Annotated in this window: 64 protein-coding genes, 1 tRNA gene and 1 pseudogene (2 of these 66 cut by a window edge); 42 read left to right on the top strand and 24 right to left on the bottom strand. The window is 68.0% G+C overall.

Annotated features, from left to right (window positions below; genetic code table 11):
- The 8 genes in view from ABDZ81_RS16505 to ABDZ81_RS16470 are tightly spaced (at most 59 nt apart) and all read left to right on the top strand, a layout consistent with a single transcriptional unit that may run on beyond the window.
- Positions 1-85, top strand: the 3' portion of a protein-coding gene (locus ABDZ81_RS16505; protein ID WP_343775215.1) for a DUF7319 domain-containing protein. It extends 800 nt beyond the left edge of the window; the window shows 85 of its 885 coding nt (coding positions 801-885); the start codon falls outside the window, past its left edge; its stop codon occupies positions 83-85.
- Positions 86-144: 59 nt separating this feature from the next.
- Complete coding sequence (locus tag ABDZ81_RS16500; protein ID WP_343775213.1) at positions 145-822, top strand: plastocyanin/azurin family copper-binding protein; 678 nt, start codon at positions 145-147, stop codon at positions 820-822.
- 3 nt (positions 823-825) lie between these two features.
- On the top strand, positions 826-1,221 hold the full coding sequence (locus tag ABDZ81_RS16495; RefSeq protein ID WP_343775211.1) for a DUF7318 family protein: 396 nt from the start codon (positions 826-828) through the stop codon (positions 1,219-1,221).
- 1 nt (position 1,222) lies between these two features.
- Positions 1,223-2,089 carry a ubiquinol-cytochrome c reductase iron-sulfur subunit gene (locus ABDZ81_RS16490; RefSeq protein WP_343775209.1) on the top strand — a complete coding sequence of 289 codons (867 nt, stop codon included), beginning with the start codon at positions 1,223-1,225 and terminating at the stop codon, positions 2,087-2,089.
- Positions 2,090-2,091: 2 nt separating this feature from the next.
- Positions 2,092-2,898: a cytochrome b gene (locus ABDZ81_RS16485; RefSeq protein WP_343775207.1), complete on the top strand. Its 807-nt coding sequence runs from the start codon at positions 2,092-2,094 to the stop codon at positions 2,896-2,898.
- Positions 2,899-2,902: 4 nt separating this feature from the next.
- On the top strand, positions 2,903-3,679 hold the full coding sequence (locus ABDZ81_RS16480; protein WP_343775206.1) for a cytochrome b family protein: 777 nt from the start codon (positions 2,903-2,905) through the stop codon (positions 3,677-3,679).
- A gap of 9 nt (positions 3,680-3,688) precedes the next feature.
- Positions 3,689-4,003 carry a DUF7315 family membrane protein gene (locus ABDZ81_RS16475; RefSeq protein ID WP_343775204.1) on the top strand — a complete coding sequence of 105 codons (315 nt, stop codon included), beginning with the start codon at positions 3,689-3,691 and terminating at the stop codon, positions 4,001-4,003.
- On the top strand, positions 3,996-4,265 hold the full coding sequence (locus ABDZ81_RS16470; RefSeq protein WP_343775202.1) for a DUF7314 family protein: 270 nt from the start codon (positions 3,996-3,998) through the stop codon (positions 4,263-4,265). Before ABDZ81_RS16475 ends, ABDZ81_RS16470 begins: the two co-directional genes overlap by 8 nt.
- A 503-nt stretch (positions 4,266-4,768) precedes the next feature.
- Here the strand turns inward: ABDZ81_RS16470 and ABDZ81_RS16465 are convergent.
- A complete protein-coding gene (locus ABDZ81_RS16465) occupies positions 4,769-5,209 on the bottom strand; it encodes a DUF7313 family protein (RefSeq protein ID WP_343775201.1) in 441 nt (146 codons plus the stop codon).
- A 138-nt stretch (positions 5,210-5,347) separates the two neighbouring features.
- The gene (locus tag ABDZ81_RS16460) at positions 5,348-6,109 is read right to left on the bottom strand and encodes an NAD(+)/NADH kinase (RefSeq protein WP_343775200.1); all 762 of its coding nucleotides are present in this window, start codon (positions 6,107-6,109) and stop codon (positions 5,348-5,350) included.
- Between the two features lie 111 nt (positions 6,110-6,220).
- Here ABDZ81_RS16460 and ABDZ81_RS16455 point away from each other — a divergent pair, with 111 nt between their 5' ends.
- Together ABDZ81_RS16455 and ABDZ81_RS16450 are read left to right on the top strand one after the other, a co-directional pair.
- Complete coding sequence (locus ABDZ81_RS16455; protein ID WP_343775199.1) at positions 6,221-7,285, top strand: polyprenyl synthetase family protein; 1,065 nt, start codon at positions 6,221-6,223, stop codon at positions 7,283-7,285.
- An 85-nt stretch (positions 7,286-7,370) separates the two neighbouring features.
- On the top strand, positions 7,371-8,006 hold the full coding sequence (locus tag ABDZ81_RS16450) for a plastocyanin/azurin family copper-binding protein (protein WP_343775197.1): 636 nt from the start codon (positions 7,371-7,373) through the stop codon (positions 8,004-8,006).
- Between the two features lie 21 nt (positions 8,007-8,027).
- Here the strand turns inward: ABDZ81_RS16450 and ABDZ81_RS16445 are convergent, their stop codons facing one another.
- The 3 genes from ABDZ81_RS16445 to coxB form a co-directional block, all read right to left on the bottom strand.
- The gene (locus tag ABDZ81_RS16445; protein ID WP_343775195.1) at positions 8,028-9,890 is read right to left on the bottom strand and encodes a cytochrome c oxidase subunit I; all 1,863 of its coding nucleotides are present in this window, start codon (positions 9,888-9,890) and stop codon (positions 8,028-8,030) included.
- 127 nt (positions 9,891-10,017) lie between these two features.
- Complete coding sequence (locus ABDZ81_RS16440; RefSeq protein WP_343775193.1) at positions 10,018-10,461, bottom strand: DUF6789 family protein; 444 nt, start codon at positions 10,459-10,461, stop codon at positions 10,018-10,020.
- The gene (coxB, locus tag ABDZ81_RS16435; protein ID WP_343775192.1) at positions 10,458-11,258 is read right to left on the bottom strand and encodes a cytochrome c oxidase subunit II; all 801 of its coding nucleotides are present in this window, start codon (positions 11,256-11,258) and stop codon (positions 10,458-10,460) included. The genes ABDZ81_RS16440 and coxB overlap by 4 nt, the downstream gene beginning before the upstream one ends.
- A 115-nt stretch (positions 11,259-11,373) precedes the next feature.
- Between coxB and ABDZ81_RS16430 the strand changes: the two genes are divergently transcribed.
- Positions 11,374-11,598 carry a DUF6684 family protein gene (locus ABDZ81_RS16430; RefSeq protein WP_343775190.1) on the top strand — a complete coding sequence of 75 codons (225 nt, stop codon included), beginning with the start codon at positions 11,374-11,376 and terminating at the stop codon, positions 11,596-11,598.
- A gap of 102 nt (positions 11,599-11,700) precedes the next feature.
- On the top strand, positions 11,701-11,826 hold the full coding sequence (locus tag ABDZ81_RS16425) for a hypothetical protein (RefSeq protein WP_343775189.1): 126 nt from the start codon (positions 11,701-11,703) through the stop codon (positions 11,824-11,826).
- On the opposite strand, the gene ABDZ81_RS16420 is transcribed toward ABDZ81_RS16425, so the two are convergent.
- Complete coding sequence (locus tag ABDZ81_RS16420; protein WP_343775188.1) at positions 11,823-12,344, bottom strand: DUF6789 family protein; 522 nt, start codon at positions 12,342-12,344, stop codon at positions 11,823-11,825. The genes ABDZ81_RS16425 and ABDZ81_RS16420 overlap by 4 nt on opposite strands.
- A 124-nt stretch (positions 12,345-12,468) precedes the next feature.
- On the opposite strand from ABDZ81_RS16420, the gene ABDZ81_RS16415 reads away from it, so the two are divergent.
- Entirely contained in the window at positions 12,469-13,302 is an 834-nt protein-coding gene (locus ABDZ81_RS16415) for a cytochrome c oxidase subunit 3 (RefSeq protein WP_343775187.1), read from the top strand.
- Positions 13,303-13,347: 45 nt separating this feature from the next.
- Here the strand turns inward: ABDZ81_RS16415 and ABDZ81_RS16410 are convergent, their stop codons facing one another.
- The 4 genes from ABDZ81_RS16410 to ABDZ81_RS16395 form a co-directional block, all read right to left on the bottom strand.
- Positions 13,348-13,494 (bottom strand): hypothetical protein, encoded by a 147-nt coding sequence (locus ABDZ81_RS16410; protein ID WP_343775186.1) that lies wholly within the window; start codon positions 13,492-13,494, stop codon positions 13,348-13,350.
- 92 nt (positions 13,495-13,586) lie between these two features.
- Entirely contained in the window at positions 13,587-15,122 is a 1,536-nt protein-coding gene (locus ABDZ81_RS16405; protein WP_343775184.1) for a TrkH family potassium uptake protein, read from the bottom strand.
- Positions 15,119-16,456 carry a Trk system potassium transporter TrkA gene (gene trkA, locus ABDZ81_RS16400; protein ID WP_343775183.1) on the bottom strand — a complete coding sequence of 446 codons (1,338 nt, stop codon included), beginning with the start codon at positions 16,454-16,456 and terminating at the stop codon, positions 15,119-15,121. The genes ABDZ81_RS16405 and trkA overlap by 4 nt, the downstream gene beginning before the upstream one ends.
- Positions 16,457-16,577: 121 nt before the next feature.
- Positions 16,578-17,108 (bottom strand): type II toxin-antitoxin system RatA family toxin, encoded by a 531-nt coding sequence (locus ABDZ81_RS16395; protein WP_343775182.1) that lies wholly within the window; start codon positions 17,106-17,108, stop codon positions 16,578-16,580.
- 143 nt (positions 17,109-17,251) lie between these two features.
- Between ABDZ81_RS16395 and ABDZ81_RS16390 the strand changes: the two genes are divergently transcribed.
- The 17 genes and pseudogenes from ABDZ81_RS16390 (at position 17,252) to ABDZ81_RS16310 (ending at position 32,673) form a co-directional block, all read left to right on the top strand.
- Positions 17,252-18,013 (top strand): NAD(P)/FAD-dependent oxidoreductase, encoded by a 762-nt coding sequence (locus ABDZ81_RS16390; protein ID WP_343775180.1) that lies wholly within the window; start codon positions 17,252-17,254, stop codon positions 18,011-18,013.
- Positions 18,014-18,072: 59 nt separating this feature from the next.
- The gene (locus tag ABDZ81_RS16385; RefSeq protein WP_343775178.1) at positions 18,073-18,639 is read left to right on the top strand and encodes a HalX domain-containing protein; all 567 of its coding nucleotides are present in this window, start codon (positions 18,073-18,075) and stop codon (positions 18,637-18,639) included.
- A 96-nt stretch (positions 18,640-18,735) separates the two neighbouring features.
- Entirely contained in the window at positions 18,736-19,977 is a 1,242-nt protein-coding gene (gene coaBC, locus ABDZ81_RS16380) for a bifunctional phosphopantothenoylcysteine decarboxylase/phosphopantothenate--cysteine ligase CoaBC (protein WP_343775177.1), read from the top strand.
- 233 nt (positions 19,978-20,210) lie between these two features.
- Entirely contained in the window at positions 20,211-21,302 is a 1,092-nt protein-coding gene (locus ABDZ81_RS16375; RefSeq protein WP_343775175.1) for a monovalent cation/H+ antiporter subunit E, read from the top strand.
- A complete protein-coding gene (locus ABDZ81_RS16370; protein WP_343775174.1) occupies positions 21,299-21,589 on the top strand; it encodes a cation:proton antiporter in 291 nt (96 codons plus the stop codon). Before ABDZ81_RS16375 ends, ABDZ81_RS16370 begins: the two co-directional genes overlap by 4 nt.
- Positions 21,586-21,906, top strand: a pseudogene (gene mnhG, locus ABDZ81_RS16365) (monovalent cation/H(+) antiporter subunit G); the annotation flags it as partial. The gene ABDZ81_RS16370 and the pseudogene mnhG, both read left to right, overlap by 4 nt.
- 95 nt (positions 21,907-22,001) lie before the next feature.
- The gene (locus ABDZ81_RS16360; RefSeq protein ID WP_343775324.1) at positions 22,002-22,544 is read left to right on the top strand and encodes a DUF4040 domain-containing protein; all 543 of its coding nucleotides are present in this window, start codon (positions 22,002-22,004) and stop codon (positions 22,542-22,544) included.
- Positions 22,537-23,097 carry an MnhB domain-containing protein gene (locus ABDZ81_RS16355; protein ID WP_377074860.1) on the top strand — a complete coding sequence of 187 codons (561 nt, stop codon included), beginning with the start codon at positions 22,537-22,539 and terminating at the stop codon, positions 23,095-23,097. Before ABDZ81_RS16360 ends, ABDZ81_RS16355 begins: the two co-directional genes overlap by 8 nt.
- A 2-nt stretch (positions 23,098-23,099) precedes the next feature.
- Positions 23,100-23,462 (top strand): cation:proton antiporter subunit C, encoded by a 363-nt coding sequence (locus ABDZ81_RS16350; RefSeq protein ID WP_343775321.1) that lies wholly within the window; start codon positions 23,100-23,102, stop codon positions 23,460-23,462.
- Positions 23,455-25,152 carry a proton-conducting transporter transmembrane domain-containing protein gene (locus tag ABDZ81_RS16345; protein ID WP_343775172.1) on the top strand — a complete coding sequence of 566 codons (1,698 nt, stop codon included), beginning with the start codon at positions 23,455-23,457 and terminating at the stop codon, positions 25,150-25,152. The genes ABDZ81_RS16350 and ABDZ81_RS16345 overlap by 8 nt, the downstream gene beginning before the upstream one ends.
- A complete protein-coding gene (locus tag ABDZ81_RS16340) occupies positions 25,153-27,018 on the top strand; it encodes a proton-conducting transporter transmembrane domain-containing protein (RefSeq protein ID WP_343775171.1) in 1,866 nt (621 codons plus the stop codon).
- The gene (locus ABDZ81_RS16335; RefSeq protein ID WP_343775169.1) at positions 27,018-28,763 is read left to right on the top strand and encodes a Na(+)/H(+) antiporter subunit D; all 1,746 of its coding nucleotides are present in this window, start codon (positions 27,018-27,020) and stop codon (positions 28,761-28,763) included. Before ABDZ81_RS16340 ends, ABDZ81_RS16335 begins: the two co-directional genes overlap by 1 nt.
- 215 nt (positions 28,764-28,978) lie before the next feature.
- Positions 28,979-30,457 (top strand): flippase, encoded by a 1,479-nt coding sequence (locus ABDZ81_RS16330; protein ID WP_343775167.1) that lies wholly within the window; start codon positions 28,979-28,981, stop codon positions 30,455-30,457.
- 134 nt (positions 30,458-30,591) lie between these two features.
- On the top strand, positions 30,592-31,062 hold the full coding sequence (locus ABDZ81_RS16325; protein WP_343775165.1) for a type IV pilin domain-containing protein: 471 nt from the start codon (positions 30,592-30,594) through the stop codon (positions 31,060-31,062).
- Positions 31,063-31,137: 75 nt separating this feature from the next.
- Positions 31,138-31,629: a type IV pilin domain-containing protein gene (locus ABDZ81_RS16320; RefSeq protein WP_343775163.1), complete on the top strand. Its 492-nt coding sequence runs from the start codon at positions 31,138-31,140 to the stop codon at positions 31,627-31,629.
- A gap of 26 nt (positions 31,630-31,655) precedes the next feature.
- Positions 31,656-32,159, top strand: a complete 504-nt coding sequence (locus ABDZ81_RS16315; RefSeq protein WP_343775161.1) for a hypothetical protein — start codon at positions 31,656-31,658, stop codon at positions 32,157-32,159.
- Between the two features lie 100 nt (positions 32,160-32,259).
- On the top strand, positions 32,260-32,673 hold the full coding sequence (locus ABDZ81_RS16310) for a type IV pilin domain-containing protein (RefSeq protein ID WP_343775159.1): 414 nt from the start codon (positions 32,260-32,262) through the stop codon (positions 32,671-32,673).
- Between the two features lie 16 nt (positions 32,674-32,689).
- On the opposite strand, the gene ABDZ81_RS16305 is transcribed toward ABDZ81_RS16310, so the two are convergent.
- Complete coding sequence (locus tag ABDZ81_RS16305; RefSeq protein WP_343775157.1) at positions 32,690-33,034, bottom strand: DUF8106 domain-containing protein; 345 nt, start codon at positions 33,032-33,034, stop codon at positions 32,690-32,692.
- A 111-nt stretch (positions 33,035-33,145) separates the two neighbouring features.
- Here ABDZ81_RS16305 and hpt point away from each other — a divergent pair, with 111 nt between their 5' ends.
- On the top strand, positions 33,146-33,715 hold the full coding sequence (hpt, locus tag ABDZ81_RS16300) for a hypoxanthine/guanine phosphoribosyltransferase (RefSeq protein WP_343775155.1): 570 nt from the start codon (positions 33,146-33,148) through the stop codon (positions 33,713-33,715).
- A gap of 15 nt (positions 33,716-33,730) precedes the next feature.
- On the opposite strand, the gene ABDZ81_RS16295 is transcribed toward hpt, so the two are convergent.
- On the bottom strand, positions 33,731-34,630 hold the full coding sequence (locus ABDZ81_RS16295; protein ID WP_343775153.1) for a DUF8054 domain-containing protein: 900 nt from the start codon (positions 34,628-34,630) through the stop codon (positions 33,731-33,733).
- Positions 34,631-34,741: 111 nt separating this feature from the next.
- The gene (locus ABDZ81_RS16290) at positions 34,742-35,776 is read right to left on the bottom strand and encodes a bactofilin family protein (protein WP_343775151.1); all 1,035 of its coding nucleotides are present in this window, start codon (positions 35,774-35,776) and stop codon (positions 34,742-34,744) included.
- 431 nt (positions 35,777-36,207) lie between these two features.
- On the opposite strand from ABDZ81_RS16290, the gene ABDZ81_RS16285 reads away from it, so the two are divergent.
- Entirely contained in the window at positions 36,208-36,912 is a 705-nt protein-coding gene (locus tag ABDZ81_RS16285; RefSeq protein WP_343775149.1) for a DUF7344 domain-containing protein, read from the top strand.
- A gap of 77 nt (positions 36,913-36,989) precedes the next feature.
- On the opposite strand, the gene ABDZ81_RS16280 is transcribed toward ABDZ81_RS16285, so the two are convergent.
- The 3 genes from ABDZ81_RS16280 to ABDZ81_RS16270 form a co-directional block, all read right to left on the bottom strand.
- The gene (locus tag ABDZ81_RS16280) at positions 36,990-38,204 is read right to left on the bottom strand and encodes a sensor histidine kinase (protein WP_343775147.1); all 1,215 of its coding nucleotides are present in this window, start codon (positions 38,202-38,204) and stop codon (positions 36,990-36,992) included.
- Positions 38,205-38,662: 458 nt separating this feature from the next.
- Positions 38,663-38,737, bottom strand: a tRNA-Met gene (locus ABDZ81_RS16275).
- Between the two features lie 60 nt (positions 38,738-38,797).
- Positions 38,798-39,244 (bottom strand): GtrA family protein, encoded by a 447-nt coding sequence (locus ABDZ81_RS16270; protein WP_343775145.1) that lies wholly within the window; start codon positions 39,242-39,244, stop codon positions 38,798-38,800.
- A 176-nt stretch (positions 39,245-39,420) separates the two neighbouring features.
- On the opposite strand from ABDZ81_RS16270, the gene ABDZ81_RS16265 reads away from it, so the two are divergent.
- Positions 39,421-39,789, top strand: coding sequence for a methylglyoxal synthase (locus ABDZ81_RS16265; protein ID WP_343775143.1), 369 nt, complete (start codon positions 39,421-39,423; stop codon positions 39,787-39,789).
- Positions 39,790-39,814: 25 nt separating this feature from the next.
- On the opposite strand, the gene ABDZ81_RS16260 is transcribed toward ABDZ81_RS16265, so the two are convergent.
- Complete coding sequence (locus ABDZ81_RS16260; RefSeq protein WP_343775142.1) at positions 39,815-40,069, bottom strand: HAH_0734 family protein; 255 nt, start codon at positions 40,067-40,069, stop codon at positions 39,815-39,817.
- Between the two features lie 147 nt (positions 40,070-40,216).
- Between ABDZ81_RS16260 and ABDZ81_RS16255 the strand changes: the two genes are divergently transcribed.
- The 7 genes from ABDZ81_RS16255 to ABDZ81_RS16225 all read left to right on the top strand — a co-directional run bounded on the left by ABDZ81_RS16255 (position 40,217) and on the right by ABDZ81_RS16225 (position 44,433).
- A complete protein-coding gene (locus ABDZ81_RS16255; RefSeq protein WP_343775141.1) occupies positions 40,217-40,495 on the top strand; it encodes a 50S ribosomal protein L44e in 279 nt (92 codons plus the stop codon).
- 5 nt (positions 40,496-40,500) lie between these two features.
- Positions 40,501-40,674, top strand: a complete 174-nt coding sequence (locus tag ABDZ81_RS16250) for a 30S ribosomal protein S27e (protein WP_343775139.1) — start codon at positions 40,501-40,503, stop codon at positions 40,672-40,674.
- Positions 40,675-40,695: 21 nt separating this feature from the next.
- Positions 40,696-41,496 carry a translation initiation factor IF-2 subunit alpha gene (locus tag ABDZ81_RS16245; protein WP_343775138.1) on the top strand — a complete coding sequence of 267 codons (801 nt, stop codon included), beginning with the start codon at positions 40,696-40,698 and terminating at the stop codon, positions 41,494-41,496.
- A 6-nt stretch (positions 41,497-41,502) separates the two neighbouring features.
- Positions 41,503-41,685 (top strand): RNA-protein complex protein Nop10, encoded by a 183-nt coding sequence (locus ABDZ81_RS16240; protein ID WP_343775136.1) that lies wholly within the window; start codon positions 41,503-41,505, stop codon positions 41,683-41,685.
- A gap of 5 nt (positions 41,686-41,690) precedes the next feature.
- A complete protein-coding gene (locus ABDZ81_RS16235) occupies positions 41,691-42,452 on the top strand; it encodes a proteasome assembly chaperone family protein (protein ID WP_343775134.1) in 762 nt (253 codons plus the stop codon).
- A 443-nt stretch (positions 42,453-42,895) separates the two neighbouring features.
- Complete coding sequence (locus ABDZ81_RS16230) at positions 42,896-44,050, top strand: thiolase family protein (protein ID WP_343775133.1); 1,155 nt, start codon at positions 42,896-42,898, stop codon at positions 44,048-44,050.
- Entirely contained in the window at positions 44,047-44,433 is a 387-nt protein-coding gene (locus ABDZ81_RS16225) for an OB-fold domain-containing protein (protein ID WP_343775131.1), read from the top strand. Before ABDZ81_RS16230 ends, ABDZ81_RS16225 begins: the two co-directional genes overlap by 4 nt.
- A 127-nt stretch (positions 44,434-44,560) precedes the next feature.
- Here the strand turns inward: ABDZ81_RS16225 and ABDZ81_RS16220 are convergent, their stop codons facing one another.
- The gene (locus ABDZ81_RS16220; RefSeq protein ID WP_343775129.1) at positions 44,561-44,887 is read right to left on the bottom strand and encodes a hypothetical protein; all 327 of its coding nucleotides are present in this window, start codon (positions 44,885-44,887) and stop codon (positions 44,561-44,563) included.
- A 547-nt stretch (positions 44,888-45,434) separates the two neighbouring features.
- On the opposite strand from ABDZ81_RS16220, the gene ABDZ81_RS16215 reads away from it, so the two are divergent.
- Together ABDZ81_RS16215 and ABDZ81_RS16210 are read left to right on the top strand one after the other, a co-directional pair.
- The gene (locus ABDZ81_RS16215) at positions 45,435-45,812 is read left to right on the top strand and encodes a hypothetical protein (RefSeq protein ID WP_343775127.1); all 378 of its coding nucleotides are present in this window, start codon (positions 45,435-45,437) and stop codon (positions 45,810-45,812) included.
- A gap of 117 nt (positions 45,813-45,929) precedes the next feature.
- Entirely contained in the window at positions 45,930-46,514 is a 585-nt protein-coding gene (locus tag ABDZ81_RS16210; RefSeq protein WP_343775126.1) for a DUF8121 family protein, read from the top strand.
- Between the two features lie 33 nt (positions 46,515-46,547).
- On the opposite strand, the gene ABDZ81_RS16205 is transcribed toward ABDZ81_RS16210, so the two are convergent.
- The 6 genes from ABDZ81_RS16205 to ABDZ81_RS16180 form a co-directional block, all read right to left on the bottom strand.
- Positions 46,548-47,270 (bottom strand): DUF7547 family protein, encoded by a 723-nt coding sequence (locus ABDZ81_RS16205; RefSeq protein WP_343775125.1) that lies wholly within the window; start codon positions 47,268-47,270, stop codon positions 46,548-46,550.
- Between the two features lie 88 nt (positions 47,271-47,358).
- On the bottom strand, positions 47,359-48,444 hold the full coding sequence (locus ABDZ81_RS16200) for a phosphotransacetylase family protein (RefSeq protein ID WP_343775123.1): 1,086 nt from the start codon (positions 48,442-48,444) through the stop codon (positions 47,359-47,361).
- Complete coding sequence (locus ABDZ81_RS16195) at positions 48,441-50,537, bottom strand: acetate--CoA ligase family protein (protein WP_343775122.1); 2,097 nt, start codon at positions 50,535-50,537, stop codon at positions 48,441-48,443. The genes ABDZ81_RS16200 and ABDZ81_RS16195 overlap by 4 nt, the downstream gene beginning before the upstream one ends.
- A gap of 221 nt (positions 50,538-50,758) precedes the next feature.
- Entirely contained in the window at positions 50,759-51,595 is an 837-nt protein-coding gene (locus ABDZ81_RS16190; protein ID WP_343775121.1) for a metal ABC transporter permease, read from the bottom strand.
- On the bottom strand, positions 51,592-52,365 hold the full coding sequence (locus ABDZ81_RS16185; protein WP_343775119.1) for a metal ABC transporter ATP-binding protein: 774 nt from the start codon (positions 52,363-52,365) through the stop codon (positions 51,592-51,594). The genes ABDZ81_RS16190 and ABDZ81_RS16185 overlap by 4 nt, the downstream gene beginning before the upstream one ends.
- Positions 52,362-52,558, bottom strand: partial view of a metal ABC transporter substrate-binding protein gene (locus ABDZ81_RS16180; protein WP_343775118.1) — the final stretch only. The gene runs 814 nt beyond the window's last position; 197 of the gene's 1,011 nt are visible here — the last part of the coding sequence; its start codon lies off the right edge, out of view; its stop codon occupies positions 52,362-52,364. Before ABDZ81_RS16180 ends, ABDZ81_RS16185 begins: the two co-directional genes overlap by 4 nt.

Here is a 52,558-nt window from a genome sequence, read left to right as displayed (position 1 = left end):
CCCCGACTTCCTCCCGATCGACGCGTCTGGTGACGCCGACGCCGTCCTCGAACTCGCCGAGACCGGGGACGAACGGTCCGAATAGCCGAACCGAGACGGCGTCATCGGTGGGTTTAAGCGAACTCACCCCTGACCAATTCGTGTATGAACAGGCGGGACTTTATGAAGACGGCCAGCGGCGTTTCCGCTGCCGCAGCGGCCGCAGGCGCCGCGGGCTCGTCCGCCGCGGCTCAGGACGCGCCGGCCCTCCAGGAGGGGGGCAACGAGTCCGGCGGCAATCAGTCCGGCGGCGGGAACGAATCGGGCGCCGGTAACGAGTCGGGCGCGGGGAACCAGTCGGGCGGTGGCGGCGGCACGACACACGAAGTCGTGGTCGGTCCCGGCGGCGACCTCGTGTTCGATCCGGCCGAGGTGACGATCGCGCCGGGCGACACCGTCCGCTGGGTCTGGGACTCGGACAACCACAACATCGCGCCCGGGAGCACCCCCGACGGCGCCGAGTGGGAGGGCCACCCCGAGATCGCCAACTCCGGCACCGAGTACACTCACACGTTCGAGACGACCGGCACGTTCGAGTACGTCTGCGAGCCCCACGTCGCATCGGGCATGGAAGGGTCGGTCGTCGTCCAGGAGGGCGGCGGTGGCGGCGGTGGCGGCGGCGCTGCCGCGGAGTTCGATCCCCACAATATCGGCGTCCCGATGCAGAAGCACTACATCGGGGCCGCCACGTTCCTCGCCATCTTCGCGACCATCGGGTTCACGTTCTACCTGCTGAAGTACGGCGAGTCGGCCAACACCAGCTACCCCAACAAGAAAGACTGAACGATGTCATCCACCGGAAGCACCTACGGCGACATTCACCGCTACGAGCCGCCCCGCGAGAGCACTGCCGCGGCCATCGCCATCGTCCTGCTGACGATCATCGAGATCGTCTTCGTGGGGCTGTTCGCGTACGGCCTCGCCAGCGGCTGGGCGGCGGGCCCGGCCGGCGAGCCCGCGAACATGTTCCTCGGGACGATTCTGGGCCTGATCTTCATCGATCTCGCCTTCATCCTCGCGCTGTACCGCAAGGAGTTCCTCCCGGACGTCATGATCGTCAAGAAGCGGCGTCGCAAGTGGGAGGACCTCTACGTCCGCGAGGAGGACGCCGAGGGCAACGATCTGGGCGGCGACGTAGTCGAACAGTTCAAACGAGCAGTGTACCCCTACTACAAACGATAACATGACAGACAGCGACAAATATCCGGTCGAGTCGGATCGCCGGCGCTTCGTCAAGGGCGTCGTCGGGAGCTCCGCGCTGGCGGGCGTCGGCATCACCTCCGCGGTGACCGCCGACAGCCTGACGACGCCGGCTGGAGCGGGCGGCGGACCGACGCAGTACATGGGCATCGAGCGCGTCGGCGGCCCCGCGCCGCGCGGGATGCCCCAGATCCCGATCGAGATCGACGACGAAGGCGCGCTACGGGGCATCTGGCCCGAGCCCGAAACGGAGGAAACCGCGACCGGGCAGGAGATCCAGGTCGCGGAAACCGAGATCGCCGGGACGACGTACTCGACGACCTGGTTCCAGTACTGCGGTACCCAGACCAGCCCGGCGGTCGAGCCGGATGCAGATCTGGACAATTACCTCCGGTTCGCGGGGACATCGAACTACGACTGGCAGAACGAAGCCGTCTCCGGCGGCGACAAGCTGATGGTCAGTCACTTCGACGACTACCGGGAGTTCACGACCGGCGTCGGCGACGCCGGTCTCGGAAAACCGGCACAGGCGACCTGGCGATCCCAGGAGCTCGAGCCCCGCGACACGCTCGGCGTGCAGGTCATCCGTAGCACCGCGATCGAGGAGGCCGCACAGGACGACGAGTGGCTCGCCGAAACCACCGAGGAAGGCTTCATCGCCTATCTCAACTCCTGTACTCACTACTGCTGTGTCCCGGGCTTCCAGATGCACGAGGGGTCCGCGGGGTACGGCGCAGAGAACCTCAGTTACTGCAACTGCCACCAGTCGGTGTACGATCCGTTCACCGTCCTGCAACAGCAGTTCGTGGCGCTACCGCGACCGTCTGACACGGTCGGAGGGCAGGGATAACGATGAGCCTCGAAAAGAAAGACGACTTCGACCACGAGTCGTGGCTCGAGACCAAGGACCTCTCGGCGATCGAGAAGTCCTACCTGGTCACGCTGATGTGGCTGGACAAGCGGCTCCGGATCGTCGACTACCTGGAGCTGCTGGAGGACATGTACTACAAGATGAACCTCCAGATGCCCAAGAGCCACACCGAGCAGTACGACCTGGACAACAAGTTCTGGTACTGGTACCCGCTGTACTCGCTCGGGTCGCTCTCTATCGTCGCGTACGTGGTACTGGCGATAACGGGCGCGCTACTGGGATTCTACTACGCGCCGGGCACCATCACGGCCGAGGGCGCCGACTACGCGCTCGCGTACGACCAGATGCTGTTCATCCTGGCGGAGCTCAACTTCGGGTACATGCTCCGGAGCATCCACCGCTGGGCGGCCCAGTTCATGATCGCCGGCGTGTTCCTCCACATGCTGCGCGTCTACTTCACGGGCGCGTACAAGGAGCCCCGCGAGCTCAACTGGCTGCTGGGCGTCCTGCTGATCCTGCTGACGCTCCTCTTTGGCTACAGCGGCTACCTCCTGCCGTGGAACCAGCTCGCGCTGTGGGCCGGTACCATCGGCATCGAGATGGCTCGATCCGTCCCGCTGGTCGGCGAGTGGGCGGCCCAGCTGGTCTTCGGCGGGTTCTCGCTCGGACAGCCGACGTTGATGCGAATGTACATCATCCACGTGTTCCTGATGCCGTTCGTCGTGACGGCGCTGATCGCGCTCCACGTCGGCATCGTGTGGATGCAGGGCATCGCCGAACCCCACTAACATCATGACCGACGACGAATCCGAACCCAGAACTGACGGCAGCGGCACTGGCATCGTCCCGCCGGACGACGAGACGCCCACGTGGCGCGAGCGAAAGGAGCGCACGCAGGGGCTCTCCCGGCTGACCTACGAGTACTTCGAGCGGGCCCGCCGCGAGGACCAGGATCTCCGACAGGAGTCCGACTACGTCGAGCGCGACGTGCTGGGCTTCCCGGCCTGGCCCCACGAGACGATCCGCAACCTCTCGATCGTCAGCTTCTTCGTCGGGATCATCATCTTCCTGGCAGCGACGCTCCCGCCCCACCTGGGCGGCGTCGCGGACCCGAGCTCGACGCCCTCGGTCATCCAGCCCGACTGGTACCTCTACTGGTCGTTCGGGCTGCTGAAAACCAATCCGCTGAACCCCGAACTGGCGATCCTCGGCGGACAGAAGCTGATGTCCGACAGCGTGTTCGGCGTCGCCGTCCACGGCCCGATCATCGGGCTGATCGCGCTGGTGCCGTTCCTCAACAAGGGCAACGCCCGCCGTCCCGTCGAGGAGCCGTTCTGGGCGGCGCTGGGCGTCACCGGCGTCCTGCTGTCGTTCACGCTGACGCTGCTCGCCCAGTACAACCTCTTCGCCGGCCAGATGCCGCTGGTGACCACGGGGATGTTCTTCGACCTGTCGTTCATCCTGCCGGTGGTCGGCGGCCTCCTGACCTACGCGGTCCTGAAGGCGATGCAGGAGGGGTACATGTACAACCTCAACCGGCGCTACTACCGGCTGCGGCCGCCGCGGTAGCTCCGCTCGATGGCCTCCTCCGACGACGACTCGGCCGGCGGATCGCTCCGCCGCGAGGTTCCGGTTCCGATGGCCGTCTACAAGGTCGTCATGGTGTTTTCGATGCTGATCGCGATACTGCTGGTAGCCGGCGGGCTCGCCGTCGTCGACACGGCGACCGACCGCGGGACCGCGGAGGTCGACGAAGTCGATCCCGCGGGCGCGCTGGCTGGCGTCGGCCTGGTGCTGGTCGGCGCCGTCGTCTACGTGTTCTCGACGCGGTTCAGGGCCGAGGAAATGGAAAACGATAAAGACGACGCGGACCAAGCCTCGGGTAATGGCTGACGAGTTCATGAAGGGGTTCACGATCTTCAGCGGGGCCGGCCTGCTGTGGATGGTCCTGGCGACGTGGTACCGGACGCCGGAGTTCGACGGCCCGCAGCTGACGGCGCCGGTACCGGAGGACCCGGGCACGTACGACGCGATCGGCATCGTCCTCATGGACGCCATGGTCGCGATGATGGTTCTGGGTCCGATCGTGTTCTGGTTCCTGATCCCCGCCTACCAGCAGGCTCGGGCCGCTTACGCCGATCGCAACGCGGAGTAATCCCGTTTCGCTCTCCTACTCGATTTCTACGACTCGCCGTTTCCGTTCCGATCCCGCTCTCGCGATAGATGTCGAGCCACGGCGCTGCACGCCGCCGGTCGTCGGACGGTGCGTCTCGCGATGGCCGGTCGTTCACGACGGTCTCGCGGCGCGCAGGTATCCGTTCCTCGCTTCGGCGGTGGCTGTCGCCGGGCCGCCGTGGATCGGGATCGTGCTACGTAGATTCGGATTCCTCAGCGATGCGGTGGCCTCGGTCCGGTCCTCGATCGCGAGGCCCTCAGATTCTCGCAGCGAGCACGTTCCGGTCCCCGCCCGCGGACACTCCGTCCCGGTGTCCGGGTTCGACGCCGGGCCCGCGACCGGAGCGTCGAGCGGACTGGCTAGAACAGACTGCCTTTGCGCCGGACGCTCGCCTCGTCGTCGTCGTGGCGCTGTGCGGTTCGAAGCGAAACTATCGGCGGTAGAAGATTAGCGCGTCGGCCCGAGAAAAGATTCGCGCAATCTCAGACGATGTTGCCCCAGAGCGCGGACTGCTCGAGGATCAGGAAGAGGCTCTGGAACAGCGCGTACGCCAGCACGAGCGTCCAGGCCGCCAGCGCGCCCTTCGGGCGGCCGAGCTCTTCTTCCTTGCGGGCCTCGACCTTGCGGGCCTCGAACTCGAAGAAGTCGGTGATAAACACCGTCAGCGCGAGGACGCTCAGGATCGTCCCGGCGTGGAGCGTGATCGTCGTGAAGTAGAACGCGCCGAGCACGAGCAACACGTTCGAGAGGTCGTGGATCGCGTAGCGGTCGATCGCGTCGGCGCCGCCGTCCCGGTACTGGGAGACGTAGTGGCGCTGCGCGAGGAAGCGCGTCACCGCGTTGACCAGCACCAGCACGAGGAACACGTACTCGACGTGGGGCAACAGCACGTCGAGCGGGCCGAACATCGTATCCGGGTTCATACTCGACAGTCTGTGGTTAGGACATTAGTGTTTTTCCAATTGCTCCCCCGTTCGGCCGCCGCCGCGGTCCTCGGACCGCTCGGTCGGACGGCCAGTCACGACCGACGGGAGCGAGTAGTCACGATCGCTGGGGGTCGCTCATGGCCAGTGGGATTTGCTGTGTAGGCCGACCAACACGGACAGCGATCCGTCGACGGCGACCGTCACGGGGGTCCGGGGCGGGACCGTCCGGCATCGCCGGTCGTCGACGAGCAACTCGACCGGCCCCTCGTCGCGTTCGACGGTGAACTCGACGCCGCGCTCGGGATCGAGCACCCAGTGGTCGTGGGTCGTCGCGAACGGGGCGACCGGGACCACGGAGATGCCGGTCCCCGGCGCCAGCACGGGGCCGTCCGCCGCGGCGCCGTACCCGCCCGAGCCAGCCGGCGTCGCCAGCACGACCCCGTCGGCGCGGAAGCGCGCGACGCGCTCGCCGTCCGCTCGAACCGCGTACTCAGAGATCTTCGCCGGCTCCTCGGTGACCAGCATGGCGTCGAACGCGGCCCGTCCCACGCGCTCCCCGCCGACGGTCAGCGCGAGCACCGTTCGTTCCCGAGGTTCGTACTCGCCGTCGATCGCCGCGGGCAGCGCGGCGTCGAGCGCGCTCGCGGGGATCGACCGGACGCCCCGTCCGGCGTCCACGGGCAGGATCGGCACGGCGGCGTTTCGCCGGGCGAACTCCAGCACGCCGCGTTCGCCGCGCGCGACGACGGCGTCGAGCGACCGATCGAGCAGGTCCTCGGCGTCTCCGACGACGGACTCGGCGCCGGCGGCGGCGACGCGCTCGGCGATCGCCGAGGTCCCTGGGGCGCCGCGGCCGTCGGCGTCGTCCGACTCGGCGAGGATCCCGATCGACTCCATGGCCGCTGGGTAGGAGTCGGGGCACAAAAGACTGCGTGGTTCGCGCCCGCCGGTTCGCGGGCCGCTCCGCGGATCTGAAGCTTTTTGCGCCCGGCCCGCGAGCGGTGGGGTATGCTGGAGACGTTAGTGGAGCGGCGCCCGGCGGTCGACGAGGCGATCGCCGAGGTGTTGCCCCGCGAGATCGACGAGGCGTACCTCTCGGAGTTCTTCGGCCCCGCGACGCACCGGTACGACGCCGACGCGCTCCAGCGCGTGCTGGCCGATCCGGTCTGGGAACTGCTCGATCGCGGCGGCAAGCGCTGGCGCCCGGTCGTCTTCCTGCTGCTGGTCGAGGGGTTCGGCGAAGATCGCGAGCGGTATCTTCCCTACGCGGCGATTCCCGAGATCCTGCACACCGGCACCATCCTCGTCGACGACGTCGAGGACGAGGCCGAACTTCGTCGCGGCGAGCCGGCGATCCACCGCGTTTACGGCGAGGACGTTGCGCTCAACGCGGGCAACGCGATGTACTTCCTCCCGATGAAGATCGTCTCGCGCAACCCCGCCGGGCTCGACGCCGAGACGCGGCTCGCGATCTTCGAGATGCTGAGCGACGAACTCAACCGGACCCACCTCGGTCAGGGGACCGACATCCGCTGGCACAACGACGCCGACGCCGATCCGTCCGTCGAGGAGTACCTCGAGATGTGCGCGTGCAAGACGGGCTGTCTCGGCCGGATCGTCGCCCGGCTGGCCGCGCTGGTCACGGGCCAGTCCGCCGAGCGCGAGCAAGCCGTCGCACGCTACGCTGAGACGATGTCCGTCGCCTTTCAGATCGGCGACGACATCCTCGACGTCGAGCACTCGCTGGGCGAGGCCGGCGACTTCGGCAAGGCGTTCGGCAACGACGTCCGCGAGGGCAAGACGACGCTGCTGGTGATCCACGCCCTCGAAACGGCGTCCGACGAGCGCTCGCGGCGACTCCGCGAGATCCTGCGGGCCGAGAACAACACCGACGACGAGATCCGCGAGGCCATCGAGATCCTTCGGGAATCGGGCAGCGTCGAGTACGCCCGCGAGACGGCCCTGGAGCTCGCCGCGGAGGCCCGCGACCACCTCGCCGAGGCGGAGCTGGCCGACGAAGAGACCGAACAGCTCGCGGAGTTCACGCGGTTCGTCGTCGAGCGCGACGTCTGACCGGCTGCGCTCCCGTTCGACGGCCCGCGATCCCCTGCCGACGCGAACCAAAGTATTCAGTACCCGCGAGCGCCAAGCCCCGCGCATGGCAGCACACGACGGCAGCGACGACGTCTCCCGTCGCTCGTTCATGCGGGCGGCGACGGGAGCGGCCGCGGCCGCCGGCGCCGCAAGCGCCGGGGCGAGCGCACAGGAAGGGGGCAACCAGTCCGGCGGCGGCAACCAGTCGGGTGGCGGTAACCAGTCAGGTGGCGGCAACGAATCCGGTGGAGGCGGCGGTGGGGGCGGCGGCACGACCTGGGAGGTCGTCGTCGGCCCCGGCGGCGACCTCGTGTTCGATCCCGCCGAGCGCGTGATCGCGCCGGGCGACACCGTCCGCTGGGTCTGGGATTCGGACAACCACAACATCGCGCCCGGGAGCACCCCCGACGGCGCCGAGTGGGAGGGCCACCCCGAGATCGCCAACTCCGGCACCGAGTACACTCACACGTTCGAGACGACCGGCACGTTCGAGTACGTCTGCGAGCCCCACGTCGCATCGGGCATGGAAGGGTCGGTCGTCGTTCAGGAGGGCGGTCCCGAGACCGGCGGCGGCCCCACTGGCCCCGCGGTCCCCAGCAACGCCCTGAGCCTCGCGGTCGGCACGATGGGCGCGATGGTCTCGACGCTCGCGCTGGCGTACTTCTTCATCAAGTACGGCGGGTACGACGAGGAACAGTAGACCTCCGTCCCGATCGACCGATCAACCGCCTTCCTCGCGGTCGTCTTGGCTTTGCGGCCCGTCTTTCTCCGGAGCGTCTCCACCGGTAGCCGGCTCGCCGTCCGTTTCGTCCCGACGCTCGGCGTCCTCGAGTCGCTCCTCGAACCACTGCCACTCGCGCGTGAACTGCCCGGTCTCCTTGAGGTTCCAGACGTCGGCGTCCCGCACGACCGGGCCGACCCGCGCCGACTGGACCATGTTGATCACCCAGAGGACGACGCCGACGCCGAGCGTGTACGCGCCGATCGACGCGATCTGCTGGAGCGGCGTGAACTCGGGCGGGTAGAACCCGTACCGCCGCGGGAGCCCCTCGTAGCCCAGCAGCAACAGCGGCATGAACGTGACGAACGTCCCGACGATGAGCAAGAGTACTTGCGCCTTCGCGAGGCGGCGGTTGTACATCCGGCCGGTGAGGATGGGGAACCAGTAGTAGCTCGCCGCGATCATCGCCATCGGGATGATCCCGACGACGATGAGGTGGAAGTGACCGACGACGTGGAGCGTGTCGTGCAAGACGAGGTCGACCGGGATCGACGCCAGAAAGACGCCCGTGATCCCGCCGATCACGAACGTGCTCAGGCTCCCGAGCATGCACAGCATCGGCGCCGTCAGTCGAATGTTACCGTTCCACAGCGTCGCGATCCAGTTGAACTCCTTGACGGCGCTCGGGATGGCGATCGCCAGCGAGACGGCCATGAAGCTCGCGCGCAGCCCCGGCGCCATCCCTGTCGTGAACATGTGGTGAGCCCAGACGCCGAAGGATAGCACGCCGATCGCGATCGTCGAGTAGACGATGAACTGAAAGCCGAACAGTCGCCGCCCGCAGAACTTCGGTAGCACGAGGCTGATGATGCCGAACGCCGGGAGCACGAGGATGTACACCTCCGGGTGGCCGAAGAACCAGAACAGGTGCTGCCACAGCAGCGGGCCGCCGCCCGGCTCGACGAAGAACGTCGTTCCGAAGGCGCGATCCGCGATCAGCATCAGCAGCGCGCTGCCCAAAAGCGGGAACGCGAACACGATGATCCCGCTGGTGACGAGGATGTTCCACGAGAAGATGTCGAGGCGGTGCCAGCCGACCTCGTCGGCCCGTTCGGTGAAGATGGTCGCGACGAAGTTGATCGCCCCCATCGTCGTCGCGACGCCGCTGAGATGGAGGCCCAGCAGCGCGACGGTGATCTGGGGGTTCTCCATCTGGACCGACAGCGGCGTGTACAGCGTCCACCCCGTGGCGACCGGTTCGAGCGCGACCAGCGCCGCTGCGTCGATCGGCAGCGGGGCGAGACCCCGTGCGAGGAGGTCCGTCAGCAGGCCGCCCCGGACCATCGCCAGCGACGGCGGGAGCAGCCAGAACGCGATGGCGTTGATCCGCGGGAAGGCCAGATCGTCGGCGCCGATCAAGAGCGGGAGGAAGTAGTTCGCGATCCCGAAGAAGACCGGCGTCACGAAGAAAAACAGCATCGTGAGCCCGTGGGTCGTGAAGATCGCGTTGTACGTCTCGACGGTCCAGACCGTCGACTCGGCGGTCAGCAGCTCGGTCCGGATCATCATCCCGTCGGTCGCGCCCCACAGCCCGGCCGCGGTCCCCAGCAGGATGTACAGCACGCCGATGTCCTTGTGGTCGACCGTCGTCAGCCACCGCATCAGGCCGCCGGGCTTCCCGTGGTCGGTCAGCCCGACGACGGGCGACGCGTAGCCGCCGTCCGGCGTCGCTTCCTCGCGCTCTCCCGCTCGCGCGGCGTCCGTGCGCCGGTGCTCCTCGCCCCCGTCCCGGAGATACCGGTAGCCGGCGAGCGCCGACAGCACGCAGCCAACGATCACGAGTCCCGAGACGCTATCGAACATGGAATCCCTCGGACATCCCCTGTGCCGGTACGTTCGACGGACTCCGGCTAAAGGGCTTTATCGAGATACTGATACGAACGGCCTCGACGCGGCCGCCTCGGCGTCGACCGGGCCGTGATCGCCGCGGTCACCCCGCGGTCGCCGCCGCGTCAGCGTCCGGCCGCTCCAGCAGGCGCCCGTAGACGGCGCCGAGCGTGAACCCGTACGCCCAGTGGGCCAGCAGCGTGAACGCGGCGTAGATGATCAGGAGCGCGCCGCTGATCTCGCCCCGCCCGGTGACGACGAACGCGAGCCAGAGGGCGGTCCCGAGCACGACGCCGCGGCTGGCCGGGTCGGGCCCGCGCGGAATGCGCGGTTCGAGCGCAAGGAACAGCAGCGGCCAGGCGACGACGCCCGCGATCGCGAACAGCACGAACCCAACCGTCTGGTTCCCGGGCGTGCCGACGAACCGCGCGATCACCTCGAAGACGGGGATCGCCGAGCGCGTTTCGACTTCGAGCAGCAGGAGCAGCAACAGCAGCACCGCCGTCCCGGCGACGCCGCCCGCGATCGCGCTCGCCGGCCTGTTCATGGTCGTGTGGCTTCGAGGGCGCCGCTCGTCGTACCATCGCTGTCGGCACTCGTCTCGTTTTGCCGCTCGTCGAGCCACTCCCGGTACTCCTCCTGCCCGACGACGCGCAGCGTCGATCGCATCCCGGCGTGCCCGGCGCCGCAGAACTCCGCGCAGTACAGCCGGTACTCGCCGGTCTCACCGATCCGCGTGCGGATGAGGTTGTACTGGTTCGGGAACGCGTCCTGCTTGAGTCCGAGTTCGGGAACGTGAACCGAGTGCAGCACGTCCTCGGCGGTGACGTAGAGGTACAGGGTCCGATTTTCGGGGACGACCAGTTCCTCATCGGTCGTGACGCTGCCGTTCGCGTACTCGTAGCTGTAGTTCCACTGCTCGGCGACGATCTCGACGACGACGGCGTCCGGCGGCGCGTCGGCGGGCTCTGGCGCGCGCTCGCCGGGATCCTGCCCGCTCAGGTCCGGTACCGCGGCGACGTACGGGCTCGTCAGCACGGCGAACGACGCCGAGCCGACGAACAGCAACACCAGCGCCGTCGCGACGGTCCAGGTGATCTCCAGGTCTCGGTTCGTCCGCGTGGGCTCGGGATCGTCGTTGTCGCGGAACCGCCAGACCGTGTACAGCAGGATGAACTCGACGAGCAGCGCGATCGGGACGGCGATGTACAGCAGCCGCCGGTTGAGCCCCCTGATGAGCTCCTCGGTGATCGACTGGGGCGCCGCGGCGACCGGAACGGCCGCGACGATCGACAGTACGACGACGGCGACGGCGGCGCTGGCGACGCGGCGCGCTCTGACCATCGTGTATACGTCCACGAATCGCGGAATAAGCGTTCGCCCGGCCGGGCCCGCCTCGTCGCCCGAACCTCCGCGCACCCTGCAAGCATTTTACGCCGAGCCGTGGACACCACCGACTATGCTGGAGTGGGTGCGACGGGAGACGCTGCTCGACACCTCGATCAACGCCGTCCCCGTGGTGATCCTGCTCGTCCTGGACCTGCTCTTTCTCCTCGTCTACCCGTGGGAGCGGGGCACGCTGTCGGAGCTGTTCACCCACCTGTTGACGCTGTTTCCGGTCGTCGTCCTGGCGTTCGCAACCTATCAGGTCGCCCGGGCGATCGAGCGCGACGCCGCAGAGTAACACTCCGCGAGCCTCGGCTCGCACTGCTCGCCGAGACGCCGCCGAGGATCACTGACGAGTCGTCCCCGCGATTGACGGACGCGCGCGTGCAACGCTACTCACGTGGAGCTCCCGTCGATCTACACGCCCGAGGGGTCGTTCGCGTACCTGCTGGTCGTACTCGTCGCGACGCTCGCGGCGGCGATCGCGTTCCTCGCGGTGTTCGCGGGCGCGAGCCTGCCGCTCTAGATCGTGTGTTCGGGGACGTACGCGAGCCGCTCCATGACGCCGCCGAGCGCGTAGCCGTACACCCAGTGGCCCGCCAGCGAGAGCGCGCCGAACAGGACGGCGTTGCGCGGCCCCGGCCAGTAGGCGATGACGAACCCGGTCCACATTATCGTCGCGAAGACGACGCCGCGCGCCGCCCGCGGCTCCTGTGGCGGGAGGAAGGAGCCGGCGACCGTGAACAACAGCGGCAGCGCGACGACGCCGCCCGCGAGGAGCACCGCGAGCCCGAGCGGCAAGCTCGGCTCGATGCCGACGACGCGCCCGAGATCGGTCACGCTGATCAGCGGGCCGGCCTCGAACAGCCCCAGAAACGCCGGCAGGCCGATCAGCAGGGGCGCCATCGCGATCATCCCGACGAGCCCGCCGGCGAACGCCGACAGCACGACCCGCAGGTTGATGTCGAGGCCCGCCTCCAGATCCTCGATGTCCCCCGGCACCGTCGGCTGCGTGAGGTCGGTTCGATCGTCCGGGGTGCTCATCGTCTCGAGATACGGCGCCGCGGCGTAAAATCCTACAGGACGGTCGGCCCGGGAGCGGTATCGCCCGCGCAGCTCGGTCCGCACCGGTCCAAGGTACTTTTCCGAGGGCGTGGAAGGTCAGCGCATGACGGAGTCCGAGGGGACGGAGCACCGCGGTCCGGCTGTCGAGGACTGGCCGCCCGGGTTCGGCGAGGCGAGCTGGTGGCCGATCGTGACCGGCGGGGGCGCGGCCGGAATCTACGCCGGCGTCGCGCTGTACCTCCTGGGCGGGACCGCGGCGGCGCTCGCCCCGCCCGTCGTCGGCCTCGGGCTCGCGCTCGGCGGGCTGCTTGCCTTCCTCGGCGGGCTGTACGGCTGGGTGTACCACGCCTTCGTCCGGAACTACTGGAAGCGGCCGGCCGGGGGCCACGGGCTGGACCTCCGATGGGGGATGTTCGTGTTCATCCTGACCGACGTGATGACGTTCTCGGCGGGCTTCGTCTACTACTTCTTCGTCAGGACCGACGCGTGGCCGCCCGAGGAGCTGCCGCACCTCCTGACCTCGCTCGTGCTCGCCAACACCGCGATCCTGCTCGTCAGCAGCCTCACGCTGCACGCCGCTCACGTCGCGATCCGAAGGGGGAACCGCCGGCGCTTTCTCGCCTGGCTCGCGGTCACCGTGGCGCTCGGCGTCGCGTTCGTCGGCGGGCAGCTCCTGGAGTACTACGAGTTCCTCGTCGTCGAGGGCGTCCCGGTCACGAGCGTGTTCTTCAGCGCCTTCTTCGGGCTGACGGGGCTGCACGGCCTCCACGTTCTCCTCGGCGTGATCGTGCTCGGGACCGTGCTCGTACGCGGGCTTCGCGGGCAGTTCGACGCGGAACGCCACACCGCGGTCGCGACGGCGTCGATGTACTGGCACTTCGTCGACGCCGTGTGGGTGTTCCTGGTCGTCACGCTGTACGTCGGTGCCGCCGCCTGATCGGTGACCCCTGCGTTCGACCTAGCTGACGCGGCGGCGATCTGATCAGATGTCGAACGCGGTGATCTCGGACGAGCCGCACTCGGTACAGCGCTCTGCGTCGGCCGGCGTGTTCGTCCCGCAGACCCGGCACTCGTACACCGTCTCCCCGCTCCCGTCGAGTAACGATCGCACGTGATCTAGCAACGGCATCTGCGATTGCTCGCCGCCCGATCCGTCATAAGCTTTCGTGTTTCGTTCCGAGAGCGGGCGCAGCCGCCGTTTGCGGCTTGCAAGCGCCGGGATCACGACCGCCAGTACGCCCGCGTCAGCAACACGAGCACCGGGAAGATCTCCAGCCGGCCGATCCACATCAGGCCGACCATCAGCAGCTTCGAGGTCCACGGGAAGTCGACGAAGTTCCCCATCGGGCCGACCACGCCGAGTCCCGGCCCGATGTTGCCAAGCGTCGCGGCGCAGGCCGTGATCAGGCCGATCACCTCGATCTCGAACCCGTCGACGCGCGCGGCGTCGAGCGCGAGCAGCAGGGCGCCGCCGAGAAACAGCACGAAGTACAGCAGCGTGAACGTGTAGATGCCTCGCACCGCGGTTTCGTCGAGCGGCTCGCCCGCGAGCCGGACCGGCCGGACTGCCGACGGATGGACCGTCGTGAAAAGCTCCCGGCGGATCGACTTGAGGATCACCAGCCACCGGATCATCTTGATGGCGCCGCCGGTCGATCCCGCCGACCCGCCGAGGAACATCGCGAACACCAGCGCGTACTGGGCCGGCGGGCTCCAGATGTCGAAGTTCATGCTGGCGTAGCCCGTCGTCGTCACGATCGAGACGACCTGGAACGCGGCGTGGCGCACCGACGGTTCGATCGCGCCCGCGACCCGCCCGACGTTCTCGGCGTCGACGAGCGCGCCGTCGACGAACAGCAGGACGCTGACGATCGCGGTCAGCGACGCCAGGACGCCCGCGTAGAATCGGAACTCGCTGTCGGCGACCGCCTCCCGCCAGTCGCCGTTGAGCAGCTGCCAGAACAGCACGAAATTCGTCCCGGCGACGACCATGAAGGGGATGATCGCCCACTGGACGGCCCACGAGAACGCCTCGATGCTGCGCGCCTGCGGCGAGAACCCGCCGGTCGGCATCGTGGTGAACGTGTGGGCGAGCGCGCCGTAGGCGGTCATGTTCGGAGCGAGTTCCGTTGCGCCGAGCAGGGACAGCAGGAGCACCTCGGCGATCGAGAAGCCGACGTACGCGAGCCAGAGCGCGCGGGCCGTCTCCGCGATTCTGGGCGTGAGCTTCTCGACGCCGGGGCCGGGCGCCTCGGCCTCCATCAGCTGGGCGCCGCCGACCGACAGCTCCGAGAGGATCGCCACCGCGAGGACGACGATCCCCATCCCGCCGAGCCACTGGGTGAGCTGGCGCCACATCATGAGCTCACGGGAGTGGGCCTCGACAGAGATGTCCCGCATGACGGTCGATCCGGTCGTCGTGAACCCGCTCATGCTCTCGAACAGCGCGTTGACCGGGTGAGCGATCGTCCCGGTGCCGGCGAGCACGTAGGGGACGGCGCCGACGAACGCGACGAGCAACCACGTCAACCCGACCATCAGGAACGCCTCCCTGTCACCCAGGTCCTCGGGCGAGCCGACGCGTTCGAGTAGCGTGCCCGCGAGCGCCGTGCCCGCCATCGTCGCGACGAACACCAGCAGGTCCTCGCGCTCGTACAGCAGCGAGACGAGGATCGGAACGAGAAACGCCACCGAGAGGTACTTCAGAACGGTGCCGCTGAGGCTCACGCTGGCACGCCAGCCGACGCGGAGCCTCATATTTTATCGAGCACGTCGTCCAGAACCTCGGTGGCGAGAAAGACGACGACGTGGTCGCCCGCCTCGACGCGGGTGTCCCCGCGCGGCGTGATGTGCGCGCCGTCCCGAGTGATCGCGCCGACGACGACGCACTCGGGCAGCTCGGCCATGGCCTCTTGAATCGAGCGGCCGACGAGCAGACTGTCGCCGTCGACTTCGAACTCGACGACCTCCGCGAGGTCGCTCTCCAGCATCGCGACGTTCTCGGCCTCGCCCTCGCGGGTGAACCGCGTGATCTCCTCGGCGGTCTCCTCGCGCGGGTTGATCGCGACGTCGACGCCGACGGCCTCGAACAGGTCGACGTAGTCGGGCGACTCCACGATGGCGACGCTGCGATCGACGCCGAGGCGCTCGGCCAGCAGCGACACGAGCAGGTTCTTCTGGTCGCTCTCAAGCGTCGCGACGAGCAGGTCGGCCTCGTCGACGTGCTCGCGCGAGAGGAACTCGGCGTCGGTCGCGTCGCTCTCCATCACGGTCGTCTTCGGCAGCTCCTCGGCGAGCTCGCGGGCGCGATCGTGGTCCTGTTCGACGAGCCGGGGCTTCAGCCCGTGGTCCTCGAACAGCTTCGCGGTCTGGAAGCCGATCTCGCTGCCGCCGACGATCACGACCTCGTCGGTGCCGTCGCGGGCCTCCGCGGGGTACAGTTCCGTCGCGAACTCCTGGACGCTCTCGGGGCTCCCGATGACGACGAGGCGATCCTCCGCGCGGATTCGCGTGTCGCCCCGCGGGATCGTCACTTCGCCCTCGCGGAAGATCGCCGCGAACGTCAGCGAGTCGAAGCGGTCGGCTTCCCGGATCGTCTCCCCGGCGATCGGACTCTCCGCTGCGATCTCGAACTCGGCCATCCGGACCGCGCCGCCCGCGAACACGTCGGCGTCGTGGGCGCCGGGCAGTCCCGCGATCCGGACGATCGCGTGAGCGGTCAGCAGGTCGCTGCCGACCATGAAGTCGACGCCGAAGGCGCCCTTGGTGCGGCGCCAGGTGTCGAGCAGGTTGGTCTTCTTCACGCGGGCGATCGTGAACGCGTCGGAGACGGTTTTGGCCGTCCCGCAGGCGACCAGGTTCGTCTCGTCGTTGTCCGTGCTCGCGATGACGATGTCGGCGTCCTCGACGCCGGCTTCTTCGAGGATCTCCAGCGAAGTCCCGTCGCCCGCGATCGAGAGCACGTCGAGCGAGTAGGTGAGCTCCTCGACGATCTCCGAGTCGCGCTCGATCACGACGACCTCGTTGGAGTCGGCGAGGTTGGCGGCGATGCTCCGCCCGACCTCGCCGGCGCCGATGACGATCACGCGCACGCGGGGACCACCATGATTACCGGTCGTTCATCCGGATAGAATAAGTGTATTGCCCTTCGGGTATCCTGACGGATGGGTCCTGCTTCGTTCCGTAGTCAGTCTCGGAATGCCGCCGCCGCGATCACACCGACGAGGGCTGCTCGTGGACCCGGAGTTCGACGTCGCGGCGCTCGCCCTCCAGATCGGCGACGATCCGCTCGACCACGCGTTCGGCTTCCTCGAGCACTTTCGGGCGAATCTTGTCGATCACCCAGCCGATCGAGACGAGCGCCGGCAGGTCCAGCGCCCCGGCGTTCGCGCTGTCGGGATCGAACTCGACGACGAACCGGACTCGGCTGGCCGTCTCGCGGTCCGGCGGCGCGGCCTCGGGTCGGGGCTCGACCTGCCAGTAGCCGCCGGCGTCGACGTCCTTCACGATCCGCCAGTCGATCCGCTCGGGCGGGTCGGTATCGGTCACTTCCGAGCGAGCGGTGTAGTTGAGCTTCCACCACGCGAACTCCAGGTCGTACCGCGTCCCCTCCTCGCCCGTCCCGTCGCTGCGGACCTCCTTGAGGTACTTCGAGTAGTCGGCGTACCCCGGGAAGTCCTCCAGGAACTCGTAGATCTCCTCGGGCGGGAGGTAGACGTCCGTGCTCACCTCGACTCTGTCCACGCTCGGACGTTTGCGGGCGCGACAGTAAGTGTTACGCGCTCGGTCGGGTTTGCGGGCGCTGTCGACGTGTCTGCGTCCCGCGGTCCTGTCTCTCCCACCGGCGTCCGCCGCGTTCATACTCCCCCGGCGCGGACCTCGAACCGATGACCCGAGACGTGCTCATCGTCGGCGGCGGCGTCGCCGGACTCTCCGCCGGCATCTACACCGCGCGGGCCGGACTCGACGCGCTGATCGTCGACCCGTCGAGCGGCCGGACGGGAACCGACGCCGCTGACGGATCGATCCTCGAACGCAACGCCAGCCTGGAGAACTACCCGGGGTTTCCCGCCGGGATCGACGCACGCCTGTATCTCGATATGGTGCGCGAGCAGGCCGACGACGCGGGCTGCGAGTTCCGCGAGGGTCGCGTCGTCGACGTCCGCCCGCGCGAGGACGACTTCGCGGTCGAACTCGCCGACGGCGACGAACTCGCGGCGATCCGCGTGATCGCGGCGTCGTGGGGCGACGTCTCTTACCTCGACGGCGTCGACGTCGAACTGATCGACCGCGGCTCGAAGACGTACGTCGGCGTCGACGAGCACGGCCGGACGCGCGTGCCGGGACTGTACGCCGCGGGGCGGATCGCCGGTCGCCCCCACCAGGCGATCGTCGCCGCGGGCCACGGCGCGGCCGTCGCGTTGACCGCGATCGAGGAATCCGACGCCGCGTTCTACCACGACTGGGTCGCGCCCGATGGGTACTTCACCGGCCGCGGGCGCGAGGTGCCGCCGGGTTGCGAGGAGATCGACGACGCCGAGCGCCGGGAGCGCGAGCGCTCGGCGCGCGAACGGCTGGCCGAGCGGATCGCGGAACCGACCGACGAGACGCCGACGATGCACCCGCGCGTGGATGCAGATGAACGATAAACTGGTTGCGGTGTACCTCCCCAAAAGTATTAGCTGCTCCGACAACCAGTTGATAGTAGATGGACGAACAGCGCGGCATCGTCCTCGTCGTGGACGACGACCCGCGGGTCGCTCGCGTGTACGCCGAGCAGCTCCGCCAGCAGCACACGGTTCGGGTGGCCTACAGCGGCGAGGAAGCACTGGAGAGTCTCGACGACGACGTCGAGGTGGTGCTGCTCGACCGCCGAATGCCGGACCTCACCGGCGACGAGGTCTTGGAGCGGATCCGCGACCGCGGGCTCACCTGTCAGGTCGCGATGGTCACCGCGGTCGAGCCGGACTTCGACATCATCGAGATGGCGTTCGACGACTACCTGTTCAAGCCGGTCACCGGTGAGCAGCTGCTCTCGACGGTCGATCACCTGCTCAAGCGAGCCACCTACGACAACGCGCTCCAGGAGTTTTTCGCGGTCGCCTCGAAGCGCGCCGCGCTGGAGGCCGAGAAGTCCCACTCCGTGCTCCAGCGCAGCGAGGAGTTCGCGGAGCTGACGGCCCGTTTCGAGCACCTGCAGGCGGAACTCGGCGAGTCGTTGCAGGAGCTCGACGACGAGGAGGCGTTCGATCTGGTGCTGTCGGACCGGTTCTGAGGCCGTTTTAGGCGGACGTCGGTGCGTTCGACCGCGCAGCGCCGACGCCGGTCGCCGCGACAACGTTTTGTCGGCCCCGCGAGAAGGTGCGGGCGAATGCTGGAGGGAGTCAACGTCGCGCTCGGGGTCTGTGGCTCCATCGCGGCCGTCAAGACCGTCGAACTGGCCCACGAGCTCCGCCGCCGCGGCGCCGACGTGCGGGCGGTGATGACCGGCGGCGCGCAGGGGATCGTCCACCCGTGGGCGGTCGAGTTCGCGACCGACCGCGACGTCGTCACCGAGCTCACCGGCGCCGTCGAGCACGTCGATCTCTGCGGACGAGAGGGCTGGGCCGACGTGTTTCTGATCGCGCCCGCGACGGCCAACACGGTCGGCAAGATCGCCGGTGCGGTCGACGACACGCCCGTCACGACCTGCGCGACAACCGCGCTGGGCGCCGACGTGCCGGTCGTGATCGCCCCCGCGATGCACGAGCCGATGTACGACCACCCGGGCGTGCTGGAGGCGATCGAGCGCGTCGAATCGTGGGGCGTCGAGTTCGTCGACCCGCGGATCGAGGAGGGGAAGGCCAAGATCGCCAGCGAGGAGCGCATCTGCCTCGACACCGCACGCGCGGCCGGCGACCGACCGCTCGACGGCGAGCGCGTCGTCGTCACCGCCGGCGCCACCGCGGAGGCGATCGATCCCGTGCGCGTCCTGACGAACCGCTCGTCGGGCAAGACCGGTCGAGCCGTCGCGAAGGCCTGCTACGTCCGGGGCGCCGACGTGACACTGCTCCACGGCGTCGTCGGCCCCCACGCTCCCTCGAACGAGCCCGACGAGCCGGCGCTCGGGCCCGACGGGTCGCTCGGCTACGCCGACTACCGCCTCGTCGAGAGCGCGGCCGAACTCCGGGACGCCGCGGTCGACGCCGCGGCTGAAGCGGACGCCTTCATCTCGACGGCGGCGATTGGCGACTACACCGTCGAGCCCCGCGAGCAAAAGATCCGATCGGGTCGGGAGTTGACCCTCGAACTCGAAGGGACGCCGAAGGTGATCGACGCCGTCCGCGAGGCTCGCCCCGACCTGCCGATCGTCGGCTTCAAGACCGAGACCGCGGGCGCGGCCGGCGACCACGAGGACGCTCGTGCCGATGCCGACGCCGCGATGACCGGCGCCGCCCGCGAGACGCTCGACCGGGTCGACCTCGCGTTCGTCGTCGCGAACGACGCGAGCGTGATGGGCGCCGACGAGACGCGGACGCTGTTCGTCGACGCCGACGACGCCGAGGCGTTCGAGGGCTCGAAATCCGCGCTCGGCGGCGCGGTCGCGGATCGGCTCGTCGGGCATCTCGACTGACCGGTCGTTCGGGCGGTTTCGCCGCTAACTTTGCCGTGATCGACCGGCAGCGACGGGACGAGAACGAAATTGTTTTCCTCGGGCTACCGCTTGGTTCGGACAACAGACAGAGCCATGAGTGTTGCAACTAACCCCGGACGCGGCGACGCGAATCCGGCCGCGAACGGGCCGTTTTCCGGGCCGCCGAGGCGCATTCGACGCCCGACAGACCCCCGGACGGAGGGCGATCCCCCGTGACCCACATACTGGTGCCCGTCGCGGAGTCGGCGACGCTCCGCCGCACCGTCGAGTACGCCATCGAGTCGGCGCTCGAGGCGTCCGACGGCGACGCTCGGGTCACGTTCGGCTACGTGATCTCGGCCGACAGCACGCGCCTGCCGGGCTCGGAGCTGGAGACGGCCGGCGAGGAGCTCCTCGAACGGACCGAGATCTGGGCCGAGGAGGACGCCGCCGAGCACACCGACGAGCTGACCGTCGAGACCGTCGTGCTCGGCGCCGACGAGTACCTCTTTAGCCCCTCCGACGTCGCTCGCGTGATCGGCGCTCGCGCCGTCTCGACCGGCGTCGACCGGATCGTGCTCGATCCCGAGTACGACCCCGGCGCCGGACAGCCGCTGCTCGAACCGCTCAAGACGGAGCTGAGTCGAGACGACCGCTTCGGCGTCGAGGAGGCGCCCGTCGAACACCCGCGGCGTTCGGCGCGGTTCGTCGCGCCCGCCAGCGCCAGCCGCTTTATCGGGACGTTCGTGATCTCCTTCGTCTTCTACCAGGTGATCGGCGGCTTCGCCGGCCTGTTCGACCTCGTCACCGGCGTCGCGACGGCGCTGATCGCGGCGATCGTGCTCTCGCAGGTGACGTTCGCGCGCCCGCCGCAGGTCGGCGCCTCGCTGGCTCGGCTGGCGCGCTGGTGCGTGTTCGCGCCGGTGTTGCTCTGGGAGATCCTGGTCGCGAACCTGCAGGTCGCGACGGTGATCCTGAACCCCCGAGCGGAGATCGACCCGCGGATGACGCGGATCCACGCCGCGGTCTGGGGCGCGCTGCCGGTCGCCACGCTGGCAAACAGCATCACGCTCACGCCGGGGACGCTCACCGTCCGCGAGCGCGGGCAGGACCTGTACGTCCACTCGCTGCTGCCCGTCTCCCGGGAGGGGCTGTTCGACGGCAGCCTGGAGCGGTGGGTCCGCTTCGTCTTCTACGGTCGCCGCGCGATGCGGATCGATAGTCCGCGCGAGCGCGGCGACGCCGAGGTGCTCCAGACATCGGACGATGAGGAGGACGAGAGAGCGTCCGACGCCGACGAGAGCGCCGGAGGTGAGTCGGCGTGAGCGTCGGCACCGGCGATCTGGCGACCGACCTGTTCCTCGGGACCGCCGCGCTGTTCGTCGCGCTGGCCGTCGCGATGCTGTACCGGGCCGTCGACGGCCCGACGATGCAGGACCGTGTGCTGGCGGTGAACGTGCTCGGCACGAACACCGTCGTAATTCTCGCACTCTTGGCGGTCGGCCTCGGAGAGTCGTCGTTCCTCGATATCGCGCTGATCTACGCGCTGTTGAACTTCCTGATGTCGGTGGCGATCTCGAAGTTCACCGTCGAGCGGGGTGGGATCATATGAGCGCCGTCGAGACCGCTCGGCTGGTCGCCATCGGCGTCCTGCTAGCGGGATCGCTGTTCTTCACCCTCGTCTCGGCCGTCGGCGTCATCCGACTGCCCGACATCTACTCGCGGGCTCACACCGCCTCGCAGGCCGACACGCTCGGCGCCGGCTTCGCGCTGGCTGCCGTCGCGCTCTCGCTGGGCGTGCAGGCGACCACCGCGAAGACGGTGCTACTCCTGCTGTTCATCTTCCTGACGAACCCGACCGCCGCCCACGCGATCGCCCGGGCGGCCGACGAGGACGGCATCGAGCCGTGGACGTCCGACGACGACCGTACGGCGCGGGACCTCGCGCCGGACCGCAACGGGGATACAGGCTCGGCCGACCCCGCGGCCGACGGCGTCGACGAGGAGGGAGGTGAGCCGGCGTGATCCCCGCGTTCGAGCTCGCGCTGTTCGCGTTCGTGCTCGCGACCGCCGTGCTGACGGCGATATTCCGGGACGTGCTCGCCGCGATCATCGTGTTCGCGGCCTACAGCCTCGGAATGGCGATCTTCTACGCGTTCCTGCTCGCGCCGGACGTCGCGATGACCGAGGCGGCGATCGGCGCCGGCGTGACGACGCTGCTGCTGCTGTTGACGATCGCCAAGACCGTCCGGCCGCCGACCGACGTCACGTTCGAGCGGCCTCACCCGACGGGCCTGCTCGTCGTGGGCGCGTTCACGCTCGCGATCCTGGCGACCGTGCCGGCGTTCCCCGCGGTCGGCAGCGAGTCGGCGCCGATCTGGTCGAACCCCGAGGTGACCCAGTACTACATCGAATCGGCCTACGAGGACACCGGCGTCGAGAACGCCGTGACGGCCGTGCTCGCGGGCTACCGGGGGTTCGACACGTTCGGCGAGGCGGTCGTGGTGTTCGCCGCCGGTATCGCCTCCCTGCTGGTACTCCGAACGGAGGTGTTCACCGGTGAGTAACGACGAGTACGAGCCCGTCGGCGAGAACCAACCGTACGTCGAGAGCCAGGTGATCATGACGACCGTGCGCGTGATCGCCCCCTTCGCGTTCACGTACGGGCTGTTCCTGACGTTCCACGGCGGCGGCTCGCCCGGCGGCGGCTTCCAGGGCGGCGCCATCATCGGCGCGACGATCCTGATGATCGCGTTCGCGTTCGGCATCGAGCCGACCCGCGACTGGCTGTCGAACCGCGCCGTCGTCGGCCTCGCCAGCGGCGGCGTGCTCGCGTTCGCGCTGATCGGGCTGATCCCGGTCGCGATCGGCGGCCGGTTCCTCGAACACGGGCTGTACGAGTCGGCCCTGGGGATCTACCACGGGAAGAAGTACGCCCTGGAGGGCGTCGAGATCGTCGGCATCATGCCGATCGTCGCCGGCGTCGTCGTCGGCCTGTTCTTCGTCATCGCGGCGGGCTTCAGCGGCGAAGGCCGACTTGCGGGCGACGGAAGCGGGCGATCCGCAGGATCGCGAGCCGATGGGAGAGCCGAGCGACCCGACGGAGATGATTCACGATGACACTGATCGATCTACTCGCGACGCGGTACGCGTACGTGCTGTTCGCCCTGCTCGTCGGGACGGGCCTGTACATGGTGGTGTCGAGCCCGAACCTCGTCAAGAAGGTGATCGGGCTGAACCTGTTCCAGACCGGCCTGTTCCTGTTTTTCATCGCCAGCGCCTACGTCGAGGGGGGCCAGACGGCCGTGATCCACGGCGAGGGCGGCGGCCCCTACGTCAGCCCGCTGCCGCAGGTGCTGGTGCTGACCGCGATCGTCGTCGGCGTCGCGCTGACGGCGGTCGCGCTCGCGCTGATCGTCCGGATCTACTCGGAGTACGGCACGCTCCGCGAGGACGTCCTCCGGGAGGTGCGCGCCGATGAGTGACGTCTCGCTGGCGCCGGTCGGTCTGATCGTGCTGCCGCTGATCGCGGCGGCCGTCGCGCTCGCGGCGGGCGTCGTCCGCGAGCGAACCGGCTGGGCGATCGCAGTCGCGACGCTGCTCGCCGAGGGCGGAATCGCGGCGTGGCTCGCGAACACCGTCTACTACGGACAGGGCAGAGTCATCCACGAACTGGGCGACTACGGCCGCCCCGAGGAGTTCGCCGTCGGCATCGAACTGGTGGCCGATCAGCTCTCGGCGATCGTCGTGCTGCTGATCGTCGTCGTCTCGCTGGGCGTGCTCGCGATGGCGCGCTCGACCGGGCCGCGAGGGAACGCCTTCTTCGCCGCCTTCCTCCTGCTGAACGGCGGGCTGATGGGCGTCGTGCTCACCGGCGACGTGTTCAACCTGTTCGTCTTCCTGGAGATCGTCGGGCTGGCGACGTACGCGCTGGTCGCGTCCGACCGGCGCCCCGACGCCGCGGTCGCCGCGCTGAAGTACCTGATCGTCGGGACGACCGGCGCCTCGCTGTACCTGCTGGGCGTCGGCTACCTGTTCATGGCGACGGGCACGCTGAACATGGCCGACCTCGCGGCCGCGCTGGCCGGCGAACCGGCGTTCGTCGGCGGGCCGCTGTACACGAACACGCTCGTCGTCGCCGGGTTCGCGTTCATCACCGTGGGCCTGTTCGTGAAGGCCGCGATCTACCCGCTGCACGCCTGGCAGCCCGACGCCTACGCCGCGGCGCCCGACGCCGTGACGGCGTACATCTCGGCGCTGGTCTCGACCGCGGGCGCGTACGCGTTCGCCCGCATCGCGTTCGACGTGTTCACGCCGGCCTTTTTCGAGGCCGTGCCCGCCGCCGCGTGGGCGGTCGTGACGCTGGCCTCGGTGAGCGTCGTCGCGGGCAGCGCGCTGGCGGTGACCCAGACTCGGGTCAAGCGCGTGTTCGCCTACTCGTCGGTATCGCAGTTCGGCCTGGTCGTCGCCGCGGTCGGGATCGCGGTTCACCCCGCGGCGTCCGAGTCCGCCGCTCGGCTGGCGATCGTCGGCGCCGTCGTCCACCTGATCGGGCACGGCGTCATCAAGGGCGGGCTGTTCGTCGCCGCCGCCGGCCTCGCGCGGACGGCCGGCGCGCGGACGCTCGAGGAACTCTCGGGGCTCGGCCACGAGGCACCGTTCCAGTCGGGTGCGATGGCCGTGCTGGCGCTCTCGCTCGTCGGCGTCCCGCCGACGATCGGCTTCCTCGGGAAGTTCTACATCGCGCTGGGCGCAGTCGAGGCCGGGATCTGGCCGGTCGCCGCGGTGATCCTACTCAGCACCGTGCTGACGCTGGCCTACGCCGCGCGATTCTTAGAGCGGCTGTACTTCACGCCCCGGACCGCGGCGCCCGCGGCGGGCGTCGACGCCGCTGCCGGGGTCGCTGCTGACGGTGGTGATGCCGATGCTGACGGCGCCGACGCCGCAACTGATGGTGGTACCGACGCTGCGACCGACGGCGGTGCTGATTCGGGCGCCGAGAGTAGCGACGCCGGCGTCGACGCGGTCGAACAGGACGTCGCCGACGCGCCGGGCGCGTCGCTCGGCCTCAAAGTCGCGCTCGTCGGCGCCGCGTTGCTTGCGGTCGCACTCGGGTTCGCGGGCGTCGAGTTCGCGGATGCGCTGAATCCGTTCGTGACGGAGGTGGTCCGATAGATGGTCGAACAATCCCTGCGACCGCTGGCGGCCGTGCTCGTCTCGGCCGTCGCGATCGTGCTGATCGTCGCGTCGTATCGTCACCCCAATATTCGGGACAGCTGGTCGGTCGCGGCCGCCGTCGCGAAGTTCGGCATCGTCGCGAGCATGGTGCCCGGCGTGCTGGGCGGCGAGAGCTACCGCGCGCCCGCCCTGGAGTTCGCGCGGATCCCCGGCACCGACAGCTCTCTCACGCTCGCACTCGAAGCCGACGCGCTGGGCGTCCTCTTTGCCCTGCTGGCGAGCCTGCTGTGGATCTTCACCTCGTTCTACGCCGTGGGGTACATGCGCGGGCTCGACGAGCACGCCCAGACGCGCTTCTTCGCGTCGTTCGCCGCCAGCCTCTCGGCCGCGGTGGGGATCGCCTTCGCCGCGAACCTGGTGACGATCTTCCTGTTCTACGAGCTGCTGTCGGTCGCGACCTACCCGCTGGTCGCCCACGACGAGGACGGCGAGGCCCGCGCCGCCGGCCGGAAGTACCTGACCTACACGTTCTTCGGCGGCGGCGTGCTCGTGCTCGCTGGCACCGTGCTGGTGTTCGTGCTCGCCGGGACGACCGACTTCGGCGCGACGGCCCAGGCGCTCGGGAACGCCGACCCGACGCTCGCGAAGGCGGCGTTCGCGCTGCTGGCGGCCGGGTTCGGCGTCAAGGCCGGCCTGATGCCGCTGCACTCCTGGCTGCCCGACGCGATGGTCGCGCCGACGCCGGTGTCGGGGCTGCTCCACGCCGTCGCGGTCGTGAAAAGCGGCGTCTTCGGCATCGCGCGGCTGGTGCTGGAGGTGTACAGCCCGGCAGTGGTCGCCGACCTCGGGGTGGGGATCTACCTCGCGGCCGTCGCCGCGTTTACGATCCTCGTGTCGAGCATCATCGCGCTCCGGCAGGACCACCTCAAGCGCCGGCTCGCCTACTCCACGGTGAGTCAGCTATCCTACATCGTGCTCGGGCTGGCGCTGCTGGGCCCGACCGCAGTGAAGGGCGGGCTGCTCCACATCCCCGCCCACGCGTTCATGAAGCTCACGCTGTTCTTCTGTGCGGGCTTCATCCACGTCGAAACCCACACCGACTACATCAGCGAGATGGACGGGATCGGCGAGCGGATGCCCCTGACGATGGCGGCGTTCGCGGTCGCCGCGGCGGGGATGGCCGGCATCCCGCTGGTCGCCGGCTTCGTCAGCAAGTGGTTCCTACTGATCGGCGCCGTCGAGGTCGAGCAGACGATCTTCGCGGTCGCGTTGCTGGTCTCGGGCATCCTCAACATCGCGTACTTCTGGCCGATCGTCTACGGCGCGTTCTTCGAGTCGCCCGGCGATGCCGACTCGAAGCCGCTGCTGGAGGGGCCGATCGGCGGCCGCTTCGGCGCCGCCGCGGCCGGAACCACCGGCGGCCCCGCGGTCGCGACGGATGGCGTCGGGAACGGCGCCGACGACCGATCCGACGACTCGGCGAGCGCGTCCGACGACTCGGGGGGCTCCTCGACCGGAACGTACGCGGTCGATCGCAACCCGAGCGATCACCTTTCGGCCGAAGAGCAAGAGCGGCGCCGCGAGGAGGCCGCCGAAGCCGAAGCGGCCGCGGACGCGGAGGCGGATGCGGAAGATGACTCACATGCCGATACCGATCACCACGACGTCGTCCACGACGAGCACGGCCACGGCGGAACGACCGGCGACTGGGAAGCCGTCGGCTGGACCGGTAAGGAGGGCACCTGGCTGATGCTGGGGCCGATCCTGGCGGTCGCGGCCGGCGCCATCGTACTCGGCGTCGTGCCCTATCAGGCCGTGTTCCTGCACCTGATCGAGGAGATCGTCGCGGGGGTGAGCTTCTGATGCTGGAGCTCGTTCCCCCGGGCGCGGTCGTGATCGTGGCCGCGCTGCTGGTCGCAGTGCTGCCCCGGAAGGCCGGCCACGCGCTCGGCGCGCTCGCGACGGCGGGCGCACTCGCGCTGTCGTGGCTCGCCCCCGCCGGCGCGCACCTGCAGGTGACGCTGTTCGGCTCGGCGGAGTCGGGATTCCAGGCAGTGCTGTACAACGTCGATCCGTTCTCCCGGATCATGGGCCTGATCTTCGGGTTCATCGGGCTCGTGGCCGTGATCTACTCGTACGCGAGCGACGCCGACACCACCCAGACCGCCTACGCGCTGTCGTACGTCGGCACGAGCCTCGCGGCCGTGTTCGCGGGCGACTGGCTGACGCTGGTGTTCTTCTGGGAATTGATGGCCGTCACCTCGACGCTGCTGGTCTGGCACTACGGCGGCCGCGCGGTCCGCGCGGGCTTCCGCTACGCCGTCCTGCACGGGATCGGCGGCAGCCTCGTGCTGGCCGCGCTCGTCTGGCACTACGCCGAGGCGGGCACGTTCCTCTTCACCGGCGAGGGGATCTCCGCCGGGATTCCGGCCGTGCTGGCGGCGGTCGGCATCGGCGTCAACGTCGGGTTCGTCGGGCTGCACGCCTGGCTGCCCGACACGTACCCGCGGCCCCACATCGCCGCTTCCGTGTTCCTCTGCGTGTACACGACCAAGACCGGCGTGTACGCGATGTACCGGGCGTTCCCCGAGGGTCACATGTGGATCGCCTACATGGGCGGCGCGATGGCCGTCTTCGGCGCCACGATGGCCCTGCTCCAGTCGGACATGCGCCGGCTGCTGTCCTATCACATCCAGTCGCAGGTCGGCTACATGGTCGCCGGCGTCGGCATCGGCACGCAGCTCGCCACCGCCGGCGCGTTCGGCCACGTGTTCAACCACATCCTCTACAAGAGCCTGCTGTTCATGACGGTCGGCGTCGTGATCTACCGCACCGGCGAGGAGAGCCTGAAGAAGATCGGCGGGCTGGCAAGCGATATGCCGCTCACCGCCGGGGCCTTCGTCGTCGCGGCGCTGTCGATTTCGGGCTTCCCGCTGTTCAACGGCTACGTCTCGAAGGGGATGATCACCTACGCCGCCAACCACGGACACAAGCCGCTGTTCTACCTGCTGATGATCGGGGGCGTCGGCACGTTCCTCTCGTTCATCAAGCTGGGTTACCACGCGTTCTTCCACGGCAGCTACGACGGCGACGTGCTCGACGCCAACCGCGGTCAGAGCGTCGCGATGCTGTCTGTCGCGGGGCTGTGCGTGCTGTTCGGCGTCGCGCCGCCGGCGCTGTACGAGATCCTGCCCGCGGGCGACTACGCCGCCGGCCACTACACGGCCTACACGGTGAGCCACGTCCTCGAAGTGGCGGTGCTCGCGATCATCGCCGTCGTCGGCTTCGTGATCCTCAAGGGCCCGCTCAAGAAGGTCGGCCGGGTGCCCGACGTCGACGCGATCTACAACCCGATCGCGTTCTACGGCACCCGCGGGCTCGTCGTCGGCGTCACCGAGCTGTACGCCGCGGTCGACCGCGCGGCCGTCCGATTCGTCGGGTTCGTCACCGACACGGCCGCCGACCCCGAGTCGGCCGTCGCGGCGACGCCGCTGGGTGACTCGGTGAACGACGAGTACGCCCACCCGCTCCGAGCCGGCTTCGGCACGAGCATCCTGCTCGTGACGCTGGTCGCGACGCTCGTTTTGCTGGCCGTCCTGCTGGGCTGACCGGCGGCCGCCAGCCATCCGGTTTTCGGCTCGGCGTCTCGACGTCGCGTCGCGGCTGTCGTTTGCTTCCACGAGACCGACTCTGACCGCCCTTTCAGCCGCGGGTTACCGCCGCTCTCGCCGCGAAAGCCGGGCATAACCAAGTTCGGTTTGCCCGTAGCCCCGCCCGTGACAGGACTCAGGTCGCCCCGCGGAGCGGCGCCGGTGGTGGTGCGGTGTCGCTGATCGACCGGTTCTCGCGCGGGCTCTCGGCGACGTTTCTGTCCCGCGGCGTCAAGATGGTCGCCAACGCCGCGCTGCTGGTCGTCCTCGCCCGCTTCTTGCTCTCGCCCGGCGAGTACGGCCTGCTGTACCTGACGATCTCGATCGTCGGCGTCGCGCGGCTCTTCAGCGACCTCGGACTCGGCCGCTCGACCGCTCGCTACGTCAACGAGTACAAGGAAGACGGCGGCGGCCAGCTCCACCACGTCCTCCGGATCGGGTTCGGGTTCCGGATCGCGCTCGTCGTGCTGGTCGCCGTAGTACTGGCGCTAGGCGGCGGACTGATCGCCGACGTGATCGGCCAACCTGACCTGCGCCCGTACCTGCTCGTCGGGGCGCTGTACCTCGCCGTCCTCTCGTTCCAGTCCTTTTTCAGCGTGCTGTTCCAGGGGTTCTCGCGGGTGACGCTGTCGGCCGCCGTCGGGATCACCAACAGCGTCGCGCGGGTCGTCTTCGCCGTCGGGTTCGTGCTGCTCGGGCTGGGCGGCGTCGGCGCGCTGCTGGGGTACGTCGTCGCCGCGGCGCTGGCGGTGATCGTCGGCGCCGCGCTCCTGTACACGCAGCTCTACGTGAACTACGAGCCCGACGCCGAGCGCGAGGAGGGGCTTCGGCGGCGCATCCTGGAGTACAGCATTCCGCTGACGGCGACGCGGAGCGCCAACACGATCGACAAGCGCGTCGACACGATCCTCGTCGGCGCGCTGGCCGGCCCGGCGGCGGCGGGGTTCTACACGGTCGGCAAGCAGGTGTCGGCGTTTCTGGACGTCCCCGCGCGCTCGATCGGCTTCACAGTCTCGCCGGCCTACGGCGAGGAGAAAGCGAACGGCGAACTCGAGCGCGCGGCGCGCATGTACGAGGCCAGTCTCCGGTACGTCCTCCTGCTGTACGTGCCGGCGGCGACCGGCCTGCTGCTCGTCGCCGACCCCGGCATCGTGCTGGTGTTCGGGCGGGATTACGCGGCCGCGACGCTCGTCGTGCAGGTGTTGAGCCTCTACGTCGTGTTCCAGGCGATCAACCTGGTGACGACCCAGGGACTCGACTACCTCGGGCGGGCGCGCGATCGCGCGATCGCCAAGGGGGTGACCGCGGCGGGCAACGTCGTCCTCAACCTCCTGTTGATCCCGCCGTACGGCGCCGCCGGCGCCGCGATGGCGACCGTGCTCACCTTCGGCTTCTACGTCGCGGGCAACGTCTACGTCATGCACACCGAACTCCCGCTGCGCTGGGGGCGACTCCTCCGAACCGCGGCGCAGGTGGTGGCGGTCTCAGGCGGCATGGCCGTCGGCGTCGCGCTCGTGATGCCCCGGGTCTCCTCGATGGCGTCGCTGATCGCCGCGATCGGGCTCGGCGTCGCGATCTGGGTGGCGCTGTCGATCGCCAGCGGGCTGCTCGACGTCGGCGAGGCCCGAACCGTGCTCTCGCGGATCACGTGACGCCGCCGGCACGCCGGAAGCGGTCGGCCCGTTCGTGTTAGTTCGACAGTAAGATACATATTCGAACACGAGAAGCTCGCAACTAATCGGTGAGCGTCCCCGCGGTCGCGGTCGGGGCCCGACCGAGATCACACATGCAATTCGACGCACTTTCGGCGGACGACAGAGCGGTCGCATCGATGCTCGGCGTGACACTACTTCTCGGCACGGCGGTCGTCGGCGCCGCGGTCGTCGGGGCGTTCGTCCTCGACGTCGGTAGTACCTCGGCGAGCTCGTCGGTATCGGGCGAAACGCAGGCGTCACAGGCGCCCCAGGTGCAGTGGGAGTTGCAGAACGGTTCCGACGGCGTGACCCTGCAGCACGTCGCCGGCGACACTGTCCAGCCCGGGCAGGTCCGCGTCGTCGGGGACCTCGAATCGGACTACGTCGGCACGCGACTCGACGATTCGAGCCTGTTCGGCGAGGAGTCGGTCCGGGCGGGCGACGAGGCGACGATCGACGAGTCTCGGCTGTCCGGTGATACGGGCACCGTGGCGCTGATCTGGACCTCCTCCGACGGCAGTGACGCGGTCGTGCTCTCGGAGTACGAGTACGACCTGCGGTAGCGCTATTTCCAGCCCGGCGAACCGTCACTCCGTTTTTCCTGCCGATTTATTACGTTTGACTCCGTGGACGGTGCCATGGATCGGGATCTCGGCGCGGAACGAGGACAATCGGAGGTGATCGGCGTCGTGTTGCTCGTGGGCATCGTCGTGCTGCTGGCGGGACTGGCCGGTCTGTTCATTTTCGACCTGTCGGACAACAATCTCGAGAAGGCGCCCCAGACGAACTTCGAGGTCGACCAGTACGGCGATAACACGTCGCAGGTCCGGCTGTACCACGACGGCGGCGACGTCATCACCGACACCGACGCGATCACCGTCACGGTCGACGGCAATGATGAACTCGCGGAACACGGCGTCAACTTCTCGAATGCGGACGGGGAGATCGACTCGCAGACGGACGTATTCTTCTCTAAGAACGGCTCAAGCGACATCATTGCGAGTGAATCGACGCTAAACGGTTCCTACGGCGGCCTCGACGCCGGCACCGAGATCCGAATCGTCTGGAACCCCGAAGACGCGGACAATTCCGCAATCCTCTTCGAGTACGAGGTCGAATCCCGTAGCTAGCCCCGGTTTCAGCCGGTAGCACGATCATGGCCAGCACTGACACCCAGTCCTCCGACGAGTCGTTACCGATCTCGACCGCCCAGTTCGTCGCCCTGGTCGTCGGCCTGATCGTCGTCGGGACGGCGGCCGGATTCGCCGCGTTCATGCTCTTCGGCAACGCCGAGGAGCGTCCCGACACCGAGTTCGAGTTCGAGCAGTTCGGCGCCAGCGAGCAGCAGGTCGCGATCACCAACCTCTCGGGCGAGCGAATCGAGGATCCCGGGACCGTGGTGGTGTCGGTCGACGGCGAACGGGTCGAAAACAATAGCGGCCACGACTGGGCGAACAGCGAGGGCGGCCTCGGCCCCGAAAGCGCGGTCTACATCGGGTACAACGACTCCGTCGGGTACGTGCTGACCGACGACCGCTCGGACCCGCGCCTCCAGCGCGGGCTACCGCCGGGGACCGAGATCCGCATCGTCTGGCTCAGCGCGACGTCCGATAGCTCGGCCGAACTCGATAGTTACGAAGTCGAACGCCGCGACGGCTGAGCCGGGAAACTATTAGGTGGCCCCGGCGAGAGGCGAACATGACGCGGGTGGCGCACTCGGAGGTTCCGGGCCGACGACCCCCACTACGCGAGATCGATCGATGCTACCGGACACGTTCGACGCCGACGCTCGGGCCAGCGCGCAGGTGATCGGCTCGCTGTTGATGGTAGCGGTCGCACTGGTCGGCGCCGTGGTCGTGGGGGTCGTCGTGTTCGACTTCGACGACAGGTTTCTGGACGAGGAGACGCCGACCGCCGAGCTCCGGTTCGAGTACGACGAGGACGCGGAGACGCTGACCGTCCAGCACCGCTCGGGGAACACGTTGCAGGGCGACCGCATCGCCGTCGTCAGCGACAACGTCACGCTCGACACGTGGGCGAAGGAACGGAACGTGACGGCCGGCGACGAGCTGACGATCTACGCCGTCGGGCCGGACCAGACCGTGATCGTCTACTGGCACGACGAGGACGGCGATCGGCACGAACTGCGGCGCTGGCGCGGCCCGAAATCCTAGCGGAGGTCGAGAAATCCTAGCGCAGGTCGACGGCGTCCGCGACCGCGCGGGCGGGCGTGCTGATTCCGATGCGCACGACAGCCATCGATCGGACGAACGCCTCGTGTGCGGCGCCGTTCAGCGTCGCCAGCGGCCGGGGGGTGTCGGACTCGTCGCGATCGTCGAACGTCGGGCGCCGCTCGATCACGGCGTTGCACTCGGGACAGCGGCGGATCTCCCTGTCGCCGACGCTGCGGGAGATCCAGTCGCCGGCCGGCGGGCTCCGGTGGTCGCAGTCCGGACAGCAGAGCACCGCCTTGCGCGTCGCGTCCGGCGGTCGGTCGTCGGGTATCTCGCTGGAGGGGATCCTGGCGGGAGTCATAGGTCACGGTAGGTTCTAGCCGTTAGTAAGGCTAGCGACCGCGTCGGAACGATCGTGAGGGTCCCGCGGGGTGTATCGTCATCTTTACTTCGCGGCTACGGTAGTTCCACCATGGACCAGCTGAAGCGGTCGCTCCTCGATGCGCCGATAATCGAAAAGGACGGCTACCACTACTTCGTCCACCCGATCAGCGACGGCGTCCCGATGCTCGAGCCGGAACTGCTCCGGGAGATCGTCATCCGCATCATCCGGAAGGCGGACCTCGAGGACGTCGACAAGATCGTCACGCCCGCCGCGATGGGGATCCACATCTCGACGGCCGTCTCGCTGATGACCGACATCCCGCTGGTCGTCATCCGCAAGCGCCAGTACGGTCTCGACGGCGAAGTCGCGCTGTTCCAGGAGACGGGCTACTCCGAGTCCGAGATGTACATCAACGACGTCTACGAGGGCGACCGCGTGCTCGTGCTCGACGACGTGCTCTCGACCGGCGGGACGCTCAAGGCGATCCTCGGCTCGCTCGAGGACATCGGCGCCGACGTCGTCGACGTCGTCGCGGTGATCAAGAAGGTCGGCGGCGAGAACGCGCTAGAGTCGACCGACTACGCGGCCAAGACGCTGATCAACGTCGACGTCGAGGACGCCGAGGTCGTGATCGTCGACGACCACGGCGACAACTGAGGGCGCCGACGCCGATCAGACTGCTTCTTTCTCGGCAGCGGCGTCGATAGCCGACGGGTCGAACTCCAGCAACGTCTCACCGCAGTCGAGGCAGCTCGCTGTCGCGACCTCGTACGACCGACAGCAGGATTCGACGGTGTCCGTGCCGAGTTCGACGCCGCCCGAGCACAGCGGGCAGGTCTGGCGGAACGAGCGGAGCGATTCGAGAATCTTCAGCCGCTGTTCGAGCGGCACCGCCGTCCAGTCGTCGGACTGGTCTCGCAGCGCGCGGTCGGCGGCGACGTCCGCGATCAGCGCTCCGTCCGAGGGCCACTTTCGAACGCGGTTGCGGATCTCGACCGCCGGATGATCCCGGTCCTCCACCGCCACCGACTCGGGATCGGCGTCGAACAGGTCGGCGAACGTCTCGGCGTCCGGCTCCGACGATCGAAACCGCTCGGTGTGATCCTCGAGACGGTCGGCGAACTCGTCGGACAGACAGAGATCGTCCTCGCGCTCGCACGGCGCGACGACGTTCGCGCCCAGCAGGAACTGCTCGGGGTCGACCGCGTTTCGCCGCTCGGCTTCCTTGCGTTCGACCGCGTCAAATGGCTCCTCCTCGGAGTGCTGGTCGTCCAGCGGATGCTTGTCGAACAGCGCGAGCACGCGATTCGGAAGATACCGTTTCGTCAGCGTCGGGGTTCCGGGGATCAGGTAGCCCCAGAGGTAGATGATTCCCAGACACGCGGCGAACAGCCCGACGCCGAGCCCACCGGCGGCCGCCTCGCCGATCGCTCGGGCGGCGACGACCCAGGCGAGCGCGCTCGCGACCGCCGCGATCCCCACGTTGACGATCGTACACGGCGTGCACCTGTTTTCGCCGGTGTACTCCGGCTTTCGTAACCGCTCGATCACCGACGCGTCGTTGCCTGCCATAGTTGACCGTTGGACAGGGTGATAAAAATAGGTGCGGCTAGATTTCGGCGTTCCCATCATCGGTTCTCTCCAACTCGATCCGACGGTCGTCGTTCGGCCGCTCTCACACGATCAATTGCGTTGTCGTATCTCCCCGCGCTCCCTGCGGGCGTCCCTGAGCGCCAGCGCGACGGCGCCGACGCCGATCAGCGTCACGATCGCGGAGATCGCGGGGCCGACGTACGGCACCTGGGCCAGCAGGCCGACCAGAATCAGCCCGACCAGCAGCGCGATCCACCGGTTCCGCGCGCCGACGAGCCCGATCAGCCACGCCCCGACCGCGAAGCGGCCGTACACCGTCGCGATCCAGACGTACAGCACGAACAGCAGGGTCCCGGCGAGCATGATCGGGATGCCGACGACCGTGATCGCAAGCAACGCAAGCAGTATCGGCACGCCGATCAGCACGACCAGCCCGACGCCGACGCTCCCGAGGATCGATCCCGTGGCCCTGTCGACGACGTCGCGCGCGAACCCGGGCGCCAGCGCGAGCAGGATGATCCCCACCAGCAGGTTGATCAACAGCCCGTAGACGGCGAGCGCCCACTGGAACGCCATCGGGAACTGGACCGGACCGGCGGCGACGCCGGCGTCCTGCACGAGCTCGCCACCGATCTGCGCGCCGCCGCTGCGCTCTAGCTCGCCGGCGTAGGTCAGGTCCCCGCCGATCCGCGCGTTCTCGCCGAGGTAGATCGATCCGGCGGCGATCTCGGCGTCTTCGTCCACGACGCCGTTGATCGACACGCCGCCGGCGGCTGCCGACAGCGAGCCGTTGACCCGGCCCTGCCGTCCCAGCCTGACGTTCCCCCCGGCGGCGTCGACGTCGCCGCCGACTGTCCCGTCGATCCGCAGGTCGCCGGTCATCGCCTCGACGTCGCCGGTGACATCGCCGTTGACCGTCGCCGACCCGCCGACGACGGTCAGGTCGCCGTCGACCGTGCCGTCGACGACGACCGTCCCCCCGACCACCGTCAGCCCCTCGACGGTCTCGTTCTCTTCGATCACCACTGTACCCCCCGTTCGCGTCTCCTGGGCGGCCGCCGCGCCCGGCACGACCACCAGCGAGACGAGGATCGCGACCGTCAGGATCGCCCACGCGCGCCTCATATCAGTTCTCGGTACCTGCAAGGCGGGCAAGTAGTTACTCCGGTAGTCGTTTCGTACCCGACCGATCTGGCTGCGTTTACTTTCGGCTCGCCGACGACTACTGACCGGACTGGTCGCTCTCTGCGCGTCGGTCGCTCTCTCCCGGCGGATCACCAGTCGTCATCGTTCCGTCGAGCGCGGCGCGCGACGGTCGGACGAGTCCGTTTCGACGCGAGTAGCACGTTCGTACTGTCTCGCGCGCGCGGTGAACCCACCCTTACGCGCACCCGCCTCAACTATCGGCTCGGGAGTTCCTGGACACGATCGCCCTACGACATCCGAAAACCGACCGACCGCGCGCCGATCTCTATCGATCGCCCTGAAGTACCGCGTAGGCCACACTAACTCTTTAGGAGCGAACGACATCCCCGCCCCGCGCCTTTCGGGTAGTGATGACCGATCGAACCATCTCCGTCGACCGGATCGAGCCGGAAGAGGGCGCGTCCGCGACCGACGCCGCGCTCTCGGCGCTCGCCGACGGGCGGCGCCGGACCGCGCTGGCACAGCTGCTGACCGCCCGCGGCCGCACGTCCGCCGACGTCCTCGCGATCCGCGTCGCGGCCGTCGAGGCCGGCGTCTCGCCAATCGACGTCGACGCGGACCGCCACGGCGACGTGGCGATCGACCTCCACCACCGTCACCTGCCGAAACTCGACGACGTCGGCCTGATCGACCTGACGGACGGCGGGGCCGCCGCGACGGATCGCGCGGCCCGATTCGAGCTCGTTCTCGAAGCGGTCGAAGGAGCTGCCGACCCCGACGCCGCGCTCTCGGCGCTCGCCGACCGACGGCGTCGCTCCGTTCTCGAACACGTCGCTCGCGTCGACGAGCCGATCGGTCTCGACGCTCTCGCGGAGCGCATCGTCGCCCAATCCGACGACGCCCGCGACGACGTGGCGCTCGATCTCCACCACCACCACCTGCCGAAGCTCGACGACGCCGGGTTCCTCGCGTACGACGCCGAGGATCGCCGCGTCGACGACGCTCGCGAGTTCCCGTTCGAAGGGGACCTCGGCGAGGCGGTCGACCGGATCGAGCGAGACGCCGCGCTCTCGGGCGACGGATCGACGGACGTCGTCACTCACATTTCGCTGTAACGTCGCGTTGCCGGCGCTGAACGGCGTCGAGCCGCCTCTGTCCTGTTTCCACTCTCGATTGCGCGTCGACCGGCCGATCAGTCGGTCGACACTGTTTCCGGGCGTTCTTCGACCTGCTCCGCCGCGAGTACCGTCACCGAGAACGCCGATCCCCGGCCCGGCTCGGACTCCACTTCGATCTCGCCGCCGTGGTGTTCGGCGATCCGGTGACACAGCGCCAGACCGATGCCGGACCCGCTGTGGTCGCTCCCGGCGTCGAGTCGCTCGAACAGTTCGAAGATCTGCTCCTGCGCGTCGGCGTCGATCCCGATCCCCTCGTCGCGGACGGTCACCCGCCACTCGTCGCCGGCCCGTTCCGCCCCGACGCGGATTCGCGGCGGTTCGTCGCCGCTGTACTCGATGGCGTTCTGCAGGAGGTTCTGGAACAGCTGGCGCAGCTGTCCGGCGTCTCCCTCGACGTGGGGCAACTCTTCGGCGGTGATTTCGGCGTTGCTCTCCGCAATGCGAACCTTCAGGTCGGTCCGCACGTCCGCGAGGACGTCGTTCAGGTCGACGCGCTCGAACGAGACTCCGTTGCCTTCGACGCGAGCGTAATCGAGCAGGTCGTTGACCAGCGTCTGCATCCGGTCGGCGCCGTCGACCGCGAACTCCAGGTACTCGGTCGCGTCCTCGTCTAGCTCGTCGCCGTACCGTTTCTCCAGCAGCCCGAGATACTGCGACACCATCCGCAGGGGCTCCTGGACGTCGTGGGCGGCCGTCGACGCAAACTGGTCGAGCCGTTCGTTGGACGCCTCCAGCCGCCGGACGGTGTCTTCGAGCTCGCCCTGGACGCGGGTCAACTCCCCGTTCGCGCGTTCGAGCCGTTCCTGCGTGCGCCGCAGCTCGTCGTTTCGCTCGACGAGCGTACGCTCGCGGGCGATGGCCCGAGCCTCGTGGATGCCGATTCCGAGCCCCGCGATCGATCCGATCGTTATCGAGAGCGCTCTGGTACCGTAGGAGAACGAGGTCGTGACGCCCGGATGCACGGCCCGCAATGCCAGCAGCGTTAGCATGACGCCGACCCCGCCCAGACACCAGCCGATGATCCGCGGGTACAGCTCCGGCGGCAGGTCGGCTTCGGGCAGCCAGCTCCCGACGACCAGCACCAGCGCGCCGGCGAACCCGATCAGCAGGAAGTCGATCGCCGCCTCGAACGGGGCGCCGCCGCCGAGCACCTTCATCGTCGATTGGCCGATTGCGAAAAGAATCAACGAGACGCCGAGCAGGTAGACTCCGCGCTGCCACCGGCTCACTCGTCGACCTCGCTGTCCGTGCGGTCGCTCCGCACTATCTCTGCGAGCACGCCCGGTCTGGTGTCGCCTCGGCGCCGCGCCGCTTGGCCGAACTGTTGTTGGTGACTCATTGTTGTGGTCCGCTCTCCGACAACGACGCGTGAACTCTGTATGCGAACCACGCGGAAACTACGGCGAGGGTCGACTGCACCGCCGTCGCTGCGTCCACCGCCGTGCCGGCGGACGCACACTGTGGACGATCGGTTGCTGTAGCGATGTAGGCCCGACTCGGAGATAAGGCGTTCGCACGGACCGGTCGGCGGGGTTCTCCGACCGCAGCGGCGGGAGGTGGATTTGAACAACGCGAAACGCTCGCTCCGCTCGCGTTTCTCTCGTTCAAATCCACTCGTCGTACTCCTCCGAATCCAGCAGTTGCTCGGCGATAAAACGCCTCGCTTGAGAGTTGGATTCGGAAGAAGTAGCGGGAGGTGGATTTGAACCACCGGTCTGCGGGTTATGAGCCCGCCGGAATCTCCTGGCTATCCCATCCCGCTACCATTTCGTACCGCCGTCCGCTAGTTAAGGGTTGCGTTTCGGACGCCCTGTGGGAGTTTCTACCGATGGACCCGCCAGGTGAAGTAGCTCTCCGCGAGGAAGTTGACGACGAACCCGCAGGCGATCCCGACGGCGTTGGCCAGCAGGTACTGCACATCCCCGTAGTACACCAGCAGTGCGAGGACGCCGGTGGCGACGACGAGGCCGCCGGTCCGCACGAGGTTCGAGGTGAGAAGCCGTCTGAGTAGCGGCCGAATACCGGACCGTCCCCACTCCGAAAACGTCCAGTGTTCGTTGACCAGAAACATCACGATGATCGCGGTCTCGGCGCCGACGAGTTTGGCGATTGCGGGCGGAAACGCGTGAAGTTCCACCAGCGCGATCAGTATCGCGAAGTCGACGGTCGTCCCGGCGACCCCGACTGTCGCGAACCGAAGCAGCCGACCGCTGCTGAGCATCGCTCGAACCCGATTCTGGAGAATCCGCAGCGTCGACTCCCCCGCCATTAGTGCTTGCCGGCGGCACTCACGTCCGTCCTCGCCGGCGCGAGCAAGCGCTCGCGGCTGGTCTCGCGTCCCTGGGGGCTCTGCATCGGACGTGATTCTCTGCCTCGCGGTGTTAAATCGTTCGGCCGCGGATTCGAGTGCACAACGACTAACTGTTCGTCCGACGAGCCACGGGTATGACGCGCGTCGCGCTCATCGCCCACGACGAGGAGAAGCCGTCGCTGATCGAGTTCGCGCAGAATCACGAGGGGACGCTCTCGAACTTCGAGCTGCTCGCGACGGGGACGACCGGCAAGCGCCTGATGGAAGAGACCGATCTGGAGGTCGAGCGCAAGGAGTCGGGGCCGCTCGGCGGCGACATGATGATCGGCGCCGAGGTCGCCGACGGGATCATCGACGGCATCATCTTCCTGCGGGATCCGCTGACCGCCCAGCCCCACGAGCCCGACATCACCGCGCTGCTGCGGGTCTGCGACGTCAAGGACGTTCCGCTGGCGACGAACCGCTCGTCGGCGGAGTTTCTCATCGAAGGGCTCGCGGACTGATCGACCGATCCCGGCTCGCGGACCGCTAACCCGCCTTCTGGACGACCGTCACGTCGCCGGCATCGAGCCGCTCGACGTCAAGGAAGTGGGGGATGTACTCGCGCTTGTCGTAGGCTTCGCGCTCGTCTTCGCTGCCCGCGACGCACCAGAGCTGGACCTCCTCGGGGCCGTGCCACTCGCCGTTGCGGTTGATCTGGAACAGCGTCAGCTCCTCGCCGTCGACCTCGACGATGCCGTCCCGACGGACGCCCGGATCCCCGGTGATGATGAGGCGCTTCATGGACGGGGTTTCGGACGAACGCCAATTAAGCGCTTCGAGACTCTCGCGTCTCCCGGCGCGAGCGCGATCCGAGCGACGCGTCGCTGGTCCGAACCAAACGCGTTTTAAGCGACCGTTGCCAACCACGTTCCAAGGAGATCGATATCTATGGAGATGCCACGCCGATTCAACACGTACTGCCCGCACTGTAACGAGCACAACGAGCACGAGGTCGAGAAGGTCCGGACGGGACGCCAGACCGGCATGAAGTGGATCGATCGACAGGAGAAGCGCAACAAGGGCATCGGGAACGACGGCAAGTTCTCGAAGGTGCCCGGTGGCGACAAGCCCACCAAGAAGACCGACCTCAAGTACCGCTGCGGCGACTGCGGCAAGGCCCACCTCCGCGAGGGATGGCGCGCCGGCCGCCTGACGTTCCAGGAGTGATCACAATGGCAGGAAACTTTTTCAGCGTCGAATGCCCGGACTGCGAGAACGAACAGGTCGTCTTCGGCAAGGCATCCAGCGAGGTCGCCTGCGCCGTCTGCGGGCACACGCTCGCGCGCCCCACCGGCGGCAAGGCCGTCTTCGAGGGCGAAGTCTTGGAGACCGTCGAGGCGCGGTGAACGCACCCGAGGTGATCCCGAATGCAATATAGCGGCTGGCCCGAATCCGGCGAACTCGTAGTCGGCGAGGTCGACGAGATCGAGGACTTCGGCGTCTTCGTGGACCTCAAGGAGTACGAGGACAAGCGGGGGCTGACCCACATCAGCGAGGTCGCCTCCGGCTGGATCAAGAACGTCCGGGATCACGTCCGCGAGGGTCAGACCGTCGTCGCCAAGGTCTTGGACGTCGACGAGGACGCCCAGCAGATCGACCTCTCGATCAAGGACGTCAACGACCACCAGCGCTCGGACAAGATCCAGGAGTGGAAAAACGAGCAGAAGGCCGACAACTGGATGCTGCTGGCGTTCGGCGAGGACGTCGACGACGACGAGTACGCCCGGGTCGCCAACGAGCTCCTCGCGGAGTTCGGCAGCCTCTACGCCGGCTTCGAGGAGGCCGCGATCCACGGCGAGGAGGCGCTCGAACCCACGGAACTCGACGACGACGACATCGACGCCCTGGTCGAGACGGCTCGCGAGAACGTCTCGGTGCCGTACGTCGACGTCACCGGCTACGTCGACCTCGAATGCGGCACCAGCGAGGGCGTCGACGCGATCAAGGAGGCCCTGCAGGCCGCCGAGGGCAACGGCGAAGTTCCCGACGAGGTCGATCTGGAAGTGACCTACGTCGGCTCGCCCGAGTACCGCATCAAGGTGCGGGCGCCCAACTACAAGACCGCCGAGTCCCAGCTCGAGGAGAGCGCCGACCGGGCCATCGCGGCCATCGAGGAGATCGGCGGCACCGGCGGCTTCCACCGCGACCGGCGCACCGAAGAAGAGTAATCGACGATGAAGGCGGACATCCGGGTGTGTTCGGCGTGGCGCGACCGCCACGATCGCCCGGTGTACACCCTTTCTACCGAATGTCCCGACTGCGGCGCCGACGCCGTCAACAGCGCGCCCGCGCCGTTCGACCCCGAGGATTCCTACGGGGAGTACCGACGCTCACTTAAGCGCCGCGACCGGGAGTAAGCCGTATGGACGAACTCGACATCGAGGCGGTCGCTGAGGCCGAACTGGACGATCCGGTGCTCGTCGAGGGGCTGCCCGGCGTCGGCCACGTCGGCAAGCTCGCCGCCGAGCACCTGCTCGACGAGCTCGACGGGACGCTCGTGCGCCGCGTCTACTCCGAGCACTTCCCGCCGCAGGTCGAGGTCGGCGACGAGGGCGTCGCCGAGCTCACCAGCGCGGAGTTCCACGCCGTCGAGACGGAGGGTCGGGACCTGCTCGTTCTCACGGGCGACAACCAGGCCCAGAGCAACGAGGGCCACTACCGACTGACCGACGCCTTCCTCGACGTCGCCGAGGACTTTGACGTCTCCGAGGTGTACGCGCTCGGCGGCGTCCCGACGGGCGAACTCATCGAGGAGTACGACGTGCTCGGCGCCGCCACGGGCGAGGCGCTCGTCGACGCCCTCGAAGAGCTGGACGTCGAGTTCCGGGAGGACGAGCCCGCCGGCGGCATCGTCGGCGTCAGCGGCCTCCTGCTCGGGCTGGGCGAGCGTCGCGGCGTCGACGCGGCCTGCCTGATGGGCGAGACCAGCGGCTACCTCGTCGATCCCAAGAGCGCCCAGGCCGTGCTGGAGATCCTGCAGGACCAGCTCGACTTCGAGGTCGACTTCGCGGACCTGGAGGACCGCGCCGAGGAGATGGAGGAAGTCATCGGCAAGATCCAGGAGATGGAGCAACAACAGCAGCCCAACGTCCCGAGCGACGACGATCTGCGCTACATCGGGTAGCAAAGCCCTCGCTCCCTTCGGTCGCTCGCCCTTTGCATTTCCGCCGGAAGACTCACTACGCTCACGGCTTCGCCGTTCGCTTTCGCGGTTCTCACTTCGTTCCGAACCGCGCACCGCTCGTCTTCCGAGCCCTGACTCGCTTCGCTCGTCAGGACGCCAGGACCACACAGCACCGCCACCGCACAGCGACAGCAACCGTACCGCGGGCCTGCCCTCCCCCAGGGCGCGGCACCGGAAGACGCAGAGCGTCTTCCGAGCTCGCTCGCGCGAACATGAACGCCGCGCCCGGCCACTCAGCTGTCGAACGAGTCGATACCACGTCTCAGTTCGACCGAACTGGAGCTGTTCGCCCGGCGTCGCGGTGCTGAAGGATCTTCTGGCGTAACTCGTTCCTTCGGTCACATACCACGGATTATATTATTCAGAGGCCTGAGTGTGCGACCATGGACCGCGTTGCAGTCATCGGCGCCTCGATGACGAAGTTCGGGCAGCGCGACGTCTGGATCCGGGAGCTCCTCTCGCAGGCCGCCGAGGAGTGTCTCGACGACGCCGACGTCGCTCCCGACGAGATCGAGCACCTGTACGTATCGAACATGGCCAGCGGCGAGTTCGAGGGGCAGGGCGGCGTTCCGAACCTGCTCGCCCACGATATCGGCGCGATTCCGGCCTACACCGAGCGGATCGACCAGACCAGCTCCAGCGGCGGGGCCGGCGTCTACGCCGCGTGGCGCTCGATCGCCAGCGGCGCCAGCGACATGACGCTGCTCGTCGGCGGCGAGAAGATGACCCACAAGACGACCGCGGAGGCGACCGACATCATCGCCTCGATCACCCACCCGGCGGAGTACAAGCACGGCCTGACGCTGCCGAGCTTCGCGGGGATGACCGCGCGCCGGTACCTCCACAAGTACGACGCGCCCCGCGAGAGTCTCGCGAAAGTCGCCGTCAAAAACCACAAGAACGGCGTCGACAACCCCAACGCGCAGTTCCAGAAGGAGATCGACGTCGAGACGGCGCTTGACTCGCCGATCGTCGCCGACCCGCTCCGGCTGTACGACTTCTGCCCGATCACGGACGGCAGCGCGGCGCTGCTGTTCGTTCCCGAATCGGTCGCCGAGGAGTACGCCGACGAGTACGCAGTGATCTCGGGGATCGGCGGCGCGACCGACACCCACGTCGTCCACGAGCGCGACGATCCCACGGTGATGAACGGCGTCGTCGACAGCGGCGAGGAAGCTTACGAGATGGCCGGCCTGGGCCCCGAAGACATCGAGGTCGCCGAACTGCACGACATGTTCACGATCCTCGAGTTCCTCCAGATGGAGGGCTTGGGCTTCGCCGAGCAGGGCGAAGCGTGGAAGGAGATGGACAGAGGAACGACCGAGCGCGACGGCGAACTGCCGATCAACACCTCCGGCGGGCTCAAGTCCAAGGGCCACCCGCTGGGCGCCAGCGGCGTCGCCCAGGCCGTCGAGATCTACGAGCAGATGGTCGGCGAGGCCGGCCCGCGACAGGTCGACGCCGACGTCGGGCTGACGTGTAACGTCGGCGGGTTCGGCAACTGCGTCATCACCGCGATCATGGAGGCAGCAGAATGAGCCAGAACGACGACGCACCACCGATGGAAGCACAGCGCTACGAGGACGGCTCGATCTCCTACCCGACCCACCCGCGGAGCCTGGGCGGTGCCGAGGCCGTCGAGACGATCGACCTCAGCGAGCACACCGCCGAGGTGATCACCTGGACCGAAAGCACCGCGACGCCGCCGGGCGTCCGCCAGCCCAACACCATCGCGATCGTCGAGTTCGACGTCGACGGCGAATCGGTGCGCGCGATCGGACAGGTCGTCGAGGACGCCGACGTCGAAATCGGCGACGAGGTCGAACCGGTTTACGCCGAGGAGCTTCGCGATCCCGACGTCGGCATCAAGGAACCCGAGAGCCAGGAGTGGGACGGGTATCGGTTCGAACCTACGCAGTGAGCGCGCCGGCGCGAACCGTAGGTGAGTGCCTGTCCAGTGAGCGCGTCGGCGCGAACAACAGGCTGGAAACGGAGGTGACGATTATCCGATTGAGCAACTGGTGAGTTACTCCGAAACGGTCGGGGGCTTACTCGACTTGTAGCCGACGAGTGTGGTCACAATCGTCGCACTGGACTTCGACCTTCCCGTACCTTTCAGATCCGATTATACTGACTCCGTGGCCGTGGTGCATGTCTGCGGCGACGCCTTCCCTCACTTCCCAATCGTGCCCACAGATGGGGCAGTTCATATCCACGACCGTACGTCGCTCCTGCTCTCGTTTCCTCTTCCGTTTCTTCTCTTTTTTCCGTCTCTTCTTTTTCTCTTGTCTGTAGTTGTATGATTCGTGTTTCTTTTGTCCGACACTGAACTGACTGACTTTCTGACTTTGTATCTTCTTTTCGTTCGTGGTCATTCGTTTCCAGTACCACACCCCGCTGATTCCCCCAAAAACCGCTACAGGAATCCACAGAAGCCAGGTGAGAATCGACGGCAGTCCACTCAAGAGGAACCAACCAACGATCGGGATTCCGAGTCCCGTAACGAGGCCTCGGTTTCTGAACTTTTCAGTGAGTCCGCGATGGTTCGACGCAGCATCGGCCCCGCAGCTAGGACACACTGTACAAGTGGCATCAATAATTTCCTCACATTCAGAACAGCCTGCTTTCCGCGGCATGCCACATGATGGGCACTGTCTGGGCGGTTCGCTGGTATCATTACCTGCTTTCGAATAGTTGGTCCCACAGTTCGGACAGGTCGGTCTCTTTTTACCGCAGTACGAGCAGAACCACTCGTCACTTTGTAGTGTGGTCGAGCACCTGTTGCATTCCACAGTTACACGTCATTTATCAATATATTATATATAAATGCTTTGGTGTTTGGCATCATGATTCACTCTTTCACAAGGCCATCGCGCTGATTCCTTCCCGATCTTTATTTATCGCGCGAAAAAAGCCGTTCGTATGACCGATACGACCGAGCGGGGGCTGATACTTCAGGACCTCGTGCTCGCCGCCTCGAATCTCGTTATCTTCCTCCTGCTGGACGGGACGCTGTCGGCGACCGGTCAGTGGTGGATCGCCGCGGTCGTCGCGCTCGTCAGCGGCGGTCTGTTCGCCGCGGCGGATCGAAGCCGCGTAGGGGTGTGGGCGCTGTTCGTCGCCGGTGTGGCGGCTATCGGCGGGATCGTCTGGATGACGACACTCGACGCGCCCCCCGTCGGCGGCTTCACGTGGCTCTTTCTCGGCCTCGCGCTCGGGCTGGGCGGCAACAGATTCGTCTTCGGCGTCGTTCGGCCGGTGCCAGCGTATCGGCGTCGACGCCAAGCGGGTGCCGAGTGATCGGGTTGGAATCGGACAAAGAGGCGTTTGACTTTCGCACACGTTTTTCAGGATAGCACAAGATGCGTCTTCCAATGGGTCGATCCGACGCTCGTCGGGGTTTCAGGTGGTGGTGCCGTGCGTAGACGAACGTGTCTCGCGGCGCTCGGGACCGCGGGCGCGAGTGCGCTCGCCGGCTGTGGCACCGTTCGCTCGGAGACCGCTCTCTCGTCACCGACTGTTCACGCCGACTCGGAGAGTCGAAAGAGCCTGCAATTCGAATCCGGTGGCGAGGAGATCGGGTCGATCGGCGCCGACGGCGCGGTCTCGAACGGCCGGATCGACCTCTCGACCGAGATCTGGCACCGCGAGGGAACGCGCGTCGAAGCGATCGAACTGCACGTCTGGATGCCGCCGGCGCCGGAGGGGTCGCCCGCGGAGGTCGCCCTCGCCTCCCCGGTGCAGGGCGACTCGTCGCCGCCGCCGGACGTTACGCTCTCGACCGATCGCGACGAGCCCGGTGCAGTCATCGAGATCGACGACCTCGACGATCTCGCGGACGAGACGATCAGCACGATCGATCTCGTCGTCACGCCGAGAGACGACCGCGCGACGACGCTCGTGATCGACAGCACGATCGACCTCGGCAGCTCCTCGTTGCTCACCGGCGGCTACGAACTCGACGGGCAACTGGAACTGGAGTTCCCGGAACTGCAGGAGTAGCGCTTCGGGTTTCGAGCCGCCGTATCGGGCCGGTTACGAGTCTTCCTCGTCTGCGTCGTCGTACTGGTCCTTGATCGACCGAAGCTCGGCGTCGACGTCGACCTGCGGGCCCGTCTCGGCTTCCTCGCCGTCGCTCTCGTCGCTCGCAGGGTTCTCTCCGTCTTCATCCGACGCCGAAATCCCCGCGTCGCGGTCGCGTCCGGCCTCGCGGTCGTTTTCACGTTCCCGACGCCGCTGCTCGTCGGCCGTCTCCTCGGCGTCGCGGACCTGCGCTTCGAGGTCGGCCCGGAGCTCGCGCGCTTCGGTCAGAATCTCGCGGGCCGTCTCCTCGCGCGGGAGCGAGCCCTCCTCGACGGCGGTCTGGAGCTCGTCCAGCGCGTTGTCGAGCTGATCGAGCGTCTCGCGGCCGACTCGGCCGGCGCCCTCGCGGACGGCGCGGCCACCCTCTCTGGCGCGCCCGGCAACCTCCTCGCCCTGTTCGCGCGCGCGGCGTTCCGTCTCGGCCAGCCTGATCGCCGTCTGGACGGCTTCAAGCAGCTTGATGTTGACCTCCAGTACCGCGATGGTCGCCGGGATCGCGACCTCGTCGGTGAATCGGAGCACCTCCCGGGGCGTCGGCGGGCGCGGCAGTCCGAAGGGGCCGCGTCGGGGTCGCCGTCGCGGGCCGACCTCGTCGCGAAGGTCGCGCAGCGAGTCCGCGAGGTCGCCGGCCGTGCGGGCGAGCTCCTCGTCGCGGGAGTCGCGTCTGTCGCTCATGCTATCGCGTTGGCGGGGGCGCAACAAAAGTGGGCGGGTCACGGCGTGCGGTCGGCGCCCGATCGGTCGCCGGGCCGCTCGGCGCCGATCAGTCGTCGTCGCCGCTCGCGCTCGCGCCGGCGAGGATCTCGTCGACGTCGGCGTGGTCGGCCAGCAGCGCGCGCATTCGGTCGACGGTCGCCTCGTCGCGCGTGCGGCCCTCGCTGACGACGTTCTCGGCGCGGTCGATCGTCGTGAGGGTGTCGGTCTGGACGACCAGGATCGGGACGCCCTTCTCCTCGGCCTTGCCGACGACCGCGCCCGAGGGGCGGTGGCCGCCGGTGAGGATCAGACATTCGACGCCCGGCGCCTGCAGCGCGGTCGTCTGGATGTCCGAGCGGTCGCCGCCGGTGATCACGGCGGCGTCGCGGGTGCGCCGGAAGTGCCGGAGCGCGGCGTCGCTGCCCATCGCGCCGACGCTGAACCGCTCGACGTAGGCGTCGGTCGGCACGTCGGTCAGCACGTCGGCGCCGAGCTCGTCGGCGAGGTCGGCGACGGTGATCCCCGCCAGGTCCTGCTCGCGCGGCAGGGCGCCGAAGACGGGCACGCCCTCGCCTTCGAGGAACGGCGCGACGTCGGTTTCGAGCGTGTCGAACGCGTCGTCGGTGACGGCGTTAAAGAGGACGCCCGCGAGTCGGTCTTCGAGGTGGCGCGCCGCGGCGAGCACGTCGTCGACGTCGCTGGGCTGGCCGTAGCCCGCGAGGACGAGCACTTCGGCGTCGAGCAGCTCGGCGACGTCGGCGTCGGTCAGGTCGACGATGCCGCCGGTCGTCAGCGACCCGCCGCCCTCGACGATCATCAGGTCGCGGCCGGCCGACAGCGTGTCGAAGTGTTCGCTGATCTGCTGGTGGAGATCCTCGGCCGACTCCTGGCCGCGGATCGCCTGCTCGATGAACGTCGGCGAGTAGACGACGGGCTCGAGCTCGTGCATCTCGGCGTCGAGATCGAGCAGCTCGCGGGCGAGCATGGGATCCTCGTCTAGCGTCTTGCCGACGCGGCTGCGCAGGCGGGTCCCCTTGGGTTTCATGTAGCCGACGTCGAGGCCGCGCTCCTGGGCCAGCAGCCCGAGCGCCACCGAGACGGCGGTCTTGCCGGTGCCTTCTTCGGTCGAAGTGACGAGTAGCGTCTTGGTCATAGTTCGTCGTTGTCAACGGTGAGTCGAAGGTCGATCGCCTGTACGCCGTCGGGACCCGCCACGAGCGGGTTCACGTCGAGTTCGAGGATCGCCGGGAAGTCCGTCGCGAGCTGCGAGAGCCGCTGGAGCGTCTCGACGACCGCGTCGAGATCGGCGGGCGTCCGGCCCCGGGCCCCCCGGAGCAGCGGCGCCGCCTGGATATCGTCGATCATCTCGCGGGCCTCGGGCTCGCTGATCGGCGCGATCTTCACGGTGGTGTCCTCGAGCACCTCCACGAAGATCCCGCCCAGGCCAAAGAGGACCATCGGGCCGAACTGCGGGTCGCGGTTCAGCCCGACGATCGTCTCGGTGCCAGCGTCGAGGTCGGCCATCTCCTGGACCTGGACGCCGATGATCGAGGCGTCGGGCTGGTAGTTGCGCGCCCGGGTGATCAGATCCTCGTAGGCGTCGTACACGTCGTCGGTCTCGACGCCGACTTTCACGCCGCCGATGTCGGACTTGTGGAGGATGTCGGGGGAGACGATCTTCATCACCACGTCGCCCTCGATTCCCTCGGCGACGGACTCGGCCTCGCCGGGCGAGTCGACGACGGCGCCCTCCGGCGTCGGGACGCCGTAGGCGTCGAGCAGCTCCATCGCCTCGACGCCGAGGCTGTTGTCGTTGCGTCCCTCGACGCGCTCGAGGATCTCGCGGGCGCGCCCGCGGTCGACGTCGAACTCCCGGGGCGGCTCGTGGGCGCGCTCGCTGATATCGCGGTACTCCGAGAGCGCCCCGATGCTGCGGATCGCCCGCGCGGGGTCGAAGTAGTTCGGCACGCCGGCGTCCTGAAGCTTCTTCGCGGCGGCCTCGGTGCTCTCGCCCCCCATCAGCGCCGCGACGATCGGCGCGTCGTGCTCGGCGCGGGCCTCGGCGACGATGTCGGCCAGATCCTCGAAGTCGAGCACCGCGGTCGGCGCCGCGACGATCACGGCCGCACCGACGCCGCGATCGTCGAGCGCGATATCGAGGGCTTCGCGGAACCGCTCGGCCGGGGCGTCGCCCAGCACGTCGACCGGGTTGTAGATGTTGCCCTCGTCGGGCAGCATCTCGCCGTACGTCTCCAGGGTCTCGTCGGAGAAATCGGCGAGGTCGAGCCGCGAGTCGCCGATGGCGTCGGTCGTCATCACGCCCGGGCCGCCCGCGTTGGTGATCACGGCCACGTCGTCGCGCTCGGGCGTGGGCTGGTCGGAAAGCATCCGGGCGTAGTCGAACATCTCCTCGACGGTGTTCACCCGGAGGACGCCCGACTGGTCCAGCCCCGCCTCGTAGGCCTGCTCGCTGCCGGCGATCGTTCCGGTGTGGGACGACGCCGCCTGCGCGCCGGCCTCGGTGCGGCCGGACTTGACAAGCACGATCGGCGTGTCCTCCGCGACCTCCCGAGCGGTGTCGATGAACTCGCGCCCGTGGTCGATCCCCTCGAGGTAGCCGATGATCACGTCGGTGTCGGGGTCGTCGCCCCACTCCCGGATGAAGTCCGTCTCGTCGAGGACGGCCTCGTTACCCAGCGAGACGACGTCTTTGAATCCCAGGTCGTGGTCGTTGGCCCAGTCGAGCACCGCCGTGATGAACGCGCCCGACTGGCTCATGAAGGAGATCGACCCCGGCTCGGCGTTCTCCGGACCGAACGTCGCGTTCAGCCCGTTCGGCGTGCTCATGATGCCGATGCTGTTGGGGCCGACGAGGTTCATGTCGTACTCCTCGGCCACTTCGATCAGGTCGCGCTCGCGGTCGGCGCCCTCGCTGCCGGTCTCGCTGAACCCGGCGGTGATGACGACGACGTCCTCGACGCCCTCCTCGCCGGCTTCGCGGACGGCGTCGACCACGATCCCCGGCGGGACGACCACCACCGCGAGGTCGACGGGCGGCGCGCTCGCCACTGATTCGTAGCAGTCGAGTCCCAGCACCGCGTCGCGGTTCGGGTTTATCGGAACGACGTCGCCGTCGAAGTCGGCCTGCAGATTGGTCAGGATCGCCCGCCCGACTGATCCCTCCCTGTCTGTGGCGCCGACCACGGCTACGCGCTCCGGCCCGAACAGGTCCGATAACGCTCCCATCGCTACTCGATACTGAGGGTACCCACTACAAAAAGCGCCCCGACCTCTCTCGGGATATAAGAATGCCGAACTTATCGCGCAACTATTTTGTCCTTCGGGCACCTACGGGCGAGGAATAGTTCACGTTCGTTCACTCGGGTCCGGCGCCCAGGTCGAGGAGTCGGTCAGCGTCGCGGCGTGAAGACGCCGCTACGACGATCATCGATCGCAACGCGGCGTCATCACGCCACGTAGCGGTCGGCGGCCGCCGCCGCGGCGTACAGCCCGATCGCGACCAGCACGATCGCGCCGCTGGCGGCCACGTCGTGGGTGTACGACAGCGTGACGCCCGAGAACACCGATATCTCGGCGAGGACGATCGCGATTATCACGGAGGCCTTGAAGCTCGGCGCGATCTGGCCAGCGGCGGCGACCGGCACCACCAGCATCGCCGCGACGAGGATCACGCCCATGATCTGCATCGCGGCGACGATCACCAGCGCGGTCAGCACGACCAGCAGGCTGTTCTGGAGGTCGACGTCCAGCCGGGCGACGCGGGCGGCGCTCTCGTCGAACGTGATGTACAGCAGGTGCTTGTAGCTCACCGCGACGACGCCGCCGACCAGCACCGTCAACAGCGCCATGATCCGGACGTGCTGCCAGGAGACGGTGGCGATCGACCCGAAGATGTACTGGCTGATGCTCACCGCGATCCCGCCCGTGAGGCTGATTACAACTGTTCCCAGCGCGAACCCGCCCGAGAGCACGATCGCCATCGAGACGTCGTTGTACGCGCCGGTCCGATCCGAGAGGAACTGGATCAGGAGCGCGGCGAGCGCCGAGACGACCAGCGCCGAGAGGAACGGCGTGACGCCGCTCCAGCCCAGCACTTCCTGGACGTAGACGCCGATCGCGACGCCGGCGAAGGCGACGTGGGCCAGCGTGTCGCCGATGAACGCCATCCGCCGATAGACCAGAAAGGAGCCGACCAGCGGCGCCAGGATCGCGACGAACAGTCCCGCCAGCAGCGCGCGCTGCATGAACGAGAAGCTCAGCATCTCCACGATCGTCCCGATCATCGGGACACCTCCTCGTCGTGGGAGTGGGTGTGGCCCGGATCGTGTTCGAGCATCCGCTGGCTCGCGCCGTAGGCGTCGGCCAGCGCGTCGCTCTCGGCGAACCCTTCGGGGTCGCCGTGGTAGTGGACGCAGCAGTTGATGCAGGCGACCGTCGTCGCGTACTCTGTGACGGTGCCGATGTCGTGCTCGATCAGCACGATCGTCATCCCGTCGTCGTTGAGCTCGCCGAGCAGGTCGTAGAAGGCGTCCCGCGATTCGGCGTCGACGCCGACGGTCGGCTCGTCGAGGGCCAGCAGGTCGGCTTCGCACGCGAGCGCTCGCGCGATGAACACGCGCTGTCGCTGCCCGCCCGAGAGCTCCTCCAGTTTGCGGTCCGCGAGGTCGGCGACGCCGGTCTTCACCATGGCATCCTCGACGGCCGCGCGGTCGTCGCTCCCCAGGCGGCCGTAGCCCGCGTGGGGGAACCGGCCCATCGTGACGACTTCTCGCACCGTGACCAGGATCCGCCGATCGCCGCTCGTGGCCCCCTGCGCGACGTAGCCGATCCGGTGGCCGTCGTCGAACTCGTCGGCGGGCTCGCCGAACAGCTCCGCGGAGCCGGCGTCGGGCGTCTCCAGGCCCAGCGCGATCCGGAGCAGCGTCGACTTGCCCGACCCGTTCGGGCCGACCAGCCCGAGGAACTCGCCGGACTCGATCGAGAGGCTGACCTCCTCGAGCACGGGGACGTCAGTGTAGGCGAATCCGACGTTCCGGAGATCGACGACGCTCATTCTGCGTGTAGTGCCTTCGTCAGGGCGGGCAGATTAACGTTTTCCATCACTTCCAGGTAGCCCCAGCCCCGCTCGGTCCACTCCTCTTTGACGCCCGACAGCGCCGAGATTTCGAGGACTTCGCTCGCGTCGGTCTCGGAGACGAGCTGGCGGGCCGCCCGGTCGGACTCCATCGTCGGCGTCAGCACGTACT

This window comes from Natronoarchaeum mannanilyticum (assembly GCF_039522665.1).
In the GTDB taxonomy this organism is placed as follows: Archaea; Halobacteriota; Halobacteria; order Halobacteriales; family Natronoarchaeaceae; genus Natronoarchaeum; species Natronoarchaeum mannanilyticum.
Note: the sequence above shows the minus strand (reverse complement) of the source record. Positions and strands in the feature narration are given on the sequence as shown.

Coding starts and splice junctions, on each gene's coding strand:
- ABDZ81_RS16235 (WP_343775134.1), top strand. CDS start 41,691: ATGGACGAACTCGACATCGAGGCGGTCGCTGAGGCCGAACTGGACGAT.
- ABDZ81_RS16415 (WP_343775187.1), top strand. CDS start 12,469: ATGACGGAGTCCGAGGGGACGGAGCACCGCGGTCCGGCTGTCGAGGAC.
- ABDZ81_RS16185 (WP_343775119.1), bottom strand. CDS start 52,365: ATGAGCGTCGTCGATCTCCGGAACGTCGGATTCGCCTACACTGACGTC.
- ABDZ81_RS16340 (WP_343775171.1), top strand. CDS start 25,153: ATGGTCGAACAATCCCTGCGACCGCTGGCGGCCGTGCTCGTCTCGGCC.
- ABDZ81_RS16490 (WP_343775209.1), top strand. CDS start 1,223: ATGACAGACAGCGACAAATATCCGGTCGAGTCGGATCGCCGGCGCTTC.
- ABDZ81_RS16445 (WP_343775195.1), bottom strand. CDS start 9,890: ATGTTCGATAGCGTCTCGGGACTCGTGATCGTTGGCTGCGTGCTGTCG.
- ABDZ81_RS16205 (WP_343775125.1), bottom strand. CDS start 47,270: ATGAGCGACAGACGCGACTCCCGCGACGAGGAGCTCGCCCGCACGGCC.
- ABDZ81_RS16255 (WP_343775141.1), top strand. CDS start 40,217: ATGGAGATGCCACGCCGATTCAACACGTACTGCCCGCACTGTAACGAG.
- ABDZ81_RS16225 (WP_343775131.1), top strand. CDS start 44,047: ATGAGCCAGAACGACGACGCACCACCGATGGAAGCACAGCGCTACGAG.
- ABDZ81_RS16470 (WP_343775202.1), top strand. CDS start 3,996: ATGGCTGACGAGTTCATGAAGGGGTTCACGATCTTCAGCGGGGCCGGC.
- hpt (WP_343775155.1), top strand. CDS start 33,146: ATGGACCAGCTGAAGCGGTCGCTCCTCGATGCGCCGATAATCGAAAAG.
- ABDZ81_RS16220 (WP_343775129.1), bottom strand. CDS start 44,887: ATGACCACGAACGAAAAGAAGATACAAAGTCAGAAAGTCAGTCAGTTC.
- ABDZ81_RS16390 (WP_343775180.1), top strand. CDS start 17,252: ATGACCCGAGACGTGCTCATCGTCGGCGGCGGCGTCGCCGGACTCTCC.
- ABDZ81_RS16420 (WP_343775188.1), bottom strand. CDS start 12,344: ATGAGCACCCCGGACGATCGAACCGACCTCACGCAGCCGACGGTGCCG.
- ABDZ81_RS16320 (WP_343775163.1), top strand. CDS start 31,138: ATGGATCGGGATCTCGGCGCGGAACGAGGACAATCGGAGGTGATCGGC.
- ABDZ81_RS16250 (WP_343775139.1), top strand. CDS start 40,501: ATGGCAGGAAACTTTTTCAGCGTCGAATGCCCGGACTGCGAGAACGAA.
- ABDZ81_RS16500 (WP_343775213.1), top strand. CDS start 145: ATGAACAGGCGGGACTTTATGAAGACGGCCAGCGGCGTTTCCGCTGCC.
- ABDZ81_RS16190 (WP_343775121.1), bottom strand. CDS start 51,595: ATGATCGGGACGATCGTGGAGATGCTGAGCTTCTCGTTCATGCAGCGC.
- ABDZ81_RS16335 (WP_343775169.1), top strand. CDS start 27,018: ATGCTGGAGCTCGTTCCCCCGGGCGCGGTCGTGATCGTGGCCGCGCTG.
- ABDZ81_RS16345 (WP_343775172.1), top strand. CDS start 23,455: ATGAGTGACGTCTCGCTGGCGCCGGTCGGTCTGATCGTGCTGCCGCTG.
- ABDZ81_RS16295 (WP_343775153.1), bottom strand. CDS start 34,630: ATGGCAGGCAACGACGCGTCGGTGATCGAGCGGTTACGAAAGCCGGAG.
- ABDZ81_RS16465 (WP_343775201.1), bottom strand. CDS start 5,209: ATGAACCCGGATACGATGTTCGGCCCGCTCGACGTGCTGTTGCCCCAC.
- ABDZ81_RS16405 (WP_343775184.1), bottom strand. CDS start 15,122: ATGAGGCTCCGCGTCGGCTGGCGTGCCAGCGTGAGCCTCAGCGGCACC.
- ABDZ81_RS16270 (WP_343775145.1), bottom strand. CDS start 39,244: ATGGCGGGGGAGTCGACGCTGCGGATTCTCCAGAATCGGGTTCGAGCG.
- ABDZ81_RS16215 (WP_343775127.1), top strand. CDS start 45,435: ATGACCGATACGACCGAGCGGGGGCTGATACTTCAGGACCTCGTGCTC.
- ABDZ81_RS16485 (WP_343775207.1), top strand. CDS start 2,092: ATGAGCCTCGAAAAGAAAGACGACTTCGACCACGAGTCGTGGCTCGAG.
- ABDZ81_RS16385 (WP_343775178.1), top strand. CDS start 18,073: ATGGACGAACAGCGCGGCATCGTCCTCGTCGTGGACGACGACCCGCGG.
- ABDZ81_RS16315 (WP_343775161.1), top strand. CDS start 31,656: ATGGCCAGCACTGACACCCAGTCCTCCGACGAGTCGTTACCGATCTCG.
- ABDZ81_RS16230 (WP_343775133.1), top strand. CDS start 42,896: ATGGACCGCGTTGCAGTCATCGGCGCCTCGATGACGAAGTTCGGGCAG.
- coxB (WP_343775192.1), bottom strand. CDS start 11,258: ATGGTCAGAGCGCGCCGCGTCGCCAGCGCCGCCGTCGCCGTCGTCGTA.
- ABDZ81_RS16260 (WP_343775142.1), bottom strand. CDS start 40,069: ATGAAGCGCCTCATCATCACCGGGGATCCGGGCGTCCGTCGGGACGGC.
- ABDZ81_RS16495 (WP_343775211.1), top strand. CDS start 826: ATGTCATCCACCGGAAGCACCTACGGCGACATTCACCGCTACGAGCCG.
- ABDZ81_RS16240 (WP_343775136.1), top strand. CDS start 41,503: ATGAAGGCGGACATCCGGGTGTGTTCGGCGTGGCGCGACCGCCACGAT.
- ABDZ81_RS16285 (WP_343775149.1), top strand. CDS start 36,208: ATGACCGATCGAACCATCTCCGTCGACCGGATCGAGCCGGAAGAGGGC.
- ABDZ81_RS16480 (WP_343775206.1), top strand. CDS start 2,903: ATGACCGACGACGAATCCGAACCCAGAACTGACGGCAGCGGCACTGGC.
- ABDZ81_RS16195 (WP_343775122.1), bottom strand. CDS start 50,537: ATGGGAGCGTTATCGGACCTGTTCGGGCCGGAGCGCGTAGCCGTGGTC.
- ABDZ81_RS16245 (WP_343775138.1), top strand. CDS start 40,696: ATGCAATATAGCGGCTGGCCCGAATCCGGCGAACTCGTAGTCGGCGAG.
- coaBC (WP_343775177.1), top strand. CDS start 18,736: ATGCTGGAGGGAGTCAACGTCGCGCTCGGGGTCTGTGGCTCCATCGCG.
- ABDZ81_RS16475 (WP_343775204.1), top strand. CDS start 3,689: ATGGCCTCCTCCGACGACGACTCGGCCGGCGGATCGCTCCGCCGCGAG.
- ABDZ81_RS16460 (WP_343775200.1), bottom strand. CDS start 6,109: ATGGAGTCGATCGGGATCCTCGCCGAGTCGGACGACGCCGACGGCCGC.
- ABDZ81_RS16410 (WP_343775186.1), bottom strand. CDS start 13,494: ATGCCGTTGCTAGATCACGTGCGATCGTTACTCGACGGGAGCGGGGAG.
- ABDZ81_RS16290 (WP_343775151.1), bottom strand. CDS start 35,776: ATGAGGCGCGCGTGGGCGATCCTGACGGTCGCGATCCTCGTCTCGCTG.
- ABDZ81_RS16450 (WP_343775197.1), top strand. CDS start 7,371: ATGGCAGCACACGACGGCAGCGACGACGTCTCCCGTCGCTCGTTCATG.
- ABDZ81_RS16430 (WP_343775190.1), top strand. CDS start 11,374: ATGCTGGAGTGGGTGCGACGGGAGACGCTGCTCGACACCTCGATCAAC.
- ABDZ81_RS16200 (WP_343775123.1), bottom strand. CDS start 48,444: ATGACCAAGACGCTACTCGTCACTTCGACCGAAGAAGGCACCGGCAAG.
- ABDZ81_RS16440 (WP_343775193.1), bottom strand. CDS start 10,461: ATGAACAGGCCGGCGAGCGCGATCGCGGGCGGCGTCGCCGGGACGGCG.
- ABDZ81_RS16310 (WP_343775159.1), top strand. CDS start 32,260: ATGCTACCGGACACGTTCGACGCCGACGCTCGGGCCAGCGCGCAGGTG.
- ABDZ81_RS16455 (WP_343775199.1), top strand. CDS start 6,221: ATGCTGGAGACGTTAGTGGAGCGGCGCCCGGCGGTCGACGAGGCGATC.
- ABDZ81_RS16305 (WP_343775157.1), bottom strand. CDS start 33,034: ATGACTCCCGCCAGGATCCCCTCCAGCGAGATACCCGACGACCGACCG.
- ABDZ81_RS16325 (WP_343775165.1), top strand. CDS start 30,592: ATGCAATTCGACGCACTTTCGGCGGACGACAGAGCGGTCGCATCGATG.
- ABDZ81_RS16265 (WP_343775143.1), top strand. CDS start 39,421: ATGACGCGCGTCGCGCTCATCGCCCACGACGAGGAGAAGCCGTCGCTG.